Raw genomic sequence first — 57,553 nt, 5'->3', positions numbered from 1 at the left:
GAACTGGAATTTGATTTTATGGAATGAGGGGATTATTTGACAAGTAAGGAAAGAAGCTATTTGCGAGGTCTGGCCAATGACCTGGAGCCCATCGTGCATGTGGGCAAGGGAGGTATCGGCGAAAACATGGTCCGGCAGGTGGATGACGCGCTGGAGGCGCGAGAACTCATTAAGGGCACTGTGCTTCAGTCCAGCGACGTATCCGCCCGTGAGGTGTGCGACGAGCTGTGCGATGCTGTGGGCGCTGAACCCGTTCAAGTGATCGGTAGTCGATTTGTGCTCTATAGAAAATCCAAAGATCATCAAAGACTTTTTTTGGATAAGGTCGCTTCGGCCACAAAGCCTTTGAAAAGCCCGAAGGCGCCGAGGCCAAGAAGCAAAAGGCCCACGACACGGTAATAGGTCCCATAGGGGACATAAAAGGATAGAAGCATGAGTACGCCCCCGAAAACGAGCATGCGCTTTATGGCCTTGGGCTGAGTCCAGGGCAATTGTTCCGGGGGATGGACCTCGACGGCGTGCAGCTTATCCTCCAAAAGCTCAATAAGAGCACTTTCAGGCAGCGATTCTTCCGCGAGGCCCATGATTTGAAGCAGTACCCCGCCGTCCCGAAAGTGAACGGAAATATCCTTGATGAGGGTGCGGATGCGCTTTGCGTCCTCGTGGAAGGTACCGGTGGTGTAAATGACAAGTTCCTTGACACCGAGGGATTTGGCCTTGCGGTAGGAGGAAAGAATATCCCGTTCATCCACCGGCCGGGAGGCGGATGCGGGCAGAAACATGACGGCATAAGTTTTGCCGTTCTTCACGGCGAAAAGATGATGATCCCGCTCCTCGAGGGAATCGAAGGTTTTCATCTCCGTGAGATCCCGCTGGAGACGGTGCAGCAATGCCTTGGGGGAGAGCAGCAGAATTTCATCCAAAAAATACTTTTCCGATTCGGCTTTGATGAATTTTTCAAACTGATTCTTTCGCTGACGCACTTTAATGAAATGGATGAGCCAGCTGATCAAGGCCGTCCACAGCAAGGCAAGCAAAAAGGAAGGCAGCAGCTTTCCCAGGCGGCTGTAAAGAATCAGCGCCGTGATCGCCCAAAGAAAAAGGCGGCTTCCGATCAAATCTAGGACCCGGGCAAAGCGGGACTGCTTGGAGCGAAGCAGGCGGTTATACAGTTCAAAGGGATCGGGGCTTGGCATGGTGCACCTCCTTTTCCCATTTTGGACGGCCTTCCGGCGGGATATACGGACCAAGCCCTTTTTCTTTCGGTCAATTTGGTTTATAATATAAAAAAACCAGGAAAGATGGGCTGGCATTGCAGAGCAACAGGGACCATAAAGTGGGACTTCTCGGGGGCACCTTCAATCCGGTGCATATGGGCCATCTTCATATGGCCAAGGGAGCCCTCAAAGTTGTGGATGAGGTTTGGTTTCTGCCACTCAATATTCCGCCGCACAAACCCACCTACGAGGTGGTGGAGGGCCGGCACCGGGCGGCCATGATCGAGGCGGCCATCCGGGATGAAGCGCATTTTAAGGTGTGCACAGTGGAGCTCGACCGGGGCGGCGTCACCTATACGGTGGATACCCTTCAGGAACTCAAAGAGAGGTACCCCGCATATACTTTTTATTACATCGTGGGTGCCGATACGGTCTTTCAGATGACCACCTGGAAGAATGCCCATGAGGCGATGAGGCTGACCCAGTTTTTGGTGGTTTGCCGTCCGGGGGAAGCCAGAGAAAAGCTGACGGCCCGGATGGAGGAACTTCAGGAAGAAGGGGTGGGGCTGACGCTGCTGGATCTTCCGGAGATCGACGTTTCCTCCACCAAGGTGCGTGAAGCGCTGAAGCGCCGGGAGAGCCTTGCGGGACTCCTGCCCAAACCCGTCGCCGATTATATTGACCGTTGGGGGCTGTATCGTTGAAGATTACGGAAGCCATGAAGGCTGAATGGATGGAATACCTAAAGGCGCGGCTGAAGCCAAAACGGCTCAAGCACAGCATTGGGGTGGCGGAAACCGCCGTACTGCTTGCAAAGCGTTACGGCGCCGATGAGAATAAAGCCTATGCCGCGGGACTGCTCCATGACGCGGCGAAGGGCCTTCCGAAGGAAAGCTATCTTTCCGCCGCACGGGAGGCGGGACGAACGCCGGACGCTGTGGAAACGGCATCCCCGGATATCCTTCATGGTTACGTGGCGGCGGCGATGGTGCGGAGGGATCTTGAAATCACGGATCCGGAAATTCTTGAGGCCATCGAATGCCACACCGTGGGCAAGGCGGGAATGTCGACCCTCGACAAGATCATTTTTGTGGCCGATTATTTGGAGCCGGGCCGGGACTATCCCGGCGTGGAGGCCCTTCGGGCCAAGGCGGAGGAGGGACTCAACCTCGTGGTGCTGGCAGCGATCCGGCAAACAGTGGACTATTTATTTGAAAAAAATGCCCCCATACACCCCAGGGTGCTGGAGGCTTACAACGAAATCGTGAGGAGGTAACCGATGGAGAATATCAAACAGTGGGTGGATAAGATCTGTGAAGTGCTGGATGACAAGAAGGCGCTGGACATTGAGACCATTGAAATTGGCAAGCTGACCATAATCGCGGATTATTTCGTGATCGCTTCGGGAAGGTCGACGCTGCAGGTGAAAGCCCTGTGCGATGAGCTTGAAAACGCCATGGATGAGGCGGGTATGCCTGTTTTCCGCAAGGATGGCTACGAGGGCGGCCGGTGGATCGTCATGGACTACGGCAGCATTATCGTTCATCTGTTCCATACGGAGGAGCGGCAGTTCTATGATCTTGAAAGGCTGTGGACTGACGGCGAGAACCGAAGCCAGTACCATCAGCAGGATGCATAAAGAAAGGCGGCCTAGAGGCCGCCTTTTTATTTATCCATTTAGAATGCCAAATGCTCGCGGAAATAATCGGTCAACCCTTCAAGGGGTACGCGGATCTGCTGCATGGTATCCCGTTCCCGAATGGTGACGGTGCCCTCTTCCAGCGTTTCGAAGTCCACGGTGACGCAGTAGGGCGTTCCAATCTCGTCCTGACGGCGGTAACGCTTGCCGATGCTGCCCGTCTCGTCGTAATCCACCCGGAATTCCTTGGCCAGCATGGCAAAGACCTCTCGGCCCTTCTCGCCCAGCTTCTTTTGCAGGGGAAGCACGGCGACCTTGATGGGCGCAAGGTAGGGGTGAAGGTGAAGCACCGTACGGGTGTCGCCGCCCTCCAACGGTTCCTCCTCATAGGCGTCACTGAGGAAAGCCAGCAGTACGCGGTCGGCACCCAGGGAGGGCTCGATGCAGTAAGGAACATATCGCTCGTTGGTGGTGGGATCCATGTATTCCAGGCTCTCGCCGCTGAAGGTCATATGCTGTTTGAGATCAAAATCCGTGCGGTCAGCTATGCCCCAAAGTTCGCCCCAGCCGAAGGGGAACAGGAACTCGATATCGGTGGTGGCTTTGCTGTAGTGGGACAGCTCCTCCTTGGCATGATCCCTGAGCCGCAGATGATCTTCCTTCACGCCAAGGCTCTTCAGCCAGTTAAAGCAGAAATCCTTCCAGTAGTGGAACCATTCCAGATCCTCGCCGGGCTTGCAGAAAAATTCCAGCTCCATCTGTTCAAACTCCCGGGTGCGGAAGATGAAGTTGCCGGGGGTGATCTCGTTGCGGAAGGATTTTCCGATCTGGGCGATGCCAAAGGGAACCCGCTTGCGGGTGGTGCGCTGCACGTTTTTGAAGTTGACAAAGATCCCCTGAGCCGTCTCAGGACGCAGATAGATGGTGGAGGCGGTGTCCTCGGTCACACCCTGGAACGTCTTGAACATGAGATTAAACTGACGGATGGGCGTGAAGTTGTGTTTGCCGCAGCTTGGGCAGGGGAGCTGCACTTCCTCGATATAAGCTTCCATCCGGTCCTTGTCCCAGCCGTTGGTGTTGGCCTCCTCACCCTGGGCCATCTGATAATCCTCGATAAGCTTATCGGCCCGGTGGCGGGTCTTGCATTCCTTGCAGTCCATGAGAGGATCGGAGAATCCGCCGATATGACCGGACGCCTCCCAGGTGCGGGGATTCATCAGAATCGCCGCATCGATTGCCACGTTGTAGGGAGACTCCTGTACGAATTTCTTATGCCAGGCTTTTTTGACATTGTTTTTAAGCTCGGAGCCCAAAGGACCGTAGTCCCAGGAATTGGCGAGCCCGCCGTAGATCTCGCTGCCCGCATAGATGAAGCCCCTGCCCTTGCACAGGGCGATGATGGATTCCATGGATTTTTCATTGTTTGCCGCCATTGTCCTACCTCCCGAAAATGTAAAATAAAAAAGGAACCTCCCACCCAAGGGACGGGAGCACTCCCGCGGTTCCACCCTTGTTGGCTTTTGGCCCTCTTTGATCGACTGCGCTCCAAGCCGCCGTTCTCCATACGTTGCCTCCGGGCTTGCACCTTCCCCGGATCGCTTTATGCCCTGCCATGGATACTCCTGCTTTTCCCCGCGCATATGAAACTTCCTTTATTGTAACAAACCTAGGGTTTTTGTCAACAGGAAAGGGCCTCCGAAGAGGCCCTTTGGCTTTTTTAGGACAGCTGGTCGTATTGATTGATCTCCGGGGCTGCCTCCTCCAAAGGCTCCATGGCCGCAATGGCCGAGGTGAAGTGTTCGGTGGCGTTGTGGAAATCGATGGCCGCCTCATCCTTCCACTGCTCGATGAAGGTCAGAACTCCCGGGTTGGCGCGGTCCTGATAAAGATTGTAGGAGACGTTGCCGGCTTCGTTCCGGCTGCCCACCACCAGCTCCCAGGCCAGTTTCTTGAACTCGTCAACGCATTCCTTTTTGATGATGAACTTGGCTACAATGGTAATCATAAGTGAACCCTCCTCTTTTGATTGGACCTAGGGACAGCATACCACAATGGAATCGGGGTGAAAAGCGCTTTTCTAACGATTCATAAGGCGTACAATCGCTTGTGTGCACTGGGCCAGCCATTCGGCGGAATGCTCCATCGCTTCCTCCAGAGTGACGGGACGCTGGGCAATACTGAATACGGCGGTGACGCCATGTTGATACAATGCTTGGTAGCCTTCCAGAAGCCCGCCGGAAAGGCAGACCACCGGGACCCCATGAGCCAGCTTGGCAACGCCGGAAGGAACCTTGCCATAGAGGGTCTGTTCATCGGTTCGGCCCTCGCCGGTGATGACCAGGTCCGCACTTTGAATCTTTTCGGCCAGACCGGCGGCCCCGGTGATGATATCGATGCCGGGCAAAAGCCTCGCATTCAAAAAAGCCATGAGTCCGCCGCCAAGACCGCCGGCAGCACCGCTGCCAGGAACGTTCTCAATATCCCTGCCCAGATCCCGCTTTAAGATGCTGGCATAATGGGCGAGGCCCGCGTCCAGCTGTTTTATCATGGCCTCATCCGCGCCCTTCTGGGGGCCGAACACGGCGGAAGCACCCTTCGGCCCGCAAAGGGGATTGGTTACGTCACAGGCGGCTTCGATGGCAACTTCCCGGAGCCTTGGGTGAAGAGCGGAGACGTCCACAGCTGTGACGGCTGCAAGCGCACCGCCGCCCTCGCCCGCCTCACCGTTCTCACCGCTGAACCTCGCGCCAAGGGCTTTGGCCATCCCCAATCCGCCGTCATTGGTGGCGCTGCCGCCGATGCCGATGATAATGCGCTCCACCCCGCGATCCAGAGCATGTGCAATCAGCTGGCCCGTTCCATAGGTCGAAGCCTTCAAAGGATTCAGCTCGTCCTTTTGGAGCAGGGGAAGGCCGGACGCCGCGGCCATTTCGATCACAGCGGTCCTTCCCTCGTCAATCAATCCGTAAAAGGACTCGATCTCTCGTCCCAGAGGATCGAGAGCCCTGCAGGCGACCCGGCGTCCGCCAGCCGCCATAACAAGGGCATCCACCGTGCCTTCGCCGCCGTCGGCCATGGGTACTTTGATGACCTCAGCATCGGGACAGGCGAGGCGAGCACCCTTTTCAATAGCATCCGCCGCCTCCACTGCGGAAAGGCAGCCTTTAAAAGAATCCGGAACCGCAACAATGCGCATGAAATGTCCTCCTTGGTAATACTTACCCGTGAATGAGCACTCCCATTATAGCATACATTAAAGAGGATCAAAAACAATTGGAGGGACAATATGAAAACGAAAACCCGCTGCATTGTCTTTCCCATCGCCATCGTGCTGGCCCTGGCCGGCATCGCCACGCTGGGGGTGGACACCCATTCGCAATGGTATATCAATCTCATCAAGCCGGTATTTCAGCCGCCGCCCTGGGCCTTTGGCGCCGCCTGGGCGGTGATCTACGGGCTCATTGCCTATGCGCTTGTCCGCGTGTGCCTGACAGGAAAACCGGAGCGGAAAAAGCTCTATGGCTATTTTGCATTGAACGGCTTTTTCAATGTAATTTGGAATTATCTCTTTTTCCGGCTTCACAATCCGCTTTTGTCGCTGATTGACATCGTGCTGGTCTTCATCACCATCGTGATTCTTATCCGAAAGACCCATGCTGTGGACCGAACAGCATCCTATCTTCTGTACGCCTATCTGGGCTGGGTGGGTTTTGCGACGGTGATCAATTACTCCATCTACATGCTCAACCTTTGAAGGATTTGAATGAAATGAAGCTCTCCGCGAAAGCGGGGAGTTTTTCTTTGCTGGAAACGGTTGCGGGAATAGGATTTGGTGGGATATAATGAAAAAAACCTAAGGGGGTGATGGCCGTGAATCGGCGGGTTTGCTGGATTTTGACGCTGGCCTTTCTGATGGCGGCGCTGGCAGGCTGCGGCCTTGTGAAGCCGAAGCTGGTAAACGGTGCAATGACCACGGGCATCGACTCCACGGGAAAGCCTCAGGACTCGGTGGAGAGCTATGCGCTGGACGCGCCGGCCCTTGTTGCGACCTGCGAGGCGACGCACATCAAGGACGCCACGGAAGTGCGCTTTGAATGGGTGTTCGTCGATCAAAACGAGACGATTGACACGGCCAAGGTGGAAGTAAAGGAGGATTCCTACCTCAACTCCCAGCTGAAACCCGATGTCAACGGCTGGACGGCGGGAAGTTATGAGGTCAGGATCTATCTTGCCAGCGAAGCTGATCCCGTGCTGAGGCTGCCCTTCACCATTCAATAACGGTCAAAGCCGGTATCCCGCAAGGGAACTGGACTGAGATAATCTTTATGGTATCGTCAGGTATCCAAAAGGAACTTGAACGGAGGGATCAACATGAAAATGAAGGCAAAAACACTCACGACTTTGGCACTGATGATCGCACTGACGGTGATCCTCGGACTGACGCCCCTTGGCTACATCCCCATTGGAGCCATCGAGATCACCCTCATGTGTATCCCAGTGGTGGTGGGAACGCTGGTGCTTGGACTAAAACCTGGGCTCATTCTGGGTCTTGCGTTTGGCGTCACCAGCCTCATCAAGGCGCTGACGGCGCCGCCGGCTCTGCTGGTACCCCTGCTGGACCAGCCGCTGGTGCTTTACACCAGCGTATTTCTGCCAAGGCTTCTCATTCCGCTGACCACTTGGCTGGTGTATCGGGCCTGCCAAAGACTGAAGCCAGCACTGTCCATCGGCATCTCGGCAGCGGTGGGTTCGCTCACCAACACCGTCTTTTTTCTCGGACTCATCATACTTTTGGGAGCGGACAAGGTTGCTGAAGGATTTGGCATGACCGTGGGCGCGGTGATCGGGACCCTGGCCACCGTGGGAGCCACCAATGGGCTGCCTGAGGCAGCGGTGGCGGTGATTGTGACCATTCCTGTGGTGAAGGCCTTACAGAAGTTGAATCAATAAAGATACGATGGGGGAGGCATAAGATGTTTTTAGCGGTTGACGCAGGGAACACCAACATCAAGATCGGCGTCTATGAAGGTGTCCGGCTCATCAAATCCTGGAGGATGGAGACGGACTGGAACAAGACCTCCGATGAGTATGGACTGGCGGCGGTGGAATTTTTCCGCTTCCTTGGGCTTCGGCCCAAGGATGTGGATGGAGCCATTTTAAGCTCAGTGGTGCCCTCCCTCAACTATACATTGGAGCGAATGATTAAAACCTTTTTTGAGGTGGAACCGCTGGTGGTGGGGCCCGGCATTAAAACGGGCATCAATATCCTCTATGATTCGCCGCGGGCGGTGGGCGCGGACCGCATCTGCAATGCTGTCGCAGCCTATGAGGTGTATGGAGGACCCTGCATCACCATCGACTTTGGCACCGCGACCACCTTTGGTGCGGTATCGGGCAAGGGAGATTTTATGGGCGGGACCATCTGTCCAGGTATCAAGGTGGCTCTGGAAGCGCTTCATGAACACGCCGCCCGGCTGCCCAAAGTGGAGCTCATCAAGCCCCCGGGTGTTCTTTGCAAGAACACCATATCCGGCATGCAGGCGGGCATCGTCTACGGCTACATCGGTCAGGTGGATTATATCGTGGGCCGCATGAAAACGGAGATGAAGCAGGATGGCGTGAAGGTCATCGCAACCGGCGGTATGGCAAAGCTCATTGCCTCCGAGTCCAAAGTGATCGACCATGTGGATAAGCTGCTCACGCTGAAGGGTTTGCAGATTCTGTACCGGCGCAATGTGGAAGGAGGCGTTTTATCATGATTATTGAGCCCAAGGACCGCAAGGTGGATGCTTCAGAGCACAAGTGGGGCGGCTACGGCACGACCATCACCAAGACCATTGTGGAAACCTCATCCCTGCCCCATTGCCGTGTGTTCGGCGTGATCGAGCTGGAGCCCGGTTCCGGCATCGGTTACCATGTGCATAACAATGAGGCCGAGGTTTACTACATTCTGGAAGGCCGGGCCAAGGTGAACGACAACAATGAAAAGGAATGTATTTTGAAGCCGGGGGACACCCTGCAGACCAACGACGGCATGGGCCACAGCATCGAGGCTGTGGGCGAGGAAACGCTGAAATTTGTGGCTGTGGTCATCACCAACGGCTAAAAAAGGAGCCCTCCGCAGGAGGGCTTTTTTTATTGTCTTTTTAAGGTCTGAAAATGCTGGATGTGGATACCGATATGTCCAATGCCAAGGATAAGCGCGGCAAGAACGAGCCATATCACCTTTCCATAGATGCCCAGCAGCAAAAAGGCGAGGACCGGCAGGCTTGCGAGCGGCACGGGAATCAACCCCAAGGGGGCATACATGGCTGGAAGCGTGGGTCTTTTAAAATATCTGAGCCAGCAGGCCTCATAAATCACCATGGACAAGAAGGACAGCACAAGCCACAGGCTCCACGGAGAGAAAGGGCGGAGATTGAAGTCGGAGAAGATAAGGGCGCAAGAGGTGATCAGCACCTGACCGACCTTTTCAAAGCCTTTTAGGATACGTTTCTCCTCCCGCACAGAGTAGCCGGGCGGCATGTGTCTGGCCCAGACGAGGTTGGGGATAAACAGCAGCAATAGATAGATCAGCCCAACGTAGGAAAACCCCAAATGGCCCACAATTTTTCCCCCTTACGTGGTTTCCATATTGTGCAGAATGCCCCGGCAGAGGAACAGCACCAGAAAACCGATGCCCGTATTGATGAGGATCATGGCCGCATATCCGCCGTACACGCCAAGCGCGGGCAGTGCCATGGGCAGGAGAATGAAGGCCAGGATACCCGGCAGAATGAGCAGAATCTCAAACAGGAAATAGGCCATCAGCACCAGGCCGTTTCTGTGGGAGTCAGCCAGAATGCGGGAGACCAGCAGATTGTTGGCGGAGGAAACCAGGCTGAAGGTGCCAAAGGCGATTACGCACAGGGCGGCTTCCACCCAGAATATGCCGTGGATCAGCGCGGTGAGTCCAAAGATTAAAATACCGTCGGTTATACACTTGATGACGTTGGACAGGGATAGATAAAGGCATTTGCGCCAGGGAGTATCCGGGACCAGATAGATGTAGGGGCGGGTGAGCTCCTGCAGAGCCGGTCCGTTGCCCATGAGCAGACTGTAAAGGTACACGCACATGAACAGGGACAGGGCGATGGAATAGCTTTCAGAAAAAAGCCAGTAGGCGCAAACGGACACCAGAATATAGAACAGGGTAAAACCGTCGAAGAGGAAAAAGCCTTTCCGGCGAAGACTGATGAGGTGCATCCGGAGAAAAACTCCGGCTCCCGATCCGCCGTGAATGCCCTCCCGGCTGATGCGGATCTTGCGTGTGGAGGTGCTCTGCACCTGGCCGCTCTTGGCGGCATCCCTGATCTTTTGAGTGTACTCGCTATTTTGCAGCACGTCCTCGAAATAGTCCGGCTGAACGGTGAGAAGACCCGCGATGACAAGGACGATGGAGCCGAGGGACAGCACCAAAGGCAGGATGGGCAGGGTGCCTGTCATCAGGCCCAGCGCCGTCTGGGCGAACCATCCGGCAATGGGAAACCAGCGGATTACTGGATTATCATAGAAGGCCTGCGCTGTTCCAGCGAGGCTCTGCGTGTCCATAAGGGGCAGAAGAACGGAAAGCACCACTGCCGCCAGACATAGATAGAACAGACCCTTCATGATGCGGATGCGCTTGGAATTGCCCGCCGCAAAGGCGTAGACCAGCATGGTTAAAAGCCGCCCGAGGAAGATGAGCACTGTGGCGATGAGAAGCAGGATGATGGACTGCTCCACCGGCAGACCGAAAAAGTTCTTGAGGTTGGGAATCTGGCAGATAAAGACAAACAGTGTGATGAGGACCATGCCCATCTGCTGTACAATGCCATAAAGAAGGGTGCGCCGGGGGTCCACGGGCGCTGTGAAAAGCAGATTTACGTCGGCCATGGAAAAGAGTGTGGCGCCGCGGGACGTGCCCGCCTTAAGGCAGGAGAGAACAATCCAGACGAACAGCACCATAGCCAGCGGTTCAAGATACTCTTCAAGGCCGGCGGCATGGATATCACCGCTTTCACCGGCAAACATGGAGAAGACCAGGCAGCCGATAATAATGATATAGAAGATCAAAAGGCCGGGCTTATGCAAAATATTTTTCAAACGGTTGATGATATTGCGGCGAACAAGATAGCCTAGGGCGCTCATGGGGTCGCCTCCTTCTCGCCCTCGGTGATCGCGAAGAACAGATCCTCCAGGGATTCGTTTTGGGCGTCCACCTCAGCCTTGGTGCGGCTTGCCGCCACCTTTCCGTTCATCATGATCATGGTCCGGTCCCAGAAGTTCTCCATGGTGTCCAGGATATGGGTGCTGACCAGAATGGTGCGGCCCTCCGCTTTCAGTTCCTGAAAAATGGTCTTGATTTCCTTGATGGCTTTGGGATCGAGTCCCACCAAGGGCTCATCAAAGAGCAGGAGCTCGGGCTTTGGCAAAAGAGCGCAGCAGACGCTGACCTTTTGCTGCATACCCTTGGATAGCTCGCGGCCAGTCTTGCCGGCTTTGTCCAGAAGTTCAAAGCGCTCCATCAGTTCCTCAGCGCTTTTTTCCCAATCGGGGACACGATAGGCGCGTGCAATGAATTCCAGATGCTCCCGTACCGTCAGATATTCATACATGACCGGCATCTCCGGCACATAGCCAAGACGCCGTTTGGCTTCGAGGGTCTTATTGCCGTATCCGCAGATGCGGACCTCGCCCTTGAACCGCAGCAGGCCTGCAATACACTTGATGGTGGTGCTCTTGCCGGCTCCGTTGGGTCCCAGCAGCACACCAATTTCTCCTGACTCAACGGTCAGGTTTAAATGATCCACGGCCAAGGATCTATCGTATTTCTTGGTCAAATCGATGATCTCAAGCATGAATTTCCTCCTAAGTTTTGTGGGATCAGTGTACAGGGAAAAAGGGGTGAAAGTCAATAAAAAAACGGAGAAATGAATTCTCCGTTTTCAAAGTGTTATTATTGGGGTCTTCCATGCTGGCTTTCATGGCGAAGCTGCACGCGTCGGATTTTGCCGCTGATGGTCTTGGGAAGCTCCTCCACGAATTCCACGATGCGGGGATATTTGTACGGGGCGGTGGCATGCTTCACATGCTCCTGCAGCTCCCGTTTGAGCTCATCGCTGGGCGCATAGCCCCGAGCGAGCACCACAGTGGCTTTGACCACCTGGCCCCGCACCGGATGGGGGGCGCCGGTGATGGCGCATTCCAGCACGGCCGGATGTTCCATGAGCGCGCTTTCCACTTCAAAGGGGCCGATCCGGTAGCCGGAGCTTTTGATCACGTCGTCCGCCCGGCCCACAAACCAGAAGAATCCATCCTCATCCCGCCAGGCCATATCCCCGGTGAAATACATGCCGTCGTGCCATGCGGCCTTCGTTTTCTCCTCGTCCCGGTAATAACCCATAAAAAGGCCTTCGGGCTTATGTTTATCGGTGCGCACCACAATCTGGCCCTCTTCACCGATATCCACCGGCTGCAGGTCGTCGCCCACCAGATCCACATCGAAACCGGGGGAAGGCCTGCCCATGGAGCCTGGACGGGGCTCAAAATAGGGGAAGGTGGCGAGCATGACCGACTCCTCGGTCTGTCCGAAACCTTCATAGATGGTCAGTCCGGTCACCCGCTTGAACTGCTCAAAAACTTCGGGGTTGAGGGGCTCGCCGGCCACCGCCGCATGCCGCAGGCTGGAAAAATCGTACTTTGACAGATCCTCCTTGATAAGGAAGCGGTAGATGGTGGGCGGCGCACAAAAGGAGGCGAGCTTGTACTTTTGAATGATTTCGCACATATCCTTCGGATCGAACTTATCAAAATCGTAGACGAACTGGCAGGCGCCGCACATCCACTGACCGTAGATCTTGCCCCAGGCGCATTTGGCCCAGCCGGTGTCCGCCACCGTCAGGTGCAGGCAGTTTTCTTCAACCTGCTGCCAGAACTTGGCGGTGATGATGTGGCCGAAGGGGTAGAGATAGTTGTGGGCGGCCATTTTGGGAAAACCGGAGGTGCCGGACGTGAAATAAATGAGCATCATGTCCTCGTTGCAGGGCAGTTCCGCTTCCGGGATGGCAAGGTTGTCGCTCGCCTTTTCCACATTGCTGGCAAAATCCAGCCAGCCCTCCCGCTCCCCGTTCACCAAAATTTTATGCTGCAGGGTGGGGGATTCGGGAACGGCTTTTTCCACCTCGCCCACGATGTAATCCTCATTGACCGACACAACCGCTTTAGCCGAGGAGGCCTGAAAACGGTAGACCAGGTCCTTCTTGGTCAGCTGGTGCGTGGCGGGAATAATCACGGCACCGATCTTGTGCAGCGCCAGAATGATGAACCAAAATTCGTACCGGCGCTTGAGCAGCGTCATGACGATATCGCCCTTTTTGATGCCAAGGCTCAAAAAGAAGTTCGCCGCCTTATCGCTCATCCGCTTCATATCAGCAAAGGTGAAGGCGTGTTCTTCGCCCTCTGGGTTGCACCAGACCATAGCCATCTTGTCCGGCTCGATCCGGGCATACTCGTCCACGATATCGTAGGCAAAATTGAAGCGCTCGGGCACGTTCAGACGATAGTTGTTATAAAAGTCATCGTAGTCTTTAAAATCCGTTCGATTCACGTATCGATCGATAAGCTGCATATACTTATAGCTCCCTTCAAGCGAAATGATGTTACAGGACGATGGCGAGGAATTTAACCATCTTATCGCCAACAGCCATCATTCCATGCTTGTAGGAAGAATCAAAATAGATGGAGTCACCGGCGTTCAAGACCAACTCCTTGTTGTGGATCCTGATTTTCATGGTGCCTTCCAGCACATAATCGAATTCCTGACCAGGATGGCTGTCCAAGCTAAAGGCCTTGACCTTGTTTGGATCGACGGTTACGAAGAAGGGCTCGCATTTTTTGCGGATCATATGGTAGGCGAGATTCTTGTAGTCGTAAGCCTTGCGCCGCTCCACCCGTACACCCTTGCCAGCGCGGCATACGTTGTAAATGTGAAGTTTAGGCTCGTCACCGGTCATCAGGGTGGTGAATTCAACCTTGAAGCGCTGGGCAACCTGAATCAGGAAGCTGATGGGGATATCAATCTGACCGCTTTCGTATTGGCGGTAAGTTTCCGGATCGATATTGAATTCCTGGGCCAACGTCTCGACGGAAACATCCTCAATCTCCCGCAAATCCTTGATTCGGGTGGCAATCTGTAAGATCTGATCAGGCATCGTCTTGCTCCTTTGCTGATTTGTTGGTTCATTATAGTTTCCTATCTATAAAGCTGTCAACTGCTGGGCCCCATTTTTATGTCAAAAATTGATTTTACACACCTCGATAAATGTGGTTATAATGAAGCAGAAACCAAAGATCAGGAGGCGATTGACATGCCGATTAAAGTACTTATCGTGGGCTATGGCAACGTGGGCAGGATGGCGCTGCAGGCCCTGAGACAAGCAAAGGATATGGAATTGGCGGGGCTTGCCAGCGGGAGTCTTTCTCAAACGGACAAGCCGCCGGCAGAGCTTGAGGGTGTTTCCATCAAAGCCGCGCCGGAGGATTTTAAGGGCGAAGCGGATGTAGCGATTCTCTGCGTGCCTTCAAGAAGCGTACCGGAGTTTGCCAAACGCTGCCTGGCGCTGGGCATGAATACGGTGGACAGTTTTGATATCCATACGGATATTCTTGATACGAAAAAGAGGCTGGATGCGGCGGCGAAGGCGGCCGGCAGGACTGCGGTGCTTTCCGCCGGTTGGGATCCGGGAAGCGATTCGGTGGTGCGCGCACTGATGATGGCCATGCTGCCAAGAGGCCTTAGCTACACCAATTTCGGGCCCGGCATGAGTATGGGTCACACCGTGGCGGTAAAAGCTATTGAAGGCGTTAAAAATGCGCTGTCCATGACCATGCCCCAGGGGGACGGCATCCATAAGCGCATGGTGTACGTGGAACTGGAGCCGGGAGCGTCTTTGGAGGATGTGGCCGCCAGGATCAAAGCCGATCCCTATTTTGTCCATGATGAAACCCATGTGATCGAGGTGGAGGATGTGGCCGAGGTTCAGGATGTGGGCCATGGAGTGCATCTGGTCCGGCAGGGTTCCAGCGGTGCCACCCATAACCAATATGTGGAATTCAATATGCGTATCAATAATCCGGCGCTGACCTCTCAGATCATGATTTCCTGCGCCAGGGCTTGTTTGCGCCAGGAACCGGGATGCTATACCATGATCGAAATTCCTCCTGTGGATTATCTGCCCGGAGATCGGGATGGATGGGTGAAAAAGCTGGTATAAGACAGCGGGCGGTCAACAGCCGTTCGATCAATGAAGGAGTAAGTACTATGTTAACCATGAGCCATATCAACTGGACGCTGCCAACGGGAGAGACCATCTTAAAGAACGTGGATTTGACGGCGCCCATGGGCAAATTGACTGTGGTGACCGGTCCCAACGGCGGGGGCAAGACCTCCCTTGCCAAATTGGCTGCGGGTCTGGAAAAGCCCACGTCCGGACGGATTTTGTTGGCCGGTGAGGACATTACGGACCTTGATATCACGCAGCGGGCGCAAAAGGGCATCGCCTATGCTTTTCAGCAGCCCGTTCGGTTTAAGGGACTCACGGTTCGGGATCTTTTGGAGCTTGCCGCAGGCGGCACGCTGGAGGAGCCGAGGCTTTGTGAGATTTTGGGACAAGTCGGACTCTGCGCCCGGGATTATATGGACCGTGAGGTGAGCGCCAGCCTGTCCGGCGGTGAAATCAAGCGCATTGAGATTGCTTCGGTGCTGGCCCGGCAGGGTATCCGGGTGGCCATTTTTGACGAGCCGGAGGCGGGCATCGATCTATGGAGCTTCTCCGGGCTCATTGATGTATTCCAGGAGATGAAGGGCCAGACCTCGGAAGCGCTGCTCATCATTTCTCACCAGGAGAGAATTTTGGAGATCGCGGATAAAATCGTGGTCATTGCCGATGGAGAGGTGCGGATGGATGGGCCCAGGGATCGGGTGCTGCCCGAGCTGCTGGAGGGCGAAGTGGCATCCCAATGCCCCAGGAAGGAGGTATTCTGCCGTGAATAAGATCACTGAAACTCTGCTGGGTTTGGTTTCCGATTGGTCGGGCGTTTTTGATGGCGCGTTCAATATCCGGGAGGATGGCGGATGCGCGGGGCGGCAGTCTTCCGAGCATATCAAGATTGAAAACAAGACCGATGGACCGGGGCTGGTTATCCATGTGCTTCCGGAGGCGCAGGGTGAGACGGTATATATCCCGGCCTGCGTCACCCATGGCAACATTGACGATCTGGTATATAACGACTTTTACATTGCCGATGGCGCGGATGTGACCATTGTGGCGGGATGCGGCGTGCACACGGACAACGAGGAGGAGGCGCGGCATAACGGCATTCATCGCTTTTACGTGGGCAAGGGCGCCCATGTGCTGTACAAGGAAAAGCATATCGGCACCGGCAAGGGGACGGGCCTCAAGAAAATCGATCCCGTAACCCGAATTGAGCTGGAAGAGGGCGCCGTGATGGAGATGGACACAACGCAGATCCGCGGTGTGGACAGCACCGTCCGAAAAACGGGGGCGCTGCTGGCGGCGCGTTCCAAACTGATCATCCATGAGAGGCTCATGACCGGAGGCAGTGAGACGGCTAAAACCGATTTTGAGGTAGCTTTGCAGGGTGAAGACGCGGGGGTGGACCTCATCTCCCGTTCGGTGGCTCGGGATGAATCCCATCAGGAGTATCGTTCGATTATTCGTGGGAATAACCGATGCACAGGGCATTCGGAGTGTGATGCAATCCTGGTCGGCCATGGTACGGTCAGTGCGACCCCCGAGCTTTACGCCGGGCACATCGATGCCGCCCTCATTCATGAAGCGGCCATCGGCAAAATCGCCGGCGAACAGATTCTGAAGCTGAAGACCTTGGGACTCACCGAGGAAGAGGCGGAAGAGAAGATTATCGAAGGCTTTTTAAAAGGTTAAAATCCGGCATATTGCCAAAATTAGACGAACGTTATGTTCGTCTTTTTCTTTAGCAAAAATGAATGGTTGAGGATTTATCGAGATTTGTATACAAAGGGGACAAGTTGCCAAAAGTACTGCAATATGATAGACTTATCTCCAAAACAGTGTACCAATAAGAGTGATTTTATAGTGTGATGAAGATACAAATTATTTCGCAGAATTATTATCCGGATAATTTTAGAATTAATGATATTGCCAGTGAACTTGTTCGCAAAGGTAATTCTGTTCGAGTACTGACTGGCTTGCCCGATTATACAACAAACCATATCCCGAAGGAGTATCATTGGGGCAGACGACGTCATGAAAAAATAGCTGATGTTCAAATTTGCCGATTGCCTACAATTGCACGGAGAACTGGCATCTTTTTCCGTATGTTAAATTATGGATCGTTTATTATTAGCTCTTTTTTGCATGCAGAATTTGGGAAAAAGCCTGACGCGGATGCAATTTTTGTATTCCAAACGTCTCCCATATTTCAGGCCATACCTGGGGTTGTCTGGAAACGCAGAACAAACAAACCGTTAATTCTATATTGTTTGGACATTTGGCCGGAATCAATGAAGGCTTGGGGAGTTGGTGAATCCAATCCGGTATATCATTTGGTCAAGAAAATAAGTCGCTGGATCTATCGATCCTGTGATTATATTGCGATTACTTCTAAACCTTTTCGACAGTATTTAGTAGAAGTCTGTGACGTTAATGAAGACAGAATTGTATATTTGCCACAGTATGCGGAAGATTTGTACGCTGACATTACCGGCAAATATGAAGACAATGGTGTGATTGACTTCTTATTCGCAGGAAATATTGGTTTGGTTCAAAATGTTGACTGCATAATAAAAGCGGTTGCCAAGATGGATACACGGGAGAAATTTTGCGTACATATTGTGGGCGATGGATCGGAGCTGGATAACTGTAGAAACCTTGCAAAATCGCTGGGTGTTGAAAACAATATAGTTTTTCACGGCAGACACCCTCTCGAAGAAATGGCAGAATTTTATCGGATGGCGGATTGCTTTTTGTTAACCCTGCGGGGTGGAGATTATATTGGAATGACACTGCCTGGTAAAGCTCAGAGTTATTTGTCAGCGGGTAAGCCGATCGTCGGGGCCGTTAATGGGGCCGCTCAAGAGATGATTGTTGAAGCAAAGTGCGGTAAAGCTGTTGCGGCTGATGATGCGATGGGTCTGGCACAGGTTATGACACAGGTAATTGATTCTTTTACATCCTATCAAGAAATGGGTCTGAATGGAAGAAATTATTATGAAGAACACTTTAGACGGGAACAGTTTTTTGAATCACTACTAAATTTATTGAAAAGCGAGTGAATAAGATGTCAATTTTTCAAAACAAAACTTTATTGATTACCGGTGGTACGGGTAGCTTTGGAAATGCTGTATTAAGAGGATTTTTAGATACAGATATTGGTGAGATTCGTATCTTTTCACGGGATGAAAAGAAGCAGGACGATATGCGTAAACTCTACAAGAATGATAAAATAAAATTTTTCTTAGGAGACGTACGGGATATAGCCAGCGTAAAAAACGCTATGTATGGTGTTGATTATATCTTCCATGCATCGGCTTTAAAACAAGTGCCTTCCTGCGAATTTTTCCCGTTGGAAGCTGTAAAAACTAATGTTTTGGGAACTGACAATGTGCTGACGGCTGCCATTGACTGTGGAGTAAAACGGATTGTCTGCCTTTCCACAGACAAGGCTGCTTATCCTATCAATGCAATGGGGATCTCCAAAGCGATGATGGAAAAAGTAATAACAGCCAAAGCCCGCACTGTACCAGCCGAACATACTACGATAACCTGCACACGCTATGGAAATGTTATGTGTTCCAGGGGCAGCGTTATACCATTGTTTATTGATCAGATCAAGGAGGGCCGCCCATTAACTGTGACCGATCCAAATATGACTCGATTTTTGATGAGCCTTGATGAAGCGGTTCAATTAGTGGTATTTGCATTTGAACATGCCGATCCTGGCGATCTTTTTATTCAGAAGGCTCCAGCTTGTACCATTCATGATTTGGCACAAGCTGTCAATGAGTTGTTTGGCGGCACGTCGGAAGTGCGCATTATTGGAACGAGGCATGGAGAGAAGCTGTATGAGACATTAATGACCACGGAAGAAAAAATTAAGAGTGTGGATGAGGGAAATTATTATCGTATTCCTGTTGATCGACGCGACTTAAACTACGATAAATACTTCGTTGAAGGAAATCCTGAAGTTGAGTCTATTGAGCCCTATACCTCACACAATACGAAAAGATTGAATGTGGAAGAGGTAAAAGAAAAACTTATGACTTTAGAGTATGTTAGCAACGAAGTGAAAGCGTGGAGAAGCAGATGAAAATTTTGGTGACGGGTGCAAAAGGTTTTATTGGCAGAAATCTGATTGCCCAGCTTAAAAATAGAGGTTATAAGGATATTTTGCTCTACGATATTGATTCAGAAGATGGATTGTTGGATGAGTATGCGGCATCTTGTGAATTTGTATTTCATTTAGCCGGTATAAACCGTCCCAAAGAACAAAAAGAATTTATGGAGGGCAATTTCGGTTTTACTGCAACTCTATTGGAAGCATTGAAACGAAACCAAAGCCACGCGCCCGTGCTGGTAACTTCATCGATTCAGGCCGACCTAGACAATCCCTATGGCCAAAGTAAGCGAGCGGGAGAGAACCTAATTTTTGATTATGGAAAAGAAACGGGCAATCTGACCTATGTCTATCGTCTCCCCAACGTTTTTGGAAAATGGTGCCGTCCCAATTATAATAGTGTTGTTGCAACCTTTTGCAATAATATAGCACATGATTTGCCCATTGTTGTTCATGATCCTGAGGTCATTCTGAATTTGGTTTATATTGATGATGTTGTGACAGAATTGATTTGTGCTCTGGAGGGGAATGCAAAGCAAGAAAATCAATTCTGTATAGTGGAGCCTGTACATAGGGTAAAATTGGGTGAAATCGCTGATCTGCTGTATTCATTTAAAGAGAGCCGTAAAAACTTAGAGGCACCGAATATGGGGTCCCCTTTTATCAAAAAGCTCTATAGTACCTACTTAAGCTACTTAAGTGAGGAGGATTTCGCCTATCCCCTGACGATACATGCGGATCAACGCGGCTCTTTTACCGAATTTATTCGTACAAATAGCTGCGGACAATTCTCGATAAATATCTCTCATCCCGGTATAACGAAGGGAAATCACTGGCATAACACTAAAAATGAAAAATTTTTAGTCATTAGCGGACAAGGAGTTATTCGTTTTAGAAAGATAGACGAACAGCGCATCATTGAATATAATGTTTCAGGGGATAAAATGCAGGTGGTGGATATCCCTGTTGGTTATACCCACAGCATTACCAATACAGGCAACTCGGATATGGTTACGGTTATGTGGGCAAATGAATGCTTTGATCCGGAACATCCGGATACCTATTTTTTGGAGGTTACACCTAAATGAGTAAGTTGAAGGTTATGACGATTGTTGGGACCCGTCCTGAAATTATTCGTTTAGCTGCAGTTATAAAGAAGTGTGATAAATATTTTGATCACGTTCTTGTACATACGGGACAAAACTATGATTATGAACTTAACGAGATTTTTTTCAATGAGTTGGGGTTGCGGGCTCCGGATTATTATTTAAATGCTGTAGGTAAGGATCTAGGAGAGACCATTGGCAATATCATTGCAAAATCCTATAACGTAATTTCAACAGTGATGCCTGATGCGCTGCTGATCCTGGGAGATACCAATTCCTGCCTGTCGGCAATCGCAGCAAAACGTCTGCATATTCCAATATTTCATATGGAGGCGGGGAATAGATGCTTTGATGAATGTCTGCCGGAAGAGACAAATCGAAGAATTGTAGATCATATCGCTGATGTTAATTTGTGTTATAGCGAGCATGCACGACGGTATTTAAACTTTGAAGGGACGGCAAGAGAGCGAACCTATGTTACGGGATCGCCCATGGCCGAAGTCCTGAGCGGCAATTTAAAACAAATACTTTCAAGCAATGTTCTGGAGAGGTTGTCTCTACAAAAAGACAATTATATTCTGCTTTCTGCCCATAGAGAGGAAAATATTGACACGGAAGCAAACTTTTTTAACCTTATGAATTCGGTAAATGCACTGGCGGAAAAATATGAGATGCCGGTTATTTACTCTACTCATCCACGCAGTGCCAAGTATATCGAGAAGCGGCAGTTTGTTTTTCATCCCAATGTTAGACAACTGAAGCCTTTCGGCTTTAATGATTATAATCATCTGCAGATGAATGCTTTTTGTGTGGTGAGTGATAGTGGAACGCTGCCGGAAGAAAGCAGCTATTTTCAGTCCATAGGCAATCCATTTCCTGCCGTGTGTATACGTACCAGTACAGAGCGTCCAGAGGCCTTGGATAAAGGGAATTTCATTTTAGCGGGCATTACCACGCCCCAAGTTTTACAGGCGGTTGAAACGGCGGTTGAGATGAATAAAAATGGGGATTTGGGTATGGATGTGCCAAACTATACGGATGAAAATGTCTCCAACAAGGTTATAAAGCTTATTCAGAGCTATACCGGTATTGTGAATAAAATGGTTTGGAGGAAATAAAGATGGAAACGCGTAAATACCAGGTGTGTACAAATTGTGTCATGGATACAAGCGACTCAAAAATTGTATTTGATGAGAAGGGCGTTTGCGACCATTGTCATAATTTTTATGAAAATATAAAGCCAAATTGGAATCCGCAAGGAAATGCAGAAGAGTTAAATAGACTCATTGAAAACATTAAAAGAGATGGCCAAGGTAAAAAGTACGATTGCCTTATTGGCTTGAGCGGCGGCGTAGACAGCTCTTACGTTGCATATAGCGCAGTGAAAAAGTGGGGACTACGTCCTCTTATTTTTGCTGTGGACACATGCTGGAATCTGGATGTAGCTAATAAAAATATTCAAAAGATTATTGATAAGCTTGGCGTAGATGTACATTATGTCAAGATTGATCATGATGAGATGATGGACCTCCAGCTTGCATTCTTCAAGTCCCAGGTGCCTTATCAGGATACACCTCAGGATCATATGATTTTTGCATCTTTATATAATTTTGCTGCAGAAAACGGCTTTAAGTATATTTTAACAGGGGGTAATTACTCTACGGAATGTGTTAGAGAACCAAACGAATGGGTTCACGAGAATGATATTCGTTTAATTAAGGATATTCATAAGAGATTTGGTACGCGGCAGCTGAAGCATATGAAATTCTGTGGCATGTTTAAATATCGGTTATATTACCGGTATTTTAAAGGAATACGGGTATGTAAAGTATTGGATTTGGTTCCATATTTTAAGAAAGAAGCCATTGAAGAACTTCAAAACGAGTTTGGTTGGGAACCTTATGCGAATAAACATTTTGAAAGTATCTTTACCCGGTTTTATGAGGGCTATTGGCTTCCCAAAAAGTTTGGATATGATAAGCGAAGGGCACACTTCTCCAGTCTCATTTTAACAGGACAGCTTAGTCGTGATGAAGCCCTGGAAATTTTGAAAAGTCCTCCATACAGCGAAGACACAGCAATGGAGGATATGGCTTTTATTTGCAATGAGATGGGTATTTCTGTTGATGAGTTTAAGGAGTTAATGGCGGGTGAGAATAAGACCTATAAGGATTATAAAAATGGTTATTCACTCATCCATACTGCGAGAGAAATTGCAAAAGTGTTTGGTGTAGAGAGAAGAAATATTAGATAGATGGGCGGATGAATACTATGATTCCTTTTCTCAGGTTTATTTCGAAATTAGCAATGCTGGTTTTACTTTTTCCACTCAGGGTATTTCCAGTACAAAAAAATCGAGTACTTCTGCTAAATAATATTTTAAACTTCAATGCAAAGTATGCATGTAGTCCAAAATATTTGGCTGAGTATATATTAGAACACTATCCACAGAGTTTTGAAGTTGTATTTCCATTGGGCAAAGAAATTGATGGGAGCAGCCTCATTTCACGAGGCATTACTGTTGTTAGACTGGGAACGCTTAAATACTATTATTATGTGCTGACATCAAAGTTTTTTATTACTACAAGTGGTGCAATTTCATACATACCTTTTCGCAAAAGTCAAGTTGTAATCAATACCTGGCATGGGGGTGGAGCCTATAAAAAAATGGGAATAGACACATCTGATAGTTTTTTCTATCGCCAGGATTGCAAAATTACCGCTTCCAAGACGTCTTATTTTCTATCGTCCAATAAATATTTTTCGGATATTGTTGAGCGGAGCCTATTGATTGACCGCAATAAAATACTTGAAATAGGCCTTCCAAGAAATGACATCTTTTTTACGGATTATTCGGATATTTCTTCACGGATCAAAATTAAATATGGAATTGATCCCAATGCAAAAATTGTAATGTATGCGCCTACATACAGGACACCGGGAGAGAATACCTTTTTGACGCATCAACTTGGCCCCTATGAGATCGATAGCAAATCAGTGATTCAAGCCTTGACCACGAGATTTGGAGGGGACTGGGTTTTTGTATTAAGGCTACATCCAAGTATTGCGGATCAGTTGCAGGATATTCCAGAGAATGTCATTGATATGTCGGGTCATGATGATATTCAGGAATTGATGTGTACGGCAGACGTTCTTATCAATGACTATTCATCTACGATGTGGGATTTCGTTCAGACAAGAAAACCATGCTTCATTTTTGCAAGCGATTTAAAAGATTATGAGACGAACCGCGGGCTGTATACAAAACCTTCAAGCTGGCCTTTTCCTCTGTCTACAACCAATGAGGAACTAGCGCAGAATATACTGCGGTTTGATGAAGATAAGTACGCACAGGATGTTGCTTATTATTTCAAGTGGATGCAAAACTTTGAAGATGGACATGCCTGTGAAAAAGTATGTAAACTGATGCTGGATAGAATGATGAAAGAGGAACAAAAATGAATACCGCTCTTATTTTTGCCGGAGGCACTGGCCAGAGAATGAATTCTAGAACATTACCCAAGCAGTTTCTTGAATTGCACGGGAAGCCTATCATTATCCATACTCTGGAGCATTTTGAAAAGCACCAAGATATTGATGCAATAGTTGTTGTATGCTTGGAAACTTGGATAGAGCATCTAAAATGTCTCCTCAAAAAATTTTCTATTGAGAAAGTAGTAGAAATTGTTCCAGGAGGTGCGAATGGACAGGAGTCAATCTTTCATGGGTTGAGAGCGTTGCACGATAGATATCCAGATGACACGGTGGTATTAATTCATGATGGAGTACGCCCCCTAATTGACAGGGAAACAATATCTCTCAATATTGAATCTGTGCTGAAAAACGGGAATGCCATTACGGTGTCCCATGTAGTGGAAACGGTTGCGGTTGGAAATGAAGACGGAACATTGGGGGATATCTTCGATAGAAGTAAAGTCGTATTTGCGAAAGCTCCTCAAAGCTTTTATTTGGGACATATCTTTGAAGCGCATATGAAGGCTATTGAGGAAGGCTTAAAAGAATTTATTGATAGCGCGAGTATGATGCGCCATTATGGTTATCCACTATACATGGTAGAAGGTTCACCAGAAAATATAAAAATCACAACTCCTAACGACTTTTATATTTTCCGGGCTATCGTTGATGCGAGAGAAAATTCTCAGATTTTTGGTTGAGGTGGTATCGAATGTGGACTGAATTGGATGTGTATCATGCAGATTTAGAAAATATTTCGACGGAGTCTGCATTAAAATGGGAGAGATTTAGAGGGAAAACCGTATTTGTTACGGGAGCCACTGGATTAATTGGCCAAACAGTTGTTGGCGCAATTGTTTATTCGTGTGCAAAAAGAAATATTAATGTCAGAGTTTTGGCCTTGACAAGAAGCTATGAGAAAGGGAAAGCTAAATTTGAAAATCTGCTTAAATCGCATCATAACCTGGACTTCATAATTGGCGATGTACGGTCTCTGCCAAAGATTGATGAAAAAATTGACTATATAATTCATGGTGCAAGCGTTACAGAAAGCGATGCCTTTATAAAGCACCCTGTTGAAACTATAAAGACTTCGCTTGAAGGCACCATAAATGTACTTGAGCTTGCAAAACAAAAGGCCGTTACTTCGGTAGTTTATCTATCAAGCATGGAAGTATACGGTTCTCCTCATGTTAAAGCTATTTTAACTGAGGATGATCTTGGGGATGTAAATCCGTTGTCCGTGCGCAGCTGTTATCCAGAAAGTAAAAGAATGGCGGAGAATCTTTGTATTTCTTACGCATCAGAATATGATGTTAATGTTAAAATCGCCAGACTTGCTCAAACTTTTGGGCCGGGGATTGACAGAGAAGATCGGCGTGTGTTTGCACAATTTGCGCGGTGCGCGCAAAAAGGAGATGATATTGTTCTTCTGACAGATGGTTCAAGCGAAAGAATGTATGTATATACTATGGACGCTGTGTCAGCCATTTTGATGATACTATTGGAAGGCGGATCGGGAGAGGCCTATAATGTTGCGAATAAAGAAACTTATTGTTCCATCAAGGAGATGGCCGAGATGGTAGCAAGAGTTTTATGCGGCCCCAAAAGATCATCGGTTGTGATTAAAAATAATGCCAGGGAGAATGTAAAATACCCTCCAAATCATTATTTATTTTTAGATACAACGAAGATTGAATCCTTGGGATGGATTCCGCGGGTTGGATTATCTGAAATGTATAAAAGGATGACGGATACAACGTTTTAAGGACCGAATTGTGGAGATTTGGAATGGAAATTTGTTTTTGCAGCAGCATTTTTGATATGAATTATTATGATCTATTGCAGAAGGACAGCAAAGTCCCACTGTCTCTTGCTGACCATAATCTCAATAGTAGCATTATTCATGGTCTAGACGACAATCTTTTAAGGCCGATTACGTTGATTAATACTATTCCGATTCCTACTTATCCAAACTATCCCAAGATACTAATTAGGCAGCAGAAGTGGTCGCATACTGAACAATCTGAAGATGTTCATACGGGATATATTAATCTGCCTATTTTTAAACAATTTTCAAAAGCAATTACAACTTTCACCAGCTTAGGGAAATGGATAAGAGGGCACTCGGATAAAGATCTTGTCATATTTGTATATGATGCTCATCCATATTTATGTATCCCGATTCTGCTTCAAAAAAAGTTGCATCCTCGAGTTAAAACGGTGATAATTGCGCCTGATGTTCCTACGACTGTGGCCTCGTTTGTAGGTCGCGGCAGGTGGAAACAGGTGCATGAAATGTACAGTCATTTAAAACTGTGGCTGGAAAAAAGATTTGATATGTATATCCTTACTACAAAATATATGGTGGATAAGCTGGGAATTGGGGACAAGCCCTATGTAGTTGTAGAAGGAATTTATGGCGGAGATAAACAAGATCAGCATGCCGTTCATTCAGAGGATGAAAAGAAAATCATTTTTTATTCAGGTGCTTTACGAGAGGCTTATGGTATAAAAAATCTAGTAGAGGCGGTATGTGGAATTGATGACAGCGCGTATGAATTGTGGATATGTGGCGCTGGGGAGCTTGCTTCCTACGTTGAGGATATGGCTAAAAAAACAAAGCGTGTGAAATATTACGGCTTTGTAAATGGAGAAAAAATTGCTGAATTACAACAGCAGTCTACGGTCCTAGTAAATCCAAGGCAAAATAGTGGGGAATATACGAAATATAGTTTTCCTTCTAAAACCATGGAATATTTAGCTTCTGGGAAACCGGTGATTGGTTACCGACTGGATGGATTTCCGGAGGAATATGGTGATTATATTCATTATGTACCGGATAATACTGTGGAGGCGTTGCGTGCTAAGATAGTGGAAATCTGCAGTCTAAATGTCCAAACTAGACAGAATATCGGAAGCATTAGTCGAAAATTTATTTTGGAGCAAAAGACGCCCAAGGCACAATGCGGGAAGATCGTTAAAATGTTAGGCGCTGAAAATAACAAATAAATGATGAGGACAAGGCGCCATAAATTTCGGAATTTTATTTCGATAAATCTATAGGAGTAATAAATTATTGTGCAAAGAGGAAAAAAGAGCATCTTAAATGCCACAGCAGCCATGCTTCTGACTTTGATGAATGGTTTGCTGGGCATGGTGGTTACGAAATTAGTCATAGATGTATTTGGCTCTGATTTTAACGGCTTGAATTCGACAGCCTCCCAGTTAGTAAATATACTTTTGCTATTGGAAGGTGGTTTTACCATTGCTACCAATGTAGCAATGTTTCATCCATATTATGCGGGGGATTATGATCGTGTAAATCAAATTCTTTCCGCAACGCATAAGACATTTAGAAAAATCGGTATTATTTTTTTGGGAGCGGGTGTAGCGGTTGCAGCTGGCTATACACTCGTGGTCAACAGTGGTTTGCCGGCAGAGCTGATTTTTACTGTCATGATGATGGCAATCGTGCCTGCTGCCTTTAATTTATTTTTTGCTACAAAATATCGTATTCTTTTGCAGGCAGATCAAAAAGAATATATCATATCTCTTATTACGCTGTTAACCATTACCTTGGGGCATATAATTAATATAATTTTGGTCTTGTGTTCCGGTAAGATGTGGATGATCCGTGCTGTAACTATGGTTATGGCAATAATAAATAGTATTTTAATCGGTTTTTATGTAAAGAAACATTATAGATTTCTTGATTTTAAAGCCAAACCAGATTTTTCAGCAATTCAGGGCACAAAAGATGTAATGATCCAGAAAATTACTGGCGTCATTTATAATACAGCGCCGATAGTATTTATTTCTATCTCTGCGGATGGTGGAACTCTTTTAGCCAGCGTATATGCAGTTTATAATAATGTATTTGTGCTTCTTAAAGGTGTGATGCAGGGCTTGATTGATGCTCCCCGTCTGGGGCTGGGGGAAATGATGGCGACCAAGAAGCGTGAAGAAGTATGGCCGACCTTTAAACTCTATCAGTTTATCGTATTTATGGCGTTATTTATTCTACTTACAACAGCTGCAGTGTTAATTATTCCATTTGTTGCCGTGTACACTCATGGTGTTTCGGATACAAATTATGAAAAACCAATCATTGCTTTACTTTTGGTATGTATCACTTTTTTTGAAATGATTCATATTCCAAGTGGGCATATGATTAATATGTCAGGCAACTTTAGAATCAGCAAGCAAATCCAAATCGTGGCTACCATCACATTGATTTTTACAATGTCAGCTGGTGTGTTGATAGCTGGTATTTATGGTATTCTTTGCTCCGTATTGCTTACGGCGATTATACTTGCAATTTTGGAGATAGGTTTCATACATTGCCGTTTTTTTACAAAGAAAATTAAATCTCTGCTGGGTCTATTATTACCCTTTGCTATAACGGCGGTTCCTTTGGGAATCTTGGAATTAAAATTATTGCCAAAGATTGATGGTTATCTCAGCTTTTTTATATGTGCGTTTATTCTAGCGGTTGGTAACAGTATTATCGCCTTTGTACTTGGCATGCTATTTAATAGGCAGCAGACAATGGAGGCTTTTACAAAAATTCTCCGCATCGTACATCTTGGAAAGTAAATTTCATTTCTTTAGACGAGCGTTATGTTCGTCTTTTTCTTTTACTTGATAAACTTATGGATTTTTCCAATAATAATCATTAAATGTTCGCGTTACAGACGAACAAACATGTGGTACAATAGACGCGGAATGTCGAAGAAAATGGATTTTGGTCCTTGGGACCGAATGGAGCGTGAAATGGAAAAGAAGCGGTTTGAACTGGTATCCCCCTATACGCCTGCTGGCGATCAGCCCCAGGCCATAGAGAAAATTGCAAATGGCATCCTGTCCGGTTATCGGGACCAGGTTATCCTGGGCGTGACCGGTTCAGGCAAGACCTTCACCATGGCGAACGTGATTGAGAAGGTGCAAAAGCCCACCTTAGTGATTGCCCACAACAAGACGCTTGCAGCCCAGCTTTGTTCCGAATTCAGAGAATTCTTTCCCAACAATGCTGTTGAATATTTTGTCAGTTATTACGATTATTACCAACCAGAGGCCTATATTGCGTCCTCCGATACTTATATTGCCAAGGATTCCTCCATCAACGATGAGATCAGCCGGCTTCGGAACAGCACTACCTGTTCGCTGAACGAGCGGGAGGACGTGATTGTGGTGGCCAGCGTGTCCTGCATCTATGGTTTGGGCGCGCCTGAGGACTATTACAAGATGAGCATCTCACTGCGGCCGGGAATGGCCGTGGAACGGGAGCATGTGCTTGAGCGGCTTGTGGAGATCCAGTACGAGCGCAACGATATCAACTTCGTGCGCGGTACCTTCCGGGTACGGGGGGACGTGGTGGAAATTTTCCCCGCGAATGAGCTCAGCCATGCGATTCGGGTGGAGTTCTTTGGCGATGAAATTGACCGGTTGACCGAAGTGGATGTTCTCACCGGCGAGGTGGTGGCACTCAGGGCTCATGCGGCCATTTTTCCCGCCACCCATTACGTGACCTCCCGGGAGAATATGGACCGGGCTATTCAGATGATTGAGGGGGACCTGGCCGATCAGACCCGCTTCTTTGAAAGCCAGGGCAAGCTCTTGGAGGCCCAGCGCATCCAGCAGAGAACCAATTTTGATATTGAGATGCTCCGGGAGATTGGATACTGTACGGGCATTGAAAATTACAGCCGTTATATGGACGGGCGCTATCCCGGCGAACCGCCTTTTACGCTGCTGGATTACTTCCCCAAGGACTTTTTGCTGTTTATTGACGAGTCTCATGTGACCGTGCCGCAGATTCGGGCCATGTACAATGGTGACCGGGCTCGCAAGGAAGCGTTGGTGGAATACGGTTTTCGTCTGCCGGCGGCATTGGACAACCGTCCCCTCAAATTTGAGGAGTTTCAGGGGCGCACCCATCAGGTGGTGTATGTGAGCGCTACGCCGGCGCCCTACGAGCTGGAACGTTCGGAACAGACGGTGGAGCAGATCATCCGGCCTACCGGGCTTCTCGACCCGGTGATCGAGGTCCGGCCCATTCGCGGTCAGGTGGACGATCTGGTGGGCGAGATTCGCAAGATCACCTCTCAGGGCTACCGGGTGCTGGTGACCACGCTGACCAAGAAGTTCGCGGAGAGCTTGACGGATTACCTGCGGGAGCTGGAGATCAAGGTACGCTATCTTCACTCCGACATTGATACGCTGGAGCGCACGGAAATTATCCGGGATCTCAGGCTGGGCGTATTCGATGTGCTGGTGGGCATCAACCTGCTTCGGGAGGGACTGGATCTTCCGGAGGTGGCGCTCATCGCTATCCTGGATGCGGACAAGGAGGGTTTTCTCCGGTCCGAGACCTCCATGATTCAGACCGTGGGCCGTGCCGCCCGAAATGTGGACGGCCGGGTCATCATGTATGCCGACACCATCACCGATTCCATGCGCAGGACCCTGGATGTGACCAACAGGAGACGGGCTCTGCAGGCCGCCTTCAACGAGGAGCACGGCATCACGCCGGAGAGCGTGAAGAAGGCGGTGAGGGACAGCCTGGAGATCACCCATGATCTGGAGGAGGATAAGACGCGGGAGGAGGCGGAGAAGGCTGCCCTGCAGCCCAAGGACGTGGGCAAGATGATCCGCCGCCTGGAGACCCAGATGAAGAAAGCCGCTCAGCAGCTTGATTTTGAACTGGCCGCAAGCCTTCGTGACCGCATCATCCAACTCAGAAGAGAACAGAACAAGGAGTAATGGACCCATGCAGAACATGATTCATATTGAGGGAGCCCGGGAGCACAACCTCAAGAACGTCAATATCGATATCCCGAGAGACAAACTGGTGGTTTTCACGGGCCTGTCCGGCTCGGGGAAATCCTCGCTCGCCTTTGACACCATCTATGCTGAGGGACAGCGCCGGTATGTGGAATCCCTTTCCTCCTATGCCCGGCAGTTTTTGGGTCAGATGGAGAAACCCGATGTGGACTATATCGACGGGCTGTCGCCGGCCATCTCCATCGATCAAAAGACGACCAGCCGCAATCCCCGTTCCACTGTGGGAACGGTAACGGAGATCTACGACTATTTTCGACTGCTCTATGCTAGAATTGGCACCCCTCACTGCCCGAACTGCGGCAAGGAGATCCATCAGCAGTCCATCGACCAGATGGTGGACCAGGTGATGGCTCTGCCGGAGCGGACCCGCATTCAGGTGATGGCGCCGGTGATCCGGGGCCGAAAAGGCGAATATTTGAAGCTTCTGGAGGATATGAAGAAGAACGGCTATGTTCGGGCCCGGGTGGACGGCGAGGTCTATGACCTCGGGGATAAGATTCCGCTGGACCGCAAAAAGAAGCATACCATTGAGATCATGGTGGACCGCCTGGTGGTCAAGGCGGGCATTGAGCGGCGTCTGTCCGATTCTCTGGAGACGGCGCTGAAACTCACCGGCGATGTGGTGCTGGTGGACGTGGTGGACGGCGAGGAGATGCTCTTCAGCCAGAACTATGCCTGTCCCGAGTGCGGCATCAGCCTGGAGGAACTCACGCCCCGCATGTTTTCCTTCAACAGCCCCTTTGGCGCCTGTCCCACCTGCACGGGCCTTGGTTATATGATGAAGATTGATCCTGAGCTCATCATCCCCAATCCCAATTTATCCATTGCCGAGGGTGCGGTGCAAGCCTCCGGATGGCTGGTGAAGGACCCAGACAGTATGGCCAATATGTACTTTAGAGCGCTGGCGGAACACTATGGTTTTTCCCTGGATACGCCGGTGAAGGATCTGCCAAAAGACGTGGTGGATGTCATTCTCTACGGCACCCGTGGCAAAAAGATCAAGGTGGCTTATGAGCGGCAGTATGGAGCGGGAACCTACAATACGCCTTTTGAGGGCGTCATTACCAACCTGGAGCGCCGCTATAAGGAAACCTCTTCCGACTATATGAAGGAGGAGTACGAGCAGTATATGTCCAATGTGCCCTGCCCGGACTGCGAGGGGGAGCGGCTTCGGAAGGAAGCGCTGGCAGTCACGGTGGGCGGATTGTCCATCTCCCAGCTTACCCGGCTGTCGGTGGTGCAGTCCGATGAATTTTTTAAGAAACTGGAGCTTTCCGAAAAGGATGAGATGATTGCGGCCCAGATTTTAAAGGAAATCCACGCCCGGCTGGGCTTCCTGCGGGATGTCGGGCTTGAATATTTGACTTTGTCCCGGGCGGCGGGGAGCCTGTCCGGCGGCGAAGCCCAGCGGATCCGTCTGGCGACCCAGATCGGCTCTTCCCTGGTGGGCGTGCTCTATATTCTGGACGAGCCTTCCATCGGACTGCATCAAAGAGACAACGAACGCCTGCTGGCCACCCTCAAGAATCTGCGGGATCTGGGCAATACGCTGATCGTGGTGGAGCATGATGAGGACACCATGTATGCGGCGGACCATATCGTGGACATTGGACCGGGTGCCGGAGAGCACGGCGGCCATGTGGTGGCCCAGGGGACGGTGGAGGAGATCAAAGCCAATACGGCCTCCGAGACGGGCAACTATCTGAGCGGCCGCAAGTTTATTCCCGTGCCTGCCAAGCGAAAAAAGCCTGAGGGGTGGCTTACCATCAAGGGAGCCCGGGAGAACAATCTGGATAATCTCAATGTAAAGATCCCGCTGGGTGTATTTACCTGTGTCACCGGTGTCTCCGGATCGGGCAAATCCAGCCTGGTCAACGAGATTCTTTACAAGGCGCTGGCTCGGGATTTAAACCGGGCGAAGACCCGCCCGGGAGCTTACACGGCCATGGAGGGCGTGGAGCAGCTGGATAAGGTGATCGCCATCGATCAATCTCCCATTGGCCGCACCCCGCGGTCCAACCCCGCCACCTACACCGGCGTGTTCGATCAGATCCGAAACGTCTTTGCAGCAACGGTGGACGCCAAGGCCAGAGGTTACAAGAACAGCCGCTTCTCCTTTAATGTCAAGGGCGGCCGGTGTGAGGCCTGCAAGGGCGATGGTATTTTGAAGATTGAGATGCACTTCCTGCCCGATGTGTATGTGCCCTGCGAGGTCTGCAAAGGCCACCGCTACAACCGGGAGACACTGGAGGTCAAATACAAGGGCAAGAACATCTATGAGGTTTTGGATATGACGGTGGAGGAGGCCATGGAGTTTTTCAGGCCGCTGCCCGCCATCTTCCGCAAGTTGGAAACGCTAAATGATGTGGGCCTTGGCTATATCAAGCTGGGCCAGCCGTCCACCACCCTGTCCGGCGGCGAGGCTCAGCGGGTGAAGCTGGCCACCGAGCTGTCCAAGAAGAGCACCGGCAGCACGCTGTACATTCTGGATGAGCCCACCACCGGTCTGCACGTGGCCGATGTGAGGAAACTGGTAGAAATTCTCCAGCGCCTGGCCGACGGCGGCAACACGGTGGTGGTGATTGAACACAATCTGGACGTGATCAAGACCGCTGACTACATCATTGATCTCGGACCGGAAGGTGGCGATGGAGGCGGCAGAGTGGTCGCCAAGGGAACTCCCGAACAGATCGTCAAAAATACGGACAGCCACACCGCCCGCTTTCTCAAAAAATCGCTGGAGCAGGGCAGGCGTTAGAGGATATTGTGCAGCTCCAGTTTTTCCAAATCACTGATTCGTGCGAGGATGACGCTGAAGTCCTTGAGACTGGCAGCGGCATCCTCCTTATTTTGCAGTTGAATGCCAATTTCGCAGGCAGCCAGACGCTGGTCCGCCTCATCGGTATGCCGATGATCCACAAAGACTTCCCAAAAGTCCTGCTCATCGTCCCAATAATGGCGGATTTCCTCCACCTTGGCTTGGGATGCTTCCCAATCCTCGGCCACGATAAGATCCAACGCGTCATCCACCCGGCTCTGAATTTCATTTTGCGTATGCTGAATGTGCTGCACTGGGAAAACCGTCACCGATATCACGATGGCAAGGAGGATCAGCAGCATGACCGCAAAGCCCAGCATGGGTTTCAGCATTTTTTTCTTCATGAGCTCACCTTCCCTGTCTGAATCATTGCTGTGGTGGGGCTTGCGCCTTTGGTATGGATGTAGAGCTGGCCGTCGTTGTGCAGGATGGCCAAAAGCACATCCTTTTCTGAATCCACACCGTGTTTTTCCAGGGTTTTAAGGAGTTTCTTTGGGTTCCACTGGGTTTTTTGAAGGTTGTCCTCATTGAAATTTCCATCCAGAATGAGGGTGATGGGAAGCCCGGTATCCTTTTGAGGCAGATTGAAATCCTGACGCTGGAGGGGTGCAAAATCACTTTTGGGGATCACCGACAGATTGCCGGAGGTCTCCATCACCGCATGGTCCACTTCCTCCAGCTGGTAGCCCTGATTGCGAAGCTGTTCGATCAGTTCATTCAGATTGAAACGCAGCTTTTCCAGTTCGTCCTCCTTGATCACGCCCTTCTCGATGATGATGGAGGGCACGCCGCTGATAAAAGAACGCACCTTTTCACTTTTCAGCATCAGAACCGACAGCAAGAGATGCACGATGGAAAGAACCAAAATGGGGATAATACCATAGAGCAGAGGAATGCCAATTTCCGCCATGGGCACCGCCGCAAGATCGGCAATGATGATGGCGATAACAAGATCAAAAGGCTGAAGCTGAGCCAGCTCCCGCTTGCCCATCAGCCGCATGATAAGAACAATTATAAGATAAAGTATGACCGTGCGAACCACAATTTGGATCATAATTTTCCCTCCTTCGCTCTATCTAGCATGGCGGTCTTTAAACGGATTTATTCTTGGAAGTGCCAATTGGATGGTTGACAAGCATCCCGCTTTTCGCTATAATAACTCTTGCTTGAAGAAATGTGGTGCTTTGGCTCAGTTGGTAGAGCACATCGTTCACATCGATGGGGTCACTGGTTCGAGTCCAGTAAGCACCACCAAAAAATACCCTGGAGTTGACTCCGGGGTATTTTCTTTTGAGGATGCAACTTTTTTTCCCAAAGGTTGGTCCTATACGTTGGAGCTGTCAGTTCTGCCATAAATGTGACTGCCAAAATCCAGGGGAAAAGGTTGCTTTCTAGATCATACATGTTAAAATGATAGGGAATAGTACAGGCCGCGGGTGCGGCGACTGTTAAAGGAGAGAGCCGAATGCACACCAAGAATCTCACTTGTAAGATTCTGCTGTTGGTTGCGCGCATTTTGATGATTGCTGTCGTGGCCTTTGCTTTCTATTATGTATGGCGCGGCAATTATTGGCCTGAGATGCTCATTCCTTTTGGAAAGCGGGGCATCTGGGTCTTTATCCTGATCTATGTCATGGTCTATTTCCTATTGACGAAAATCTACGGCGCCTTTCGGGTGGGCAAGGCCAAAGTGAGCGAGATCGCCTATTCCCAGGTGATCACATTGTTTTTGCTGAACGCCTTTACCTATTGCCTGATCTGTCTGTTGGCGCGAAAATTTATGCCCATCGTGCCGCTTCTCATTCTGTTCGGAAGTCAGGCTGTCGTGGCGGTGCTCTGGTCCCTTCTTGCCAACCGAATCTATGTGAAGGTGAATGAGCCCAAGCGGGTTCTGGTGGTTTATGGCTGCAAAAATATCGATTTATTCATGAACAAGATGTCCACCCATGCCGACCGCTATGAGATCAAGGATGCCATGCATGTAAACGAGGGTCTGGACGAGGTGTTTTTACGGGTACTGAACTTTGACGCCGTGATCCTTTGTGACGTCACCTCCGCCCTCCGCAATAAGATCGTCAAGTATTGCTTTGATCATGATATCGATGTCTATTTAACCCCCAAGATTTCCGATATTATTGTCCGGGGCGCGGATGTGGTGCACCTTTTTGATACGCCCATTCTGTTCTGCCGGAATACTGGCCTCAGCTTTGGCCAACGCTTTGCCAAACGGACCTTGGATCTAGTTATCACCATCCCAGCCCTCATTATCGCTTCGCCCATCATGCTGATCATCGCTGTTGCTATTAAGCTATACGATGGCGGCCCCGTTTTTTACAAGCAGAAGCGATGCACCATCAATCATAAAACCTTCGATATCTATAAATTCCGGAGCATGGTGGTGGATGCTGAGAAGGTGGGCAGAGATTTCAGGGCCAAGGATAATGATCCCCGCATTACGCCGGTAGGTAAGGTCATCCGGAAGATCCGCATGGATGAACTGCCCCAGCTCATCAACATTTTGATAGGGGATATGAGCATCGTAGGTCCGCGGCCGGAGCGGGTGGAGCATGTGGAGGAGTATTCCAAGGTCATCCCCGAGTTTGATTTCCGCCTCAAGGTGAAGGGCGGTCTTACAGGGTATGCGCAGGTTTATGGAAAGTACAACACCACGCCCTACGACAAGCTGAAGCTTGACCTTATGTATATAGAAAACTATTCGTTCCTGCTCGACCTCAAGCTTTTGTTCATGACGCTGAAGGTGCTTTTCATGAAGGAGAGTACGGAGGGATTTGCGGACGAAGAGGAGGCGGAGCTGCCGCCCAAATGCGCTTGTGAAAATGAGTCCCATGTTTTTATGGGCGGGAATAACTCCATCAAACAGGAACAGTAAAATTAAAACCCCCCGGGAGAGACCCGGGGGGTTTTTGCGTCAGTCATCGCCGCGCAGGAGGTTTTCCGCGTAATCCTTCAAGCTTTGAAAGGAATTCACGTTGTCTGCCCGTTCGCAGATACTGGTGCGGACGTAATCGGGCAGTGCCTCAAAGTATTGCTTTGCATTAAAATCTTCTTCCATTAAGCTGTACAGTCCGGAATACTTCTTCATGTCAATCGCCTCCGGCCCTAGTTTTGCCGGCAGCGTAAATTTCATACATGAAGTGCAGCCAGCACTTCGCCTACGGAACCTTGAATAAGCAGGTTAGCCCTGTGATCTGCCGGCGTGGGAGAACGATTGATCACGATGAGCCGGTCGCCGCGGTAAGCGTCGATGAGGCTGGCGGCAGGGTAGACGGCGAGGGATGTGCCCGCGATGATAAGAGCATCCGCTTCAAAGATGGCCTTTACCGACGCGGTCAGCGTGCCGTTATCCAAGCTCTCGCCATAGAGCACCACGTCGGGTTTGACAACGCCGCCGCAGCTGCATTGGGGAACGCCGCGGCTTTCCAGCATCCACTCGGCATCGTAGTTTTTGCCGCATTGCAAGCAGTGATTGCGATGAACCGAACCGTGAAGTTCAAGCACATTTTGGCTGCCCGCCATCTGATGAAGGCCATCGATGTTCTGGGTGATCACCGCCCTTACAAGCCCGGCTTTTTCCCAGCGGGCCAGCGTCAGATGGGCCGCATTGGGCCTCGCGGAAAGGCAGAGCATCTTCGCACGATAGAAGTCAAAAAATTCCGCTGTATGGGCGGCAAAGAAATCATGGCTCAGCATGGTCTCCGGCGGATATTTGAACTTTTGGCGATAGAGGCCGTCCACACTCCGAAAATCAGGGATACCGCTCTCGGTGGATACGCCGGCGCCGCCGAAGAAGACGATGTTCCGGCTCTCCTCAATTAGTTTTTCCAGCCGCTCCATGTTTCTACCTTCTTTCAATATAAAAAACGGGATCTCCAAGAAACTTGAAGATCCCGTTCCCAAGATGCCGCTCATCCCGCATTTAACACCCGCCTCGCGGCAGGTGGGTATCCTGCTTCTCAGCTAAGCCGTCCCCTCAAAGGGGGCTTGACCGAGTGTGAAAAGACCTGGATTCCCGTATTCAAACTGTGGGTTTAAATAAACGAAATGTGACGCACACCCCAGGAAACCTGGTGGGGTTAATTGGGCTCGAACCAACGACCTCTACGATGTCAACGTAGCGCTCTGACCAGCTGAGCTATAACCCCACGCCGCATTTCTATTATACAGAAAATCTAAGATATTTCAAGCACTATTTTTCTCCAAGAACGCTGACGCAAAATCGATTCTGTTGTTGAACCGGGTCAAATCGCGTATAATGACAGGGAAGGGAAGTGGGACAAAGGATGTTTGAAAGATACAATATGACGGACAACAAGCTGTTCGTACTCTATATGATCTACCGTTTTCATCTGCCCCTGGAACGGGAGGAGCTCATCCAGACAGCCCTTAAGGAGGGATGGATGAACTACTTCGACCTGCAGCAAAGCTTGGTGGAGCTGTCGGAACAGGGCCTCATTGGAACGGAAAACCTCGTCCAGCTCACCGATCAAGGGATGGAGGTGCTGAACTATTTCTACACGAGGGTTCTTTTCTCCAAACGGGAGATGGTGGGACGCTATGTGGAGATGAACCGGGCCAAGCTGGTGACCCAAAGCCAGGCCCTTGCGGAACTTACCGAGGGGCCGCTGGGCGTAACGGCCAAGCTCACCATGCGGGACGGAGAGGTTACCCTGCTGCAGCTGACCATGGAGGAACTGACCATGGATAAGGCAAGGCGCATGGCGGACCGCTGGAAGAGCGCGCCGCTGGAGGTCTACCATGAGCTGATTCAGGTGCTGGCGGGGGGATAGGCTTATTTGACTGCCCGGGTGGCATAGAAAACGGGGATATTGTAATCGTGCAGGGGCCCGGAGGCGGTAGTATCCTGATAAAGGCCGGTTAGACGAAAACCGGCCTTTATTTGTCCGTCAATCTGTTCCTCCAGACTGTGGGAGAATTGGATGCCCCAATGATTTTGAATGGCCAGAGCATAAAGTTTCTTGTCCTTTAAGGGGTTATAGGGAAGCCTGTTTTGAAGGCGGGTCTCGCTGTCATCGAAGGCATAGACGATATCGGCGGAGAAGCCTGCGAGCAAAATGCCGCCCGGCTTCAAAATCCGCCAGCACTCCCGCCAGATGGGCTCCACCTTTTCCACGTAGCAGTTGGAGACGGGATGGAAGATCAGATCGAAGGCGGCATCGGGGAAGGGCAGAGGTTTTGTCATATCCGCTTCCACGATTTTTATGGTGTAGCCCTCCCGTTTGGCGACCTCCTCTTCATTTGAGAGCTGGGCCTTGGAGTAGTCAAGAACCGTACAGCGTGCCCCAAGAGCGGTGAAAATGGGCATCTGCTGACCGCCGCCGGAAGCGAGCCCAAGAAGCTCGGCGCCTTTTAAATCACAGAACCATTCGTGGGGGACGGGCCTTGTGGGCGTGAGCAGTACATCCCACTGCCCAAGCTGGGCCCTGGAAAAAGTGGAGTGGTCGATGGGCCGGCCCCATTCCCATCCGTCTTTTACCCATTCATCCACAGTTTTAGAATTGATCTTGGTGTACTCCCGGTTCATGGGTTCCTCCTTTTGAAAACAAAACGGCATTCCAGGCCAATGCCCAGAATGCCGCTCTTTGGCTGCGGAACTAGGATTCGAACCTAGACAATACGAGTCAGAGTCGTAGGTGCTACCGTTACACTATTCCGCAATGACTATTCTATTATAACCCATTTTAAGGGTTTGTCAATCATGGAAAACAAAAAAATTTGCGTAGATCCCGGGCTTTTCAGCCATAATAAGCTGGAGGTGATTTAGGGATGCAAACCGTATGGAAAGGCGCAATCAGCTTTGGCCTTTTGAATGTACCGGTAAAGATGGGCGTGGCGACGCAGCACGAGGATATTTCCTTTAAAAATCTGCATAAAAAATGTCATACGCCCCTGCAATATAAGAAGTTCTGCCCAAAATGCAACGAGGAGGTGGGCAAGGACGATATCATCAAGGGTTTCGAATACGAGCCCGGTCAGTTTGTGCTCATTACCGAGGAGGATCTGGATAAAATCCGCATCAAGACCAGCCGTGCCATTGCCATCGTGGACTTCGTGGAGCTGAAGGAGGTGGATCCCATCTATTACGATAAGACCTACTACCTGTGGCCGGAAAAGGGCGGCGAGAAGCCCTATATGATTCTGCGCAGCGCCATGGAAGAAACGGGCCGGGTGGCGGTCGCCAAGGTGGCTATTCGGCAAAAGGAGCATCTATGCCTGGTGCGCACCGTGGGAGACGCACTGGTGTTGGAAACCATGTTCTACCCCGATGAAATCCGAGCCGCTGGTGAGCTTGGGGTGGATAAGCTGGACGAAACGGTGTCGGTGCGCCCGGAGGAGATGGACATGGCGGTGAAGCTGGTGGAGAATTTGACGGCGAAGTTTGAGCCGGAGAAGTATCATGACGAGTACCGGGAGGAGCTCCTGAAGCTGATCCGTGCCAAGGTGGAGGGCAGGGAAGTGGTAGAAGCGGAAGAACCCCAGCCCGCGGGCCAGGTGATCGATCTCATGGAGCGGCTGAAGGCCAGTGTGGAGGCCACGCAAAAGAAGGAAGAAAAGCCGCGCCGCCGGCGCAAGAGCTCCTGACGATATTTCGATGGAAATTACAGCTCGGGCAAAGCCTGACTGCAGGCGTAAAAGGGTTCGAGAAGGTCGCCCACCTTTTTGAGGCGACCTTCGATGTTTTGCACGGTAAAATTCTTTGGAGCTATCTGCGGCAGCTCCTCGAAGGTCACCGGTGTGGAAACGGTGGCGGTGGGTGTGGCTCGAAGACTGTAGGGGCTGGGCAGGGTTTTGCCCCGGCCGTTTTGCACTGCGTCTAAATAGATGCGGCCCTTGCGTTTTTCGATGAGGCGCTGGGTGGTAAAAAGCTCAGGGGATTCCTGCTCCAGAAGCTTGCAGACAAGCTTGAGGAACGACCGCACCGTCTCATAGGGAGTGGGACGGATGGGGACCATCACATGCAGACCGGAAGCGCCGGACGTTTTGACAAAATGAACGAGCTTGAGCTCCGTCAATATTTCATGAATGCGAAGGGCCGCCTTTACGGCCATGGGGAAACCGGCATTGTCCGGCGGGTCCAGATCAAAGATGGCCACATCCGGCTCATTCAGGTGCCCCACCTTGGAGAACCATGCGTGCATCTCAATGCAGTAGCGGTTCGCCATGTATACCAGGGAGGGCAGATTGTTCACCAGACTCCAATCCACCACCTTTTCCTTATGGGCGATGGAGATGCTGGCCACATAATCCGGCGCACCCTCGGGGCGCTTTTTCTGGTAGAAGGCCTCGTCACTCTGGCCGTGGGGGAAACAGAGCATGGAGTAGGGCCGGTCCTTCAGATAGGGCAGGATATGGGGCGCCATGCGGATGTAGTAATCGATGAGGTCGGCTTTGGTAAGGCCGATCTCGGGGAACATGATCTTATCAAGATGGGTGAGGCTCACGCTCTCCCCGGCAATATCAAGCTTGGACATGATTATCCTCCAAAATTCTCAAAATGGTGGGATGACGCAGCCGTCCCTCCCGGCTCCATTCGGCATAGCGCACCTCGGCAAGAAGCTGGGAGGCGACGTAATGGGGCTTATCCAACGGAGGGGATACGGAAAAGGGGGAAGGCAGGGGGGAAAGATTGCATAGATAGAGGTGCAGCGCTTGGGCAGACTTTTGGTCAAGACCCGAATAGGCATTGCCAATATAGTTCCACCGATCGTCCTCCTGAAGTCCCAGAATAAGGGAGCGAAGCCGCCCCTCATTCTCCAGGTAACCCAGAACCGGCGCCGTGAGGGTGCGCCAGCATTTAATTTTGCGCCACAGCTCGCTTTTTTGACCGGACAGATAGGGGCTGTCCATCCGCTTGGCCACGATCCCCTCCAGATTATTTTTGCACACCGCCTGAAAGAGGGATACACCTTCACCGATGAAACTGTCCACCTTCTGCACGGGAGAACCGGCGAAGGGCTCCAAGATGCCCTGAAGAATCTCGTCCCGCTGGTTCCAGGGCAGAGCCATCACGTTTTCGCCCTTCCAGTAGAGGACATCAAAAACCATATACATGACGGGATTTCGCCTGACGGCCTGCTGAATCTTGGGTCCCGAACTCAAAGCGTCCCGGGCCATCACCTGGGGAAAAGAGGGGCGGCCGCTGTCATCCAGGGCTACGATCTCGCCGTCCAGAAGGGTTCCTTTCGGGAGACCGGCGAGCATTTGAATAAGATCCGGGTACTGGCGGGTCTTGTCCCGAAGATGACGGTTATAAATATGAACCCCGTCATCCACCAGGGTCAGCCCGCGAACGCCGTCCCATTTAATTTGAAAAACATGATTGCCGTCATCGAAGGCCTTCTCAGTGATGACGGGTTCCATGGGTTTGATCGGTTCCATAGCGCATTCCTCCCAGCCTAGTGTGGATTTTTTTCGCCGCGGCTATACGAAAAAAAGTTGTCGATTGCCCCTTGACAAGCTGCAAACCTTCCCGTATAATAACACTTGCATTTGAAATGTGCCTCCGTGGTCTAGTGGCCTAGGACGCCGCCCTCTCACGGCGGTAACAGGGGTTCGAATCCCCTCGGGGGTGCCATGGGAAACCTCTTTTGTCTAGCAGGACAAAAGAGGTTTTTTTGTGTCCAAATATTTTGACCGTGACAATTAGCGGAAACGGATCAAAACAAGACGGTTTTCGCCGCCGCCAATGGGGGAGCGGCCGGATCGGCGGGTCACTGCAAAAAATTTACGAATTCATAGGTTTTTTTGGTAGCCTCCTTAACCGTTCTATATTATGATAGGGACATTGAGGTCTTATTGGAAAGGGAGAGAGAGGTATGAGGATCGATTCCTACGACGAGGTCAAGGCCTTGACACGGGCTCTCGTCAAAATTCCAAGCATCAACAAAATGCCGGGTGAGGAAAGCGCGGCCGCCCAGTATATTTACGACTATTACTGCACTCTTCCCTATTTCAAGGAACATAGGGAGCAGGTCAAGATCTTTCAAACCAAGGATGACTTTGTGGAACGCCACTGTACCTACGCCTACGTGAAAGGCACGGGCGGCAGCCGCCGCACCGTGATTCTGATCGGGCATCTGGACACGGTGGGAACCGATGACTTTGGCCCCATCAAGGACTATGCCCATGATCCGGACGAGCTTCCTGGGAAACTGCTGGAATTGGGAGTGCCGGAGGAAGTGGCGGAGGATATCCGATCCGGCGAGTATATGTTTGGCCGCGGGGCTCTTGATATGAAGTCTGGAGTGGCGGGGCACATGGCGCTCATCAAATATTTTTCCGAACATCCCGAGGAGCTCAACGGCAACCTGCTGGCCCTTGCCGAATGCGACGAGGAGGATAATTCCAAGGGGATGATTACGGCGCTGGATGAATTCGCCGAGCTCAAGGATCGGGAAGGCTTCGATTATGTGGCCTGCATCAACGCCGACTACTCCACCCACCACAGCCCGGGGGATGAAAACCGGTACATCTACTATGGAAGCATTGGGAAACTTTTGCCTACCTTCTATGTTTTTGGCAAGGAAGCCCACGTGGGTCAAGCTTTCAGCGCCTTTGACCCCAATCTGCTCATTGCGGAAATCACCCGCAGAATGACGCTCAACACCGATTTGTGCGACGTGGCCCGCGGCGAAGTCACGGTGCCGCCCATATCCCTGAAACAGACGGATACCAAGCCCTGCTACACGGTGCAGACCAATTTGAGCGCCTATGCTTACTTCAATTATTTCACCCATGGCCTGTCTCCGGCAGGGGTTATGGATAAAAGCCGCCGAGTGGCGGAGGAGGCCTTTGAAGAGACGGTGCGCTTTTTGAATGTTCGGTATGCCGACTACTGTAAGCTGATCGGTGCGGAATTTGAACCGCTGCCCTGGAAGCCCAGGGTTCTCACCTATGGGGAATTTTATGGGCAGCTGGCTGAACGCCATGGCGAGGCCTTTACCTCGGCGATCCATGAATTCGCTGTAGAGCTGCACAGGGAGCAGCCGGAAATGGATCTTCGGGAATTCAGCAACCGTGTGATTGAGGAGGCCTTCCAGTGGTCCGAGGACCGCTCGCCCGTGGTGATTCTCTATTTTGGATCCATTTATTCCGCCCGCATCGAAATGACGGGGGAGACGCCCAAGGAGGCGGCGCTTCTTTCAGCGGTGGAGAAGGCGGTGGCCGAGGTGAGCCGATGCACGGGCCGAAAGATCAAAACGAGAATGTTTTATCCCTATATCTCCGATTCCAGTTTTATGGCCGTATGTGATGATCGAAAGGAACTGAAGGCGCTGGAGGAGAACATGCCCTCCTGGGGTACCCAATATCATTACGATATTGATAAGATTTTGCGCATCAATGTGCCGGTGGTAAATATTGGTTCATTCGGGAAGGACGGTCACATGCTTACCGAACGGGTGGATATGCGCCATACCTTTGAGAATGTGCCGAATATCACCTATTTAACGATTCGTGAACTATTGAAATAGATTATTTTTCAGGAAACTTTAAGCGAAATAGGAACGTCCAACCATTATGAGCCGGAAAATTATGGCGCAGAAAAGATGGTTTATGATCTTGACGCATAGAGACATCTTGCAGTATAGTTAGTATAGTTTTTAAAATTGCGTTACAAAAGATTTCGTTTCTATTACGAGGAGGCACAACATGGGTTTGAAAAAGAGAAGTTTAGCCGTGGCATTGGTGGTGGCAATGGTGTTCACGCTTTTTGCGCCGCTGTCGGCCACGACCGCAAAGGCGGAAGGGGGCACCTACCGTGTGACGGCTTCGGCGCTCAATGTCCGCAGCGGACCTTCCACCGGAACGTCGGTGATCGGGACCTTGACCAGAGGCCGTGAGGTTGCTGTCAGCAGCATCAGCGGTTCCTGGGGCGCGATCAGCTACAACGGACGGACCGGTTACATTCATATGGACTATGTGACCTCCGTGGGCTCGGGTTCTTCATCCGCCCCGAGCGGAAGCACCGGCGTGGTGAAAGCTTCGGTGCTCAACGTCCGCAGCGGACCTTCCACCGGTTACAGCAAGATCGGCTCTCTTACCCGCAACACTACCGTGAGCGTGTTGGAGCAGTCCGGCGGTTGGTATAAGATTTCCTATGGCAGTCTTACGGGCTATGTGAGCGGCGAGTATCTCACCATAAGCGGCGGCTCGTCCACGCCCTCCACGCCCACCGATCCCGGTACGGTCATTGGAACGGGTACGGTGACGGCCTCAGCGCTCAATGTCCGCAGCGGACCTTCCACCGGTTACGGTGTCATGGGTACGCTTCGTAAGGGTGCCGCGGTTTCTGTTTATGAGCAAATGGGTGGATGGTACAAAATCGCTTACAACGGCGGTGTAGGCTATGTGAGCGGCGACTACTTGAGCTACAGCGCCAGCGGCGGCGGTTCCACCACGCCGCCTACGCCCACGACTCCCGATATTATTGGAACGGGTACGGTGACGGCTTCGGCGCTTAACGTCCGCAGCGGGCCTTCCACTGGTTATCGCGTGATGGGCACCCTGCGCAAGGGCGCCAAGGTGTCGGTGTATGATGGCGCCAACGGCTGGTACAAGATTGATTACAATGGCAGCATTGGTTATGTGAGTGGTGATTATCTGAGCTACAGCCCCAACGGTGGCGGCTCCACCACGCCGGAGAATCCCAATCCGGGTGAGGGCATTGGCACCGGTGTTGTGACGGCTGTGGTGCTGAACGTGCGCAGCGGCGCAGGCACCGGTTACAGCAAGATTGGTTCTTTGAACAAGAACACCGCTATCACGGTGACCCAGGTGCTGAGCGGCTGGTATAAGATTATCTTCAACGGCGGTGTGGGTTATGTGTCGGCGGATTATGTGAATTACACGCCCAATTCCACCGGCGGTGGCTCCGATCCGGAGCTACCTGAAACCGGTTCGTCCACCATTGGAAGCAGCAGCCGTCTTGCAGGCAAGGTGATCTTCCTGGATGCCGGTCATGGCGGTTCCTCCTCCGGTGCCGTTTATGGCGGCGTCTATGAAAAGAACGTGAACCGGGATATCACGGCCAAGGTAAAGGCGGCCCTTGAGCGCAGCGGCGCTACGGTCATCATGATCCGTGAAGGGGACAGTACGGTGGATCTTTATCCCCGTATGTCCATTGTGAACCGGGCGAGCCTGCAGGCGCTGCTTCCGGGCCGCAATGAGAAACTTGCAGCGCTGAACACCCAGAAGACGCCTTTGGCGGAGGAAGTGGAAGCGCTGCAGGCGAAAGCCGACCAGCTCACCGATTCGGCCACGGCGGTTCGGGTGCTGAACCAAGCGGTTGCCGGCAATGCCGACTATCAAAGGGCCATCGATGGGGCGGTGGGTGAGATGGACGGACTTTTTGAGGTGCTGAATGGCGCGGTAACGCCATCATCGCCTTCGGCATCACCGGTTTCCCCTGATAACGGAAACTCCCCTTCATCATCTCCGTCGAACAGCCCGTCCGATAATGCCAGTCCTTCGGCTTCCCCTTCAACCTCTCCTTCGGGGGATAATGGCAGCGATGCTTCGCCTTCTCCCAGTCCTTCGGCCACAGCGTCACCTCTCGGGACTCCGGAGGCTAATCCTGTCGCCTACCGCTCCAGCGGGATTCAGCTGGCACGCCTGGCTGGAACCAGCGACAGCGCTTTGGTGACTGCGCTCAAGGAGAAGGCCGATGAGGCCATGGCACTTTATGGCCTGCCCAATGCGCTGAAGGATACGGCGGCCTACAAGGCGCTGTACGCTGAGGCTGTGCTGGACGCGGCTAAGGCCGACAGCAGGGTGGACAACGCTCTATTGACGGAATTTGAGGCCAAGGTAAAGGCTATGAAGGATACGGTGACCGCGCCCTTCACGCTGGAGGTTGCGAAGAACCCCTCCGGTGCACTGGCGGAGATCATGGTCCAGCTCACGCCCAAGAAAGAGGAGCTGACGAAGCTGGATGATGAGATCACCAAGCTGACCGAGGAAATTGCCGACATGAACCGCATCATCGGCGAATACACCGCCCATCTCAGCGGCCAGCGGACGGACAGCCAGATCTATGGCGGGTATACCAAGGCGATCCTTCCCGATCTTGCTAAGACTTTTGAGTGGCAGCGGGAACTGGAGAGCAATTACATGTTTGTCTCCATCCATTCCAATGCCATGGCCAATGGAGGAACCACAGCCAGCGGCACGGAGATTTACTACGTCAGCAGCGGTACGGAGTATGCCAGCAGCTACTTCTCGGCCTACAATGACAGCGCTCGCATCCGGCTGGCCAACCTGTTGCTGGATCAGGTCAGTTCCACCATGGGAACGAACCGGCGCTACATCAACAATGGCACCTCCCTGTGCGTGCTCAGAGAGCAGAATCTGCCCTCGGCACTGGTGGAGGTTGGATACCTCAGCAACCCCAGCGACCGCAGCAAGCTGGTGAACGAAGCATACCAGCACAAGGCCGCGGATGGTGTTGTGAAGGCCATCTTCCAGTATTACGGCGTATAATTAGATACCACGGAGGACCCGTACCTTGATTGGTACGGGTCCTTTTTTTGAACCTATCCCATCCCCTGGTTCATATATTGCTAGGAGAAGCGATTGAAGGAGGGGATGGAATGATCACCATCAGTTTGTGCATGATTGTCCGGGACGAGGAGGAGGTGCTGGCTAGATGTCTTAACAGTGTTCGGGGAATCGCCGATGAGATCGTGGTGGTGGACACCGGCTCAACGGATGCCACCAAGGACATCGCCTGGCATTACACCGATCATGTTTACGATTTTTGCTGGGTGGACGACTTTGCCGCCGCACGGAATTTTGCCTTTTCCAAAGCGACTCAGGAATACATCCTTTGGCTGGACGCCGACGATGTGATCGAGGACCCCAAAAGCTGGCTGGAACTCAAAAAAACGCTGGATCCGAAAGTGGATATGGTGCTGGCCCGGTATGATCTCGGCTTTGACGAAGAGGGCAGAGCAAACTTCACCAATTTTCGGGAGCGGCTGGTGAAAAGGAGCCGCAATTACCGGTGGGTGGGAAGAGTGCATGAAATTATCCCCCTTTCCGGACGAACGATCAAAAGCGACGTTTCCGTCAGCCACCGCAAGCTTTCCGTCAAGGATCCTGATCGGAATCTGCATATTTTCGAACAAATGATGAGCCAGGGTGTTCCCATGGATTTGAGGCATCGCTATTATTATGGGCGGGAGCTATTTTATCATGGACGGTATGAGGATGCCATTCGGGTTCTGAAAAGTTTTTATGAGGCGGACGGGGGATGGATGGAGAACCGCATTGAGGCATGCCAGCTTCTGGCGCGGGCATGGCGGGTTCTGGAAGAGCCGGAAAAGGCGCTCGCCATTCTTTTTGACAGTTTCAAGCTGGATGTTCCCCGGGCGGAGATCTGCTGCGATATCGGTGAACACTTTATGGATAAGCAGGCCTATGCCATGGCCGCTTTCTGGTATGAGCTGGCGGCGGGTATGCACTTTGATCCGGAGGCGGACGGATTCCGCATGCCGGACTGTTATGATTATATTCCCTATATGCAGCTGTGCGTTCTGTGGGACCGGCTGGGAGAGCGGGCTAAAGCCAATGTATACAACGAAAAGGCGCTGGCTGTCAAGCCCCATGACCCAGCGGCACTGCACAACAAAGCTTATTTCGAAAGCCGGTAGCCCTTCACAGCCCGGAATGCTATAATAAAGGCATTGGAGGGATGAGGAATGACGGCACGAATTCGATGGGTCAAGCCGGAAGACGCGGCGCGCATACGGGAAATTTACGCGCCCTACGTACTGCATACGCCTGTGACATTTGAATGCAGCGTACCCTCCGTGCAGGAATTTGAAGAGCGAATCGCCCATACGATGGAGAGATATCCTTACCTGGTCTTTGAAATGGATGGAAGGGTGGAGGGATATGCCTATGCCTCCAGTTTTCATACCCGTCAGGCCTACCAATGGGATGCGGAGACCTCCATCTACGTGAATTTGGACATGCAACGAGGGGGCGTGGGCCGGGCCCTCTATGAAGCGCTGCTGTTCCTGCTGAGGGAGCAGGGATACTGCAATGCTTATGCCTGCCTTGGACTGCCCAATGAGCAGAGCGAACGCTTTCACCGTTCGCTTGGTTTTTCCAGTGTGGGTATCTTTCAAAGGGCTGGCTTCAAGAACGGTCAGTGGCACGATGTCCTTTGGATGGAGAAAAATCTGCGGCTATGTGAACATCCCGCGCCGCCTGTCCCGGCGGACAAGCTGGAAGACCCTATTCGGGATGAGGCGCTTTGCCGCGGAGTGAACCTGTACCTTGCCAGAATGAAAAAGTAAATGAAAAAAGAGTTGATCATTTTGGTTAAGTAGGTTATACTGACGTAATCGAAAGAAAAAGGAGTGGTTGAATGGAAAAAGCAAAAGAGAACAAAATGGGCACCGCCCCAATGCTGAAACTATTGATATCCATGTCACTGCCGTCCATGTTTTCTATGCTGGTGCAGTCCTTGTATAACATCGTAGACAGCATGTTTGTAGCCCAAGTCAGTGAGGACGCCCTTACGGCGGTTTCGCTGGCATTTCCAGTTCAGACCGTTCTTATGGCTGTTGCCGTGGGAACAGGTGTAGGTGTTAACTCCCTGATATCGCGGCGGCTTGGGGAGAAAAATCAAGACGCGGCCGATACTGCAGCTACCCATGGCATAGTATTAGCGTTATTCAGCTGGGTTCTCTTTGCTTTATTCGGTATCTTTTTTACCCGCACTTTTTTCAGCGCCTTCAGCGACAATCCGGTCATTGTGGAAATGGGTTGTCAGTACGGGTATATCGTGACCATCTTCTCCTTTGGCATGCTGGTGCAGATTGCCATTGAGAAAATCCTGCAGGCGACGGGCAACATGATCTATCCCATGATTTTCATCCTGGTGGGTGCCGTAACCAACATCGTCCTGGACCCCATTTTGATCTTTGGTTATCTGGGGATGCCGGCAATGGGCGTTGCGGGCGCGGCTATCGCCACGGTGGCGGGCCAGATTCTTGCTATGCTGCTTAGTGTGTATGTGATCTTCAGGAAGGACCACGCTGTCAGGATCAGCTTTAAAGGCTTCAAATTCAGCTTCAAAACGGCCAAACAGATCTACGCGGTGGGTCTGCCTTCCATCATTATGCAGTCCATCACCTCCGTATTGACGGCGGCGCTCAACGCGATCCTGGCGGGCTTTTCCAGCACGGCGGTATCCGTACTGGGCGTGTATTACAAGCTTCAGTCCTTCGTGTTCATGCCGGTGTTCGGCCTAACCCATGGCGTTTTGCCCATCGTGGGTTACAACTATGGCGCCAAGAACAAGAAGCGTATGACCGAGGCATTCAAGTATGGCTGCATCATCGGCGGGTGCATCATGCTGGTGGGCAATCTCATTTTCCTGATCTTCCCGGAACTGCTGCTGAAGATCTTCAGCGCATCCGATTACATGCTGGAAATTGGCATTCCCGCCCTTCAGATTATCAGCACCTGCTTTATTCCCGCGGCGGTGGGCATCATGTTCTCCACCGTATTCCAGGCAGTGGGTCAGGGCGGCAAGAGCCTGTTCCTGTCCGCGCTGCGTCAGCTGGTTGTGATTCTGCCGGTGGCCTATGGACTGTCCAAGCTGGGTCTTGGCTATGTGTGGTATGCCTTCCCCATTGCGGAGGTGGTTTCGCTGGTGGCGGGGATCTTCCTCTACGCCAGTCTCTATCGCAAGCATATCAAAAATCTGCAGCCGCTGGAAACATCCGTCGCTGGCTAAATGCAAACGTCTGGAGGAAATTCCTCCAGACGTTTTTCTTAGGAGGGTTCAATGGCGTACGTATTTTGGGATTTTGACGGCACGCTCGTGGAGCATCGAAGCTTTGGCACCTCCATGGCGGAGGTGCTGGATGTACGGCTGCCCGGCCACGGCTTCACCAAGGAACATTTCAGCCCCTATCTTCAGGAGGGCTTTGTCTGGCAGACCTGGGAGAAGGGTCATCCGGAACTTGATACGCCCAAGGCCTGGTGGAATCATCATGCGCCCTATTTTGAACGGGCCTATCGAGTGAATGGCTTTGGCGAAGCGGAAAGCCGTCTTTGGGCGGAGGACATTCCTGAAGCCTACAACCGGCCCGGCCGCTTTAAACTCTTTCCCGACTCCCTGGCCGCTTTGAAGAAACTTAGAGAAAAGGGAGTTCATACGGCGGTGGTGTCCAATTTTTCGCCGGGCCTCGAGGTCATCCTGGAGGATTTGGGTCTCATGGCTTATTTGGATTTTGTGGTCAACTCATACGATGTGGGCTATGAAAAGCCCCGGCCGGAGATCTATCGGGAGGCCATGAATAGGGCGAAAGCGGGTCCCTTCTACATGGTGGGGGATAATCCGAGGGCCGATGTGCGGGGAGCGGAAAGGGCGGGCATTCGGGGAATTCTAATACGGAAGAATGTGGCAGGTTTTAAGAGCATTCCAACCGCCCTGGAGGCTGCGGAATGGATTTTAAATGATTTGTCCGGCAGCGGTAAGATTTAAAATTTTACAAACCCATTTTCTCTGTGGTATAATAGCTCACGTATATGGGTCTCAAAGCCTTGAACGGAGGATATTTCCTTGAAGTACGTTTCCAGAGTCCTGTGGTTCGTCGTCAAGAATCTATTTATCATTGGGTTGGTCATCGCTGTGATCGTGATGGCCTTTTCGGTGGCCATGGATATCACCAATAGCTACGTGCTCACCACCGATGGTATGAAAAAGCGGGCCGAGGTGGTCTTGCAGCAGGAGGACAGCACGGAGCTGCCCAAATTCTTTACGACCGAATTTATTGAACAGGATTCCCTGCTCAACAGCGGCCTCTACAAGAATTTTAAGATCAGCGATTTTGACTACGAAGTCAATGTGGAGCATCTCTGGGCCTGGCCGTGGAGTGACAGCGCGGAGGCGACGATCTCCGAGCGGGCGACGGTGCGGGGCGAGATGAACAAGGATGCCATGACCCAGGAGCAGATCGATGCGGGAGAGAAGATTTCTCCGCCGACCTGGGAGGGCGGACGCTACAAGGTGACGCTGCTTCGGGTGGACGGCAAATGGAAGCTGGATAAGCTGGAACTCATCGAACTGCTGCCGGAGGATGAGTCCGGAAGCTACATTCCTCAGAAACCCTAAAACGGATAGAAACGGAGTGCCGGCCGAAAGGCCGGCTTTTTTTGCCATGAGAGTGAAAGATATTGAATTGGACAATCCCTTTATTTTGGCTCCGCTGGCCGGCGTGACGGATATTCCCTTCCGCACGCTGTGCAAGAGGATGGGCACTGCGCTGACTGTGACGGAAATGGTGAGCGCCAAGGGGATGCTCTACGGGAGTGAAGCTACGCTGAACCTTCTTAAAACCGACCCCTCGGAAAGACCGAGGGCCGCGCAGCTTTTTGGCAGTGATCCTGAAATTGTGGCCCGTGGCGTTCGGGAAGTGCGGGATATGGGCTTTGATTGGGTGGATATCAATATGGGCTGCCCGGCGCCCAAGATTGTTAAAAACGGCGAGGGCTCGGCGCTGATGAAGGACGTGAGGCTGGCGGCTGAAATCGTGGAGGCAGCGGCCAAGGCGGCGCCGGTGGTGACGGTTAAATTCAGGAAGGGCTGGGATGACGCCAACGTCAACGGCGTGGAATTTGCAAAGGCCATGGAGCAAGCGGGTGCTGCCGCGGTGACTGTTCATGGCAGGACTCGGGAGCAGCAGTACAGCGGCAGGGCCGATTGGCCGTTCATTGGCCGGGTAAAGGCGGCCCTTCATATTCCGGTGATTGGAAATGGCGACGTTTTTTCCGCGGAGGATGGAACGGCCATGCTGAAGGAGACGGGATGCGACGGAGTGATGATCGCAAGGGGAGCCATGGGAAATCCGTTTATCTTTCGGGAAGCGGTCCATCTTTGGAAAACCGGGACGCCGATGGCACCGCCCACGCTGGAGGAGCGGGCGGGCGCGGCTCGGGAACATCTGAGGCGACTGGTCGGCATGAAAGGAGAACGGATCGCGGTGCGGGAAATGCGCAAGCATCTTTGCTGGTACCTGAAAGGCGTAAATCATGTGGCGGCCCTGCGGCGGGATGTTCATGAAGCGGTTACGGTTCAGCAGATGGAATGCATCCTGGATCGTATTTTGGAGGCATAACCTATTCGGGCTTTCCATATATTCCAGGTGACGGGAGGGAAGCTTCATGATATCGGTGGCTTATCTTGTACCCACATCGGCTGAGAATACGCTGGTTCGCTATCCCAAATTGTCGCGCTGCCCTCAATTAATGAAAAGGTTTTTGCTTCCGCGGCTGGAGCCGGGAGAACTTGGCCGGATGGAGCTGGAGGAGATGACCCTGTGCCGCTATGACGCCATGGCCTGGAGCTGGACAAAGGGAGAAAAGTTTCGGCAAAAGAAACTCATGGAACTGGGACGAACGCTGAGCCGGGAACGGATGCGCACGGTGGTGGAGGCGGCGCCCCTCTTTACCGAGGAAGAACGGGGTTTCCTGTCCCGGCGGGGAATGTTTTTTCCGGACGGCGAGGCGGCACGGCGCGCCAGCATTGATCCTGCTACGGAACAGGTCATGATGCTGCTGGAGGGGGAACTGCATCGGATCCCGGTGGTGGTGCTTGGCGCGGACCGGCCGCTGGGCCAGGCCTGGGCCAAGCGGCTGGCAGGACGGGCGAACGAAATGGTTCTGGTGGGTGAAAAGAGTACGCCCCTTCAAAAGCTCGCCCAGGAACTGTTGGAAAAGACCGGCCTTGCGGCACAGCTTCGAACCAGGGATACTTTTCAGATGCGGGGCTGGGCAACGGGATTCTTGGCCGCGGAAGGCTATGATGCTGAAGCGGGGCAGTTTCCGATGAACAGCTGGCTATTGGACCTCACCGGAGCGTATGCCAGAGCGCCGGGCCGGGCCATGATCCTGTCGGGCGGCGTATACGCACACCCAAGCTGGCCTGATTGGAACCGATTTTCTGTTGCGCAACAATATAAATTTTTGGAGGGATTCCGCCTGACCGACGGTGAGGCCATCGCAAAAGCAGGTTTCCGCCTGGCAGGTTGCTATGATCGGGGCAAGATGATTTCCTTTCGTTCGCTATATTATGCCAAGAAGGTATCTTGACATTGGGGTCCGGGTACCTTATAATGATGGCAATGTTCAAGGGACGGGCACTGCAACCCACGATTTGCGGTGCTTGTTTGTTATTAAAGGGGGAAATATTAAAATGAGTATTCAACAGTCGCCGTCTGCTAAAAAAACGGTGCTTACGCCGGAAGGCGTGGCTAAAATGGAAGAGAAACTGGAGTACTTGAAAACTGTCAAGCGGCGGGAAGTGGCCGCCCGTATCAAACAGGCCATTGCCTTCGGTGATCTGAGCGAGAACGCCGAATACGATGAAGCGAAAAATGAGCAGGCTTTCATGGAAGGCGAAATCGCCACGCTGGAGAACATGCTTAGAACAGCGCAGGTGATCGACGACGAGGATATCAATCTGGACATGGTGGGCATCGGCACCACGGTTCGGGTGCTGGATATGGAATTCAACGAGGAGTGCGAGTATACCATCGTGGGTTCCGCGGAAGCTGATCCGCTGCAGAACAAGATTTCCAACGAATCACCGGTGGGGGCAGGACTTTTGGGCCATAAAGCTGGCGAAACGGTGGATGTTGAGGTGCCGGCCGGCACTCTTCAAATGAAGATTCTGGAGATCCGGAAATAAATAAGATACGGGGTGTATTATGGAAGAGAACGGGATTACGCAGGAGGAATTAAGTGAGATTTTACGGGTCCGGAGACAGAAGTTAGCGGATTTGCGGGCTTCGGGCATGGACCCCTATCAGAAGACCCGCTATGATAAGACGCACAGCGCCAAGGAAATTGTGGAAAACTTCGAAGCGCTGGAAGGTAAGACGGTTTGCATCGCCGGAAGGCTGATGTCCCGAAGAATCATGGGCAAGGCTTCCTTTGGCCATGTGCTGGATGGATCGGGCCAGATTCAAATCTATGTAAGGGTGGACGTCCTTGGTGCGGAGGCCTACACATTTTTCAAGAAGATGCTTGATATCGGTGATATCGTTGGTGTGGAGGGCGAGGTTTTTAAAACCAACAAGGGCGAGATTTCGGTCAAGGCCACAAAGGTGGAGCTTTTGTCCAAGTCCCTTCTGCCGCTGCCAGAGAAGTTTCATGGCCTGAAGGACCCGGACCTGCGTTATCGTCAGCGCTATGTGGATCTCATCGTCAATCCCGAGGTTCGGGAAACCTTTGTGATCCGCTCCAGGATCATGAAGCTGATTCGAAATTATATGGATAACCGCGGCTACTTGGAGGTGGAAACTCCCATACTCCATACGCTGGCTACGGGCTCGGCTGCCAAGCCCTTCATTACCCACCACAATACGCTGGATGTGGATATGTACCTTCGCATTGAGACGGAGCTTGGATTGAAGCGTCTCATTGTGGGCGGTTTTGAGAAGGTCTATGAAATTGGCCGCATCTTCCGAAACGAAGGAATGGATCCCTTTCACAATCCGGAATTCACCACCATGGAGTTTTATGAGGCCTACACCGATATGTATGGCATGATGGAGCTGGTGGAGGGTCTTTATGAGACCATCGCGAAGGAGCTTTATGGTACCACGGAGATCACCTACCAGGGCAGAACCATTGAACTTAAGGCGCCCTGGAAGCGGATGACCATGAAGGAAGCGGTTAAGCATTATTCGGGCTTTGATTTCGATGCCATGTCTGCGGAGGAAATTTTGGCAGAAGGCCAAAAGCGGGAACTTGAAGTGGAAGCGGGTATGAGCAAAGGACAAATGCTGCCTGTTTTCTTTGATGAATATTGTGAGGACAAGCTCATTCAGCCCACCTTCATAACCGATTATCCCATTGAAATTTCGCCTCTTGCCAAGAAGTACAGCGACGATCCAGCCACTACCCGGCGTTTTGAACTGTTCATCTGCGGCAAGGAAATGGGTAACGCTTTCAGTGAACTCAACGATCCCATCGACCAGCGGGCCCGTTTTGTGGAACAGGCGGAGAAGAAGATGGCGGGTGAAGGGGAAGCCCAGATTGACGAAGATTTTGTGACGGCTCTGGAATATGGCATGCCGCCTACGGGCGGTATGGGTATCGGCATTGACCGGATGGTTATGCTTTTTACCAATTCCTATTCCATTCGGGATGTGCTGCTTTTCCCGACGATGAAGACCTTGAATGGTGTAAATGTGAAAAATGATGAGAGTTCTAAGGCAGCTGAGGCTGTTAATGTGAAAGCTGAGCCTGAGAAGATTGATTTTTCCAAAGTGGAGATTGAGCCTTTGTTTCAGGATTTCGTAGATTTTGAGACTTTCAGTAAGTCCGATTTTCGTGCGGTGAAGGTCCTTGAATGTGAGGCCGTACCGAAGTCCAAGAAGCTTTTGAAATTCGTCTTAGACGATGGAACAGACGAAAAGCGGACGATTTTAAGTGGTATTCATGAGTATTATGAGCCGGAGGAGCTGGTTGGCAGGACTTGCATCGCTATCACCAATCTGCCGCCGAGACCAATGATGGGAATTGACTCCTGCGGTATGCTGATCAGTGCAGTGCATAATGAGGAGGGCGCGGAAAAGCTCCATCTTTTGATGGTAGATGACCATATCCCAGCGGGTGCAAAACTTTATTAGGATGTACCGTTTTGCCCTGAAAAACGGGATGCACTTCATTTTTGAAAAGCGGCTTAAAAATTACAGCATCATTTGATGCCTGTAAATGTACAGAGCCGAAGAACCCCATATTTTGGAGTATAGGGCGGTGTCTGAATCGATGGACATCGCCTTTCTTTTTATCTTTTTCAGCTGCAAACCGCGACTTAGGCTTGAATGTTAATTTGCGTTGCTTGTAGCAACGGGCAGTTCCACATACAGTCATGGTAACGATCGACAGAAAGGAGGTTACCATAATGCTAAACGAAAATATTAGAGCTATCAGAAAGTCAAAAGGGCTTTCGCAAGAAGAACTTGCCATCAAACTGAATGTGGTGCGACAAACGATCTCTAAATGGGAGCAAGGATTATCAGTCCCTGATTCTGATATGTTGATTTCCATATCGGAAGTGCTGGAAACACCCGTAAGCACTTTGCTTGGAGAAAGGATTGCTGAGTCGAAGATTGATGATCTAAAAGTGATTTCCGAAAAGCTTGAGGTCATAAACTTACAACTCGCACAACGGAAAGCAGCGAGGCAAAAAAGACTTCACTGGTTTTTCATTTCATTGTGTGCGATTATAGTAATGGCTTTTGCGGTCTTAATTGCATTGAACAGTCTTTATTTGGGTTGGAATTATGCCGACCCTGAAACCGCAGTTGTTGGAGTTGGCCTTCATGCATTTGAGTGGCTATTTGTCAGAATAGCTCCAATTATCCTGGTTGGAGCTATCGTTGGAATTATTTTGACACGAAAGAAAGCATAGCTTGTCCCTTAATCCACGCCCTGACGAAGCATGAACGCTCTGTCAGGGCATTTTTTAGGTACATTCGCAAACTACAAGGGTTCCCCGACTGCCAATATGCTGCAAGTGCAAAGAATTGGGGGAGATATCACAGACTATATTACCTTGGATGATTTCGTCCTCGCGGTGTAGGCCCGATAAGTGTTTTTAAAGGCCGTGGTGCCAGACCACGGCCTTTTGATTTTTTTCGAGAAAAACGAAGCAAAAAGTACTTGATTCTTTGAAGGGATTGTGGTAGTATAAAACTCGCTTGCTGTGAAATACGGCGGGCGTGATACGGGTTTATCAATGCCCAACTTGACCTCAACTCATGGGACAAACCCCTTGACAAAAGGCAGTGAAATTGGTAATATAATTAGGCACCCTTTCGGAGCATTTATGCTTTGGAAAGGGGGTCATGGGACCTTGAAAACAACATAGTGTAGGGAAGACAAGGAAAAAGACGAAGTCAATTCCGGGCTATTGGAAGATAGCCAAAGAATGAGAAGGATTTAAACAGAAGAGTTTGATCCTGGCTCA

Annotated in this window: 56 protein-coding genes, 4 tRNA genes and 1 other RNA gene (1 of these 61 cut by a window edge); 42 read left to right on the top strand and 19 right to left on the bottom strand. The window is 51.0% G+C overall.

What is annotated here, in order from left to right; all coding sequences use genetic code 11:
• Both obgE and yhbY read left to right on the top strand, forming a co-directional pair.
• On the top strand, positions 1 to 27 hold the 3' portion of the coding sequence (gene obgE, locus H8696_RS11125; protein WP_249317516.1) for a GTPase ObgE. Its footprint begins 1,248 nt before the window's first position; the window shows 27 of its 1,275 coding nt (coding positions 1,249–1,275); its start codon lies off the left edge, out of view; its stop codon occupies positions 25 to 27.
• Positions 28 to 36: 9 nt separating this feature from the next.
• Entirely contained in the window at positions 37 to 399 is a 363-nt protein-coding gene (yhbY, locus tag H8696_RS11120) for a ribosome assembly RNA-binding protein YhbY (RefSeq protein WP_249317515.1), read from the top strand.
• On the opposite strand, the gene H8696_RS11115 is transcribed toward yhbY, so the two are convergent.
• A complete protein-coding gene (locus H8696_RS11115; RefSeq protein WP_249317514.1) occupies positions 303 to 1,196 on the bottom strand; it encodes a hypothetical protein in 894 nt (297 codons plus the stop codon). The genes yhbY and H8696_RS11115 overlap by 97 nt on opposite strands.
• A 116-nt stretch (positions 1,197 to 1,312) precedes the next feature.
• Here H8696_RS11115 and nadD point away from each other — a divergent pair, with 116 nt between their 5' ends.
• From nadD to rsfS, 3 genes are read left to right on the top strand one after another with little or no spacing between them, the layout of a single operon-like run.
• The gene (gene nadD / locus H8696_RS11110) at positions 1,313 to 1,921 is read left to right on the top strand and encodes a nicotinate-nucleotide adenylyltransferase (RefSeq protein ID WP_249317513.1); all 609 of its coding nucleotides are present in this window, start codon (positions 1,313 to 1,315) and stop codon (positions 1,919 to 1,921) included.
• On the top strand, positions 1,918 to 2,493 hold the full coding sequence (yqeK, locus tag H8696_RS11105) for a bis(5'-nucleosyl)-tetraphosphatase (symmetrical) YqeK (protein ID WP_249317512.1): 576 nt from the start codon (positions 1,918 to 1,920) through the stop codon (positions 2,491 to 2,493). Before nadD ends, yqeK begins: the two co-directional genes overlap by 4 nt.
• A gap of 3 nt (positions 2,494 to 2,496) precedes the next feature.
• Positions 2,497 to 2,856, top strand: a complete 360-nt coding sequence (gene rsfS / locus H8696_RS11100) for a ribosome silencing factor (RefSeq protein ID WP_249317511.1) — start codon at positions 2,497 to 2,499, stop codon at positions 2,854 to 2,856.
• A gap of 38 nt (positions 2,857 to 2,894) precedes the next feature.
• Here rsfS and H8696_RS11095 read toward each other — a convergent pair whose 3' ends face one another.
• The 3 genes from H8696_RS11095 to H8696_RS11085 all read right to left on the bottom strand — a co-directional run bounded on the left by H8696_RS11095 (position 2,895) and on the right by H8696_RS11085 (position 6,052).
• Entirely contained in the window at positions 2,895 to 4,289 is a 1,395-nt protein-coding gene (locus tag H8696_RS11095; RefSeq protein WP_249317510.1) for a glycine--tRNA ligase, read from the bottom strand.
• Between the two features lie 284 nt (positions 4,290 to 4,573).
• Positions 4,574 to 4,861 (bottom strand): putative quinol monooxygenase, encoded by a 288-nt coding sequence (locus H8696_RS11090; protein ID WP_249317509.1) that lies wholly within the window; start codon positions 4,859 to 4,861, stop codon positions 4,574 to 4,576.
• A gap of 72 nt (positions 4,862 to 4,933) precedes the next feature.
• Positions 4,934 to 6,052, bottom strand: a complete 1,119-nt coding sequence (locus H8696_RS11085; protein WP_249317508.1) for a glycerate kinase — start codon at positions 6,050 to 6,052, stop codon at positions 4,934 to 4,936.
• Positions 6,053 to 6,142: 90 nt separating this feature from the next.
• On the opposite strand from H8696_RS11085, the gene H8696_RS11080 reads away from it, so the two are divergent.
• From H8696_RS11080 to H8696_RS11060, 5 genes are all read left to right on the top strand, one after another.
• Positions 6,143 to 6,610: a TspO/MBR family protein gene (locus H8696_RS11080; protein WP_249317507.1), complete on the top strand. Its 468-nt coding sequence runs from the start codon at positions 6,143 to 6,145 to the stop codon at positions 6,608 to 6,610.
• Between the two features lie 116 nt (positions 6,611 to 6,726).
• Entirely contained in the window at positions 6,727 to 7,134 is a 408-nt protein-coding gene (locus tag H8696_RS11075; RefSeq protein WP_249317506.1) for a hypothetical protein, read from the top strand.
• Positions 7,135 to 7,227: 93 nt separating this feature from the next.
• Entirely contained in the window at positions 7,228 to 7,806 is a 579-nt protein-coding gene (locus H8696_RS11070) for an ECF transporter S component (protein WP_249317505.1), read from the top strand.
• Positions 7,807 to 7,829: 23 nt separating this feature from the next.
• On the top strand, positions 7,830 to 8,615 hold the full coding sequence (locus H8696_RS11065; protein WP_249317504.1) for a type III pantothenate kinase: 786 nt from the start codon (positions 7,830 to 7,832) through the stop codon (positions 8,613 to 8,615).
• Positions 8,612 to 8,962, top strand: a complete 351-nt coding sequence (locus tag H8696_RS11060) for a cupin domain-containing protein (protein WP_249317503.1) — start codon at positions 8,612 to 8,614, stop codon at positions 8,960 to 8,962. Before H8696_RS11065 ends, H8696_RS11060 begins: the two co-directional genes overlap by 4 nt.
• 29 nt (positions 8,963 to 8,991) lie before the next feature.
• Here the strand turns inward: H8696_RS11060 and H8696_RS11055 are convergent, their stop codons facing one another.
• The 5 genes from H8696_RS11055 to H8696_RS11035 all read right to left on the bottom strand — a co-directional run bounded on the left by H8696_RS11055 (position 8,992) and on the right by H8696_RS11035 (position 14,087).
• The gene (locus H8696_RS11055) at positions 8,992 to 9,462 is read right to left on the bottom strand and encodes a hypothetical protein (protein ID WP_249317502.1); all 471 of its coding nucleotides are present in this window, start codon (positions 9,460 to 9,462) and stop codon (positions 8,992 to 8,994) included.
• A gap of 12 nt (positions 9,463 to 9,474) precedes the next feature.
• Entirely contained in the window at positions 9,475 to 11,025 is a 1,551-nt protein-coding gene (locus tag H8696_RS11050; RefSeq protein ID WP_249317501.1) for a putative ABC exporter domain-containing protein, read from the bottom strand.
• Entirely contained in the window at positions 11,022 to 11,735 is a 714-nt protein-coding gene (locus tag H8696_RS11045; protein ID WP_249317499.1) for an ABC transporter ATP-binding protein, read from the bottom strand. Before H8696_RS11045 ends, H8696_RS11050 begins: the two co-directional genes overlap by 4 nt.
• A 98-nt stretch (positions 11,736 to 11,833) precedes the next feature.
• On the bottom strand, positions 11,834 to 13,504 hold the full coding sequence (locus H8696_RS11040) for an AMP-binding protein (RefSeq protein WP_249317497.1): 1,671 nt from the start codon (positions 13,502 to 13,504) through the stop codon (positions 11,834 to 11,836).
• Between the two features lie 31 nt (positions 13,505 to 13,535).
• Entirely contained in the window at positions 13,536 to 14,087 is a 552-nt protein-coding gene (locus H8696_RS11035) for a helix-turn-helix domain-containing protein (protein WP_249317495.1), read from the bottom strand.
• A gap of 156 nt (positions 14,088 to 14,243) precedes the next feature.
• Here H8696_RS11035 and H8696_RS11030 point away from each other — a divergent pair, with 156 nt between their 5' ends.
• The 15 genes from H8696_RS11030 (at position 14,244) to uvrA (ending at position 33,456) form a co-directional block, all read left to right on the top strand.
• A complete protein-coding gene (locus H8696_RS11030) occupies positions 14,244 to 15,149 on the top strand; it encodes a diaminopimelate dehydrogenase (RefSeq protein ID WP_249317493.1) in 906 nt (301 codons plus the stop codon).
• A 47-nt stretch (positions 15,150 to 15,196) separates the two neighbouring features.
• Positions 15,197 to 15,928 carry an ATP-binding cassette domain-containing protein gene (locus H8696_RS11025; protein ID WP_249317491.1) on the top strand — a complete coding sequence of 244 codons (732 nt, stop codon included), beginning with the start codon at positions 15,197 to 15,199 and terminating at the stop codon, positions 15,926 to 15,928.
• On the top strand, positions 15,921 to 16,841 hold the full coding sequence (locus tag H8696_RS11020; RefSeq protein ID WP_249317489.1) for a SufB/SufD family protein: 921 nt from the start codon (positions 15,921 to 15,923) through the stop codon (positions 16,839 to 16,841). The genes H8696_RS11025 and H8696_RS11020 overlap by 8 nt, the downstream gene beginning before the upstream one ends.
• A gap of 176 nt (positions 16,842 to 17,017) precedes the next feature.
• Positions 17,018 to 18,211, top strand: coding sequence for a glycosyltransferase family 4 protein (locus H8696_RS11015; protein WP_249317487.1), 1,194 nt, complete (start codon positions 17,018 to 17,020; stop codon positions 18,209 to 18,211).
• 11 nt (positions 18,212 to 18,222) lie between these two features.
• Positions 18,223 to 19,245 carry a polysaccharide biosynthesis protein gene (locus H8696_RS11010; protein WP_407926385.1) on the top strand — a complete coding sequence of 341 codons (1,023 nt, stop codon included), beginning with the start codon at positions 18,223 to 18,225 and terminating at the stop codon, positions 19,243 to 19,245.
• Positions 19,242 to 20,360, top strand: coding sequence for a capsular polysaccharide biosynthesis protein CapF (locus H8696_RS11005; protein ID WP_249317484.1), 1,119 nt, complete (start codon positions 19,242 to 19,244; stop codon positions 20,358 to 20,360). Before H8696_RS11010 ends, H8696_RS11005 begins: the two co-directional genes overlap by 4 nt.
• Positions 20,357 to 21,496: a non-hydrolyzing UDP-N-acetylglucosamine 2-epimerase gene (gene wecB / locus H8696_RS11000; RefSeq protein WP_249317483.1), complete on the top strand. Its 1,140-nt coding sequence runs from the start codon at positions 20,357 to 20,359 to the stop codon at positions 21,494 to 21,496. The genes H8696_RS11005 and wecB overlap by 4 nt, the downstream gene beginning before the upstream one ends.
• Positions 21,497 to 21,498: 2 nt before the next feature.
• Entirely contained in the window at positions 21,499 to 22,632 is a 1,134-nt protein-coding gene (locus tag H8696_RS10995; RefSeq protein WP_249317482.1) for an N-acetyl sugar amidotransferase, read from the top strand.
• A gap of 17 nt (positions 22,633 to 22,649) precedes the next feature.
• A complete protein-coding gene (locus tag H8696_RS10990) occupies positions 22,650 to 23,840 on the top strand; it encodes a CDP-glycerol glycerophosphotransferase family protein (protein WP_249317481.1) in 1,191 nt (396 codons plus the stop codon).
• The gene (ispD, locus tag H8696_RS10985) at positions 23,837 to 24,553 is read left to right on the top strand and encodes a 2-C-methyl-D-erythritol 4-phosphate cytidylyltransferase (protein ID WP_249317480.1); all 717 of its coding nucleotides are present in this window, start codon (positions 23,837 to 23,839) and stop codon (positions 24,551 to 24,553) included. The genes H8696_RS10990 and ispD overlap by 4 nt, the downstream gene beginning before the upstream one ends.
• Positions 24,554 to 24,564: 11 nt before the next feature.
• On the top strand, positions 24,565 to 25,620 hold the full coding sequence (locus tag H8696_RS10980; RefSeq protein ID WP_249317479.1) for an NAD-dependent epimerase/dehydratase family protein: 1,056 nt from the start codon (positions 24,565 to 24,567) through the stop codon (positions 25,618 to 25,620).
• A gap of 23 nt (positions 25,621 to 25,643) precedes the next feature.
• Positions 25,644 to 26,864 (top strand): glycosyltransferase, encoded by a 1,221-nt coding sequence (locus tag H8696_RS10975; RefSeq protein WP_249317478.1) that lies wholly within the window; start codon positions 25,644 to 25,646, stop codon positions 26,862 to 26,864.
• A 69-nt stretch (positions 26,865 to 26,933) separates the two neighbouring features.
• Entirely contained in the window at positions 26,934 to 28,451 is a 1,518-nt protein-coding gene (locus H8696_RS10970) for a hypothetical protein (protein WP_249317477.1), read from the top strand.
• Positions 28,452 to 28,628: 177 nt separating this feature from the next.
• On the top strand, positions 28,629 to 30,617 hold the full coding sequence (gene uvrB, locus H8696_RS10965; protein ID WP_249317476.1) for an excinuclease ABC subunit UvrB: 1,989 nt from the start codon (positions 28,629 to 28,631) through the stop codon (positions 30,615 to 30,617).
• A gap of 7 nt (positions 30,618 to 30,624) precedes the next feature.
• A complete protein-coding gene (gene uvrA / locus H8696_RS10960; protein ID WP_249317475.1) occupies positions 30,625 to 33,456 on the top strand; it encodes an excinuclease ABC subunit UvrA in 2,832 nt (943 codons plus the stop codon).
• On the opposite strand, the gene H8696_RS10955 is transcribed toward uvrA, so the two are convergent.
• Both H8696_RS10955 and H8696_RS10950 read right to left on the bottom strand, forming a co-directional pair.
• Positions 33,453 to 33,860: a DUF4363 family protein gene (locus H8696_RS10955; RefSeq protein WP_249317474.1), complete on the bottom strand. Its 408-nt coding sequence runs from the start codon at positions 33,858 to 33,860 to the stop codon at positions 33,453 to 33,455. The genes uvrA and H8696_RS10955 overlap by 4 nt on opposite strands.
• On the bottom strand, positions 33,857 to 34,570 hold the full coding sequence (locus H8696_RS10950) for a YetF domain-containing protein (protein WP_249317473.1): 714 nt from the start codon (positions 34,568 to 34,570) through the stop codon (positions 33,857 to 33,859). Before H8696_RS10950 ends, H8696_RS10955 begins: the two co-directional genes overlap by 4 nt.
• 124 nt (positions 34,571 to 34,694) lie before the next feature.
• Between H8696_RS10950 and H8696_RS10945 the strand changes: the two genes are divergently transcribed.
• Positions 34,695 to 34,770: transfer RNA gene (locus tag H8696_RS10945), tRNA-Val, on the top strand.
• Positions 34,771 to 34,981: 211 nt separating this feature from the next.
• Positions 34,982 to 36,406 (top strand): sugar transferase, encoded by a 1,425-nt coding sequence (locus H8696_RS10940; RefSeq protein ID WP_249317472.1) that lies wholly within the window; start codon positions 34,982 to 34,984, stop codon positions 36,404 to 36,406.
• A gap of 39 nt (positions 36,407 to 36,445) precedes the next feature.
• Here H8696_RS10940 and H8696_RS10935 read toward each other — a convergent pair whose 3' ends face one another.
• The 4 genes from H8696_RS10935 to H8696_RS10920 form a co-directional block, all read right to left on the bottom strand.
• The gene (locus H8696_RS10935; RefSeq protein WP_249317471.1) at positions 36,446 to 36,619 is read right to left on the bottom strand and encodes a hypothetical protein; all 174 of its coding nucleotides are present in this window, start codon (positions 36,617 to 36,619) and stop codon (positions 36,446 to 36,448) included.
• A gap of 41 nt (positions 36,620 to 36,660) precedes the next feature.
• A complete protein-coding gene (locus H8696_RS10930; RefSeq protein WP_249317470.1) occupies positions 36,661 to 37,371 on the bottom strand; it encodes an NAD-dependent protein deacylase in 711 nt (236 codons plus the stop codon).
• 52 nt (positions 37,372 to 37,423) lie between these two features.
• Positions 37,424 to 37,602: non-coding RNA, 6S RNA (ssrS, locus tag H8696_RS10925), on the bottom strand.
• Positions 37,603 to 37,679 (bottom strand) — tRNA-Val (locus tag H8696_RS10920).
• 138 nt (positions 37,680 to 37,817) lie between these two features.
• Between H8696_RS10920 and H8696_RS10915 the strand changes: the two genes are divergently transcribed.
• Entirely contained in the window at positions 37,818 to 38,324 is a 507-nt protein-coding gene (locus tag H8696_RS10915; protein WP_249317469.1) for a DUF4364 family protein, read from the top strand.
• Between the two features lie 2 nt (positions 38,325 to 38,326).
• On the opposite strand, the gene H8696_RS10910 is transcribed toward H8696_RS10915, so the two are convergent.
• On the bottom strand, positions 38,327 to 39,079 hold the full coding sequence (locus H8696_RS10910; protein ID WP_249317468.1) for a class I SAM-dependent methyltransferase: 753 nt from the start codon (positions 39,077 to 39,079) through the stop codon (positions 38,327 to 38,329).
• A 59-nt stretch (positions 39,080 to 39,138) separates the two neighbouring features.
• Positions 39,139 to 39,212: transfer RNA gene (locus H8696_RS10905), tRNA-Gln, on the bottom strand.
• Positions 39,213 to 39,321: 109 nt separating this feature from the next.
• On the opposite strand from H8696_RS10905, the gene ku reads away from it, so the two are divergent.
• The gene (ku, locus tag H8696_RS10900) at positions 39,322 to 40,137 is read left to right on the top strand and encodes a non-homologous end joining protein Ku (protein ID WP_249317467.1); all 816 of its coding nucleotides are present in this window, start codon (positions 39,322 to 39,324) and stop codon (positions 40,135 to 40,137) included.
• A 17-nt stretch (positions 40,138 to 40,154) separates the two neighbouring features.
• Here ku and ligD read toward each other — a convergent pair whose 3' ends face one another.
• The gene (gene ligD, locus H8696_RS10895; protein WP_249317466.1) at positions 40,155 to 41,027 is read right to left on the bottom strand and encodes a non-homologous end-joining DNA ligase; all 873 of its coding nucleotides are present in this window, start codon (positions 41,025 to 41,027) and stop codon (positions 40,155 to 40,157) included.
• Complete coding sequence (locus H8696_RS10890) at positions 41,014 to 41,934, bottom strand: ATP-dependent DNA ligase (RefSeq protein ID WP_249317465.1); 921 nt, start codon at positions 41,932 to 41,934, stop codon at positions 41,014 to 41,016. Before H8696_RS10890 ends, ligD begins: the two co-directional genes overlap by 14 nt.
• Positions 41,935 to 42,054: 120 nt before the next feature.
• Here H8696_RS10890 and H8696_RS10885 point away from each other — a divergent pair.
• From H8696_RS10885 to H8696_RS10825, 13 genes are all read left to right on the top strand, one after another.
• Positions 42,055 to 42,130 (top strand) — tRNA-Glu (locus tag H8696_RS10885).
• Between the two features lie 241 nt (positions 42,131 to 42,371).
• Positions 42,372 to 44,027: a M20/M25/M40 family metallo-hydrolase gene (locus tag H8696_RS10880; protein WP_249317464.1), complete on the top strand. Its 1,656-nt coding sequence runs from the start codon at positions 42,372 to 42,374 to the stop codon at positions 44,025 to 44,027.
• 178 nt (positions 44,028 to 44,205) lie between these two features.
• Positions 44,206 to 47,034: an SH3 domain-containing protein gene (locus H8696_RS10875; RefSeq protein WP_249317463.1), complete on the top strand. Its 2,829-nt coding sequence runs from the start codon at positions 44,206 to 44,208 to the stop codon at positions 47,032 to 47,034.
• Positions 47,035 to 47,144: 110 nt separating this feature from the next.
• Positions 47,145 to 48,206, top strand: a complete 1,062-nt coding sequence (locus H8696_RS10870) for a glycosyltransferase (protein WP_249317462.1) — start codon at positions 47,145 to 47,147, stop codon at positions 48,204 to 48,206.
• Between the two features lie 48 nt (positions 48,207 to 48,254).
• Complete coding sequence (locus H8696_RS10865) at positions 48,255 to 48,857, top strand: GNAT family N-acetyltransferase (protein WP_249317460.1); 603 nt, start codon at positions 48,255 to 48,257, stop codon at positions 48,855 to 48,857.
• 71 nt (positions 48,858 to 48,928) lie between these two features.
• Positions 48,929 to 50,305: an MATE family efflux transporter gene (locus H8696_RS10860; protein WP_249317459.1), complete on the top strand. Its 1,377-nt coding sequence runs from the start codon at positions 48,929 to 48,931 to the stop codon at positions 50,303 to 50,305.
• A gap of 51 nt (positions 50,306 to 50,356) precedes the next feature.
• The gene (locus H8696_RS10855; RefSeq protein ID WP_249317458.1) at positions 50,357 to 51,058 is read left to right on the top strand and encodes an HAD family hydrolase; all 702 of its coding nucleotides are present in this window, start codon (positions 50,357 to 50,359) and stop codon (positions 51,056 to 51,058) included.
• A 78-nt stretch (positions 51,059 to 51,136) separates the two neighbouring features.
• Complete coding sequence (locus tag H8696_RS10850; RefSeq protein ID WP_249317457.1) at positions 51,137 to 51,688, top strand: hypothetical protein; 552 nt, start codon at positions 51,137 to 51,139, stop codon at positions 51,686 to 51,688.
• A gap of 46 nt (positions 51,689 to 51,734) precedes the next feature.
• Positions 51,735 to 52,691 (top strand): tRNA dihydrouridine synthase DusB, encoded by a 957-nt coding sequence (gene dusB / locus H8696_RS10845; RefSeq protein WP_249317456.1) that lies wholly within the window; start codon positions 51,735 to 51,737, stop codon positions 52,689 to 52,691.
• A 46-nt stretch (positions 52,692 to 52,737) separates the two neighbouring features.
• A complete protein-coding gene (locus H8696_RS10840; RefSeq protein ID WP_249317455.1) occupies positions 52,738 to 53,664 on the top strand; it encodes a hypothetical protein in 927 nt (308 codons plus the stop codon).
• 103 nt (positions 53,665 to 53,767) lie between these two features.
• Positions 53,768 to 54,262, top strand: a complete 495-nt coding sequence (greA, locus tag H8696_RS10835; RefSeq protein ID WP_249317454.1) for a transcription elongation factor GreA — start codon at positions 53,768 to 53,770, stop codon at positions 54,260 to 54,262.
• 19 nt (positions 54,263 to 54,281) lie between these two features.
• Complete coding sequence (lysS, locus tag H8696_RS10830; RefSeq protein ID WP_249317453.1) at positions 54,282 to 56,210, top strand: lysine--tRNA ligase; 1,929 nt, start codon at positions 54,282 to 54,284, stop codon at positions 56,208 to 56,210.
• A 275-nt stretch (positions 56,211 to 56,485) separates the two neighbouring features.
• Entirely contained in the window at positions 56,486 to 56,995 is a 510-nt protein-coding gene (locus H8696_RS10825; protein ID WP_249317452.1) for a helix-turn-helix domain-containing protein, read from the top strand.
• Positions 56,996 to 57,553: the final 558 nt, after the last annotated feature.

The organism is Gehongia tenuis (genome assembly GCF_014384795.1).
Lineage (GTDB): Bacteria > Bacillota > Clostridia > Christensenellales > NSJ-53 > Gehongia > Gehongia tenuis.
The sequence above is the reverse complement of the archived record's forward strand: the minus strand, read 5'-3'. Positions and strand labels throughout refer to the sequence as shown.

Excerpts from the sequence above, each read along its gene's own strand:
- H8696_RS11115 (WP_249317514.1), bottom strand. The coding sequence starts at position 1,196 with ATGCCAAGCCCCGATCCCTTTGAACTGTATAACCGCCTGCTTCGCTCC.
- rsfS (WP_249317511.1), top strand. The coding sequence starts at position 2,497 with ATGGAGAATATCAAACAGTGGGTGGATAAGATCTGTGAAGTGCTGGAT.
- H8696_RS11095 (WP_249317510.1), bottom strand. The coding sequence starts at position 4,289 with ATGGCGGCAAACAATGAAAAATCCATGGAATCCATCATCGCCCTGTGC.
- H8696_RS11090 (WP_249317509.1), bottom strand. The coding sequence starts at position 4,861 with ATGATTACCATTGTAGCCAAGTTCATCATCAAAAAGGAATGCGTTGAC.
- H8696_RS11085 (WP_249317508.1), bottom strand. The coding sequence starts at position 6,052 with ATGCGCATTGTTGCGGTTCCGGATTCTTTTAAAGGCTGCCTTTCCGCA.
- H8696_RS11080 (WP_249317507.1), top strand. The coding sequence starts at position 6,143 with ATGAAAACGAAAACCCGCTGCATTGTCTTTCCCATCGCCATCGTGCTG.
- H8696_RS11070 (WP_249317505.1), top strand. The coding sequence starts at position 7,228 with ATGAAAATGAAGGCAAAAACACTCACGACTTTGGCACTGATGATCGCA.
- H8696_RS11065 (WP_249317504.1), top strand. The coding sequence starts at position 7,830 with ATGTTTTTAGCGGTTGACGCAGGGAACACCAACATCAAGATCGGCGTC.
- H8696_RS11060 (WP_249317503.1), top strand. The coding sequence starts at position 8,612 with ATGATTATTGAGCCCAAGGACCGCAAGGTGGATGCTTCAGAGCACAAG.
- H8696_RS11050 (WP_249317501.1), bottom strand. The coding sequence starts at position 11,025 with ATGAGCGCCCTAGGCTATCTTGTTCGCCGCAATATCATCAACCGTTTG.
- H8696_RS11045 (WP_249317499.1), bottom strand. The coding sequence starts at position 11,735 with ATGCTTGAGATCATCGATTTGACCAAGAAATACGATAGATCCTTGGCC.
- H8696_RS11040 (WP_249317497.1), bottom strand. The coding sequence starts at position 13,504 with ATGCAGCTTATCGATCGATACGTGAATCGAACGGATTTTAAAGACTAC.
- H8696_RS11035 (WP_249317495.1), bottom strand. The coding sequence starts at position 14,087 with ATGCCTGATCAGATCTTACAGATTGCCACCCGAATCAAGGATTTGCGG.
- H8696_RS11030 (WP_249317493.1), top strand. The coding sequence starts at position 14,244 with ATGCCGATTAAAGTACTTATCGTGGGCTATGGCAACGTGGGCAGGATG.
- H8696_RS11025 (WP_249317491.1), top strand. The coding sequence starts at position 15,197 with ATGTTAACCATGAGCCATATCAACTGGACGCTGCCAACGGGAGAGACC.
- H8696_RS11015 (WP_249317487.1), top strand. The coding sequence starts at position 17,018 with ATGAAGATACAAATTATTTCGCAGAATTATTATCCGGATAATTTTAGA.
- H8696_RS11005 (WP_249317484.1), top strand. The coding sequence starts at position 19,242 with ATGAAAATTTTGGTGACGGGTGCAAAAGGTTTTATTGGCAGAAATCTG.
- wecB (WP_249317483.1), top strand. The coding sequence starts at position 20,357 with ATGAGTAAGTTGAAGGTTATGACGATTGTTGGGACCCGTCCTGAAATT.
- H8696_RS10995 (WP_249317482.1), top strand. The coding sequence starts at position 21,499 with ATGGAAACGCGTAAATACCAGGTGTGTACAAATTGTGTCATGGATACA.
- H8696_RS10990 (WP_249317481.1), top strand. The coding sequence starts at position 22,650 with ATGATTCCTTTTCTCAGGTTTATTTCGAAATTAGCAATGCTGGTTTTA.
- ispD (WP_249317480.1), top strand. The coding sequence starts at position 23,837 with ATGAATACCGCTCTTATTTTTGCCGGAGGCACTGGCCAGAGAATGAAT.
- H8696_RS10980 (WP_249317479.1), top strand. The coding sequence starts at position 24,565 with ATGTGGACTGAATTGGATGTGTATCATGCAGATTTAGAAAATATTTCG.
- H8696_RS10975 (WP_249317478.1), top strand. The coding sequence starts at position 25,644 with ATGGAAATTTGTTTTTGCAGCAGCATTTTTGATATGAATTATTATGAT.
- uvrB (WP_249317476.1), top strand. The coding sequence starts at position 28,629 with ATGGAAAAGAAGCGGTTTGAACTGGTATCCCCCTATACGCCTGCTGGC.
- uvrA (WP_249317475.1), top strand. The coding sequence starts at position 30,625 with ATGCAGAACATGATTCATATTGAGGGAGCCCGGGAGCACAACCTCAAG.
- H8696_RS10955 (WP_249317474.1), bottom strand. The coding sequence starts at position 33,860 with ATGAAGAAAAAAATGCTGAAACCCATGCTGGGCTTTGCGGTCATGCTG.
- H8696_RS10950 (WP_249317473.1), bottom strand. The coding sequence starts at position 34,570 with ATGATCCAAATTGTGGTTCGCACGGTCATACTTTATCTTATAATTGTT.
- H8696_RS10940 (WP_249317472.1), top strand. The coding sequence starts at position 34,982 with ATGCACACCAAGAATCTCACTTGTAAGATTCTGCTGTTGGTTGCGCGC.
- H8696_RS10935 (WP_249317471.1), bottom strand. The coding sequence starts at position 36,619 with ATGAAGAAGTATTCCGGACTGTACAGCTTAATGGAAGAAGATTTTAAT.
- H8696_RS10930 (WP_249317470.1), bottom strand. The coding sequence starts at position 37,371 with ATGGAGCGGCTGGAAAAACTAATTGAGGAGAGCCGGAACATCGTCTTC.
- H8696_RS10915 (WP_249317469.1), top strand. The coding sequence starts at position 37,818 with ATGTTTGAAAGATACAATATGACGGACAACAAGCTGTTCGTACTCTAT.
- H8696_RS10910 (WP_249317468.1), bottom strand. The coding sequence starts at position 39,079 with ATGAACCGGGAGTACACCAAGATCAATTCTAAAACTGTGGATGAATGG.
- ku (WP_249317467.1), top strand. The coding sequence starts at position 39,322 with ATGCAAACCGTATGGAAAGGCGCAATCAGCTTTGGCCTTTTGAATGTA.
- ligD (WP_249317466.1), bottom strand. The coding sequence starts at position 41,027 with ATGTCCAAGCTTGATATTGCCGGGGAGAGCGTGAGCCTCACCCATCTT.
- H8696_RS10890 (WP_249317465.1), bottom strand. The coding sequence starts at position 41,934 with ATGGAACCGATCAAACCCATGGAACCCGTCATCACTGAGAAGGCCTTC.
- H8696_RS10880 (WP_249317464.1), top strand. The coding sequence starts at position 42,372 with ATGAGGATCGATTCCTACGACGAGGTCAAGGCCTTGACACGGGCTCTC.
- H8696_RS10875 (WP_249317463.1), top strand. The coding sequence starts at position 44,206 with ATGGGTTTGAAAAAGAGAAGTTTAGCCGTGGCATTGGTGGTGGCAATG.
- H8696_RS10870 (WP_249317462.1), top strand. The coding sequence starts at position 47,145 with ATGATCACCATCAGTTTGTGCATGATTGTCCGGGACGAGGAGGAGGTG.
- H8696_RS10865 (WP_249317460.1), top strand. The coding sequence starts at position 48,255 with ATGACGGCACGAATTCGATGGGTCAAGCCGGAAGACGCGGCGCGCATA.
- H8696_RS10860 (WP_249317459.1), top strand. The coding sequence starts at position 48,929 with ATGGAAAAAGCAAAAGAGAACAAAATGGGCACCGCCCCAATGCTGAAA.
- H8696_RS10855 (WP_249317458.1), top strand. The coding sequence starts at position 50,357 with ATGGCGTACGTATTTTGGGATTTTGACGGCACGCTCGTGGAGCATCGA.
- dusB (WP_249317456.1), top strand. The coding sequence starts at position 51,735 with ATGAGAGTGAAAGATATTGAATTGGACAATCCCTTTATTTTGGCTCCG.
- H8696_RS10840 (WP_249317455.1), top strand. The coding sequence starts at position 52,738 with ATGATATCGGTGGCTTATCTTGTACCCACATCGGCTGAGAATACGCTG.
- greA (WP_249317454.1), top strand. The coding sequence starts at position 53,768 with ATGAGTATTCAACAGTCGCCGTCTGCTAAAAAAACGGTGCTTACGCCG.
- lysS (WP_249317453.1), top strand. The coding sequence starts at position 54,282 with ATGGAAGAGAACGGGATTACGCAGGAGGAATTAAGTGAGATTTTACGG.
- H8696_RS10825 (WP_249317452.1), top strand. The coding sequence starts at position 56,486 with ATGCTAAACGAAAATATTAGAGCTATCAGAAAGTCAAAAGGGCTTTCG.